The 57671-nt window shown below is 43.3% G+C and carries 57 protein-coding genes (1 of these 57 only partly in view); 17 read left to right on the top strand and 40 right to left on the bottom strand.

Features of this window, described 5'->3' with window-relative positions; translation table 11 throughout:
- A protein-coding gene (locus FTU45_RS08760) for a hypothetical protein (RefSeq protein ID WP_180076276.1) crosses the window boundary here: on the bottom strand, positions 1–571 show its 5' portion. 233 nt of this gene lie to the left of the window's left edge; only the first 571 of its 804 coding nucleotides appear in the window; the start codon lies at positions 569–571; its stop codon lies off the left edge, out of view.
- A 225-nt stretch (positions 572–796) separates the two neighbouring features.
- On the opposite strand from FTU45_RS08760, the gene metG reads away from it, so the two are divergent.
- Positions 797–2857, top strand: a complete 2061-nt coding sequence (metG, locus tag FTU45_RS08755) for a methionine--tRNA ligase (protein WP_180076275.1) — start codon at positions 797–799, stop codon at positions 2855–2857.
- A gap of 98 nt (positions 2858–2955) precedes the next feature.
- On the opposite strand, the gene FTU45_RS08750 is transcribed toward metG, so the two are convergent.
- A complete protein-coding gene (locus FTU45_RS08750) occupies positions 2956–4815 on the bottom strand; it encodes a P-loop NTPase fold protein (protein WP_180076274.1) in 1860 nt (619 codons plus the stop codon).
- Positions 4816–5155: 340 nt separating this feature from the next.
- A complete protein-coding gene (locus FTU45_RS15620) occupies positions 5156–5272 on the bottom strand; it encodes a hypothetical protein (protein WP_086044934.1) in 117 nt (38 codons plus the stop codon).
- 269 nt (positions 5273–5541) lie between these two features.
- Between FTU45_RS15620 and FTU45_RS08745 the strand changes: the two genes are divergently transcribed.
- Entirely contained in the window at positions 5542–6522 is a 981-nt protein-coding gene (locus FTU45_RS08745) for an MBL fold metallo-hydrolase (protein WP_180076273.1), read from the top strand.
- A 77-nt stretch (positions 6523–6599) separates the two neighbouring features.
- Here the strand turns inward: FTU45_RS08745 and FTU45_RS08740 are convergent, their stop codons facing one another.
- The gene (locus FTU45_RS08740) at positions 6600–7223 is read right to left on the bottom strand and encodes a LysE family translocator (RefSeq protein WP_180076272.1); all 624 of its coding nucleotides are present in this window, start codon (positions 7221–7223) and stop codon (positions 6600–6602) included.
- A 103-nt stretch (positions 7224–7326) separates the two neighbouring features.
- Positions 7327–7509: an NF038215 family lipoprotein gene (locus FTU45_RS08735; protein WP_159516138.1), complete on the bottom strand. Its 183-nt coding sequence runs from the start codon at positions 7507–7509 to the stop codon at positions 7327–7329.
- A gap of 179 nt (positions 7510–7688) precedes the next feature.
- Here FTU45_RS08735 and FTU45_RS08730 point away from each other — a divergent pair, with 179 nt between their 5' ends.
- Positions 7689–8570: a 1-aminocyclopropane-1-carboxylate deaminase/D-cysteine desulfhydrase gene (locus tag FTU45_RS08730; RefSeq protein WP_180076271.1), complete on the top strand. Its 882-nt coding sequence runs from the start codon at positions 7689–7691 to the stop codon at positions 8568–8570.
- Here FTU45_RS08730 and FTU45_RS08725 read toward each other — a convergent pair.
- On the bottom strand, positions 8567–8890 hold the full coding sequence (locus tag FTU45_RS08725; protein ID WP_180076270.1) for a hypothetical protein: 324 nt from the start codon (positions 8888–8890) through the stop codon (positions 8567–8569). The two genes, FTU45_RS08730 and FTU45_RS08725, sit on opposite strands and share 4 nt — an antisense overlap.
- A 191-nt stretch (positions 8891–9081) precedes the next feature.
- Here FTU45_RS08725 and FTU45_RS08720 point away from each other — a divergent pair, with 191 nt between their 5' ends.
- Complete coding sequence (locus tag FTU45_RS08720; RefSeq protein WP_179999764.1) at positions 9082–10281, top strand: NAD(P)/FAD-dependent oxidoreductase; 1200 nt, start codon at positions 9082–9084, stop codon at positions 10279–10281.
- A gap of 29 nt (positions 10282–10310) precedes the next feature.
- On the opposite strand, the gene FTU45_RS08715 is transcribed toward FTU45_RS08720, so the two are convergent.
- The 4 genes from FTU45_RS08715 to FTU45_RS08700 all read right to left on the bottom strand — a co-directional run bounded on the left by FTU45_RS08715 (position 10311) and on the right by FTU45_RS08700 (position 13262).
- A complete protein-coding gene (locus tag FTU45_RS08715) occupies positions 10311–10463 on the bottom strand; it encodes a hypothetical protein (RefSeq protein WP_167381268.1) in 153 nt (50 codons plus the stop codon).
- 125 nt (positions 10464–10588) lie between these two features.
- A complete protein-coding gene (locus FTU45_RS08710; RefSeq protein WP_005097883.1) occupies positions 10589–10756 on the bottom strand; it encodes a hypothetical protein in 168 nt (55 codons plus the stop codon).
- Positions 10757–10824: 68 nt separating this feature from the next.
- Positions 10825–12753, bottom strand: coding sequence for a mechanosensitive ion channel (locus FTU45_RS08705; RefSeq protein WP_180076269.1), 1929 nt, complete (start codon positions 12751–12753; stop codon positions 10825–10827).
- Positions 12754–12956: 203 nt separating this feature from the next.
- Positions 12957–13262: a hypothetical protein gene (locus tag FTU45_RS08700; protein ID WP_005097890.1), complete on the bottom strand. Its 306-nt coding sequence runs from the start codon at positions 13260–13262 to the stop codon at positions 12957–12959.
- A 567-nt stretch (positions 13263–13829) separates the two neighbouring features.
- On the opposite strand from FTU45_RS08700, the gene FTU45_RS08695 reads away from it, so the two are divergent.
- The 5 genes from FTU45_RS08695 (at position 13830) to FTU45_RS08675 (ending at position 17704) form a co-directional block, all read left to right on the top strand.
- The gene (locus tag FTU45_RS08695) at positions 13830–14252 is read left to right on the top strand and encodes a hypothetical protein (protein ID WP_005097893.1); all 423 of its coding nucleotides are present in this window, start codon (positions 13830–13832) and stop codon (positions 14250–14252) included.
- Positions 14253–14545: 293 nt separating this feature from the next.
- Complete coding sequence (locus FTU45_RS08690) at positions 14546–15478, top strand: transporter substrate-binding domain-containing protein (protein WP_159138944.1); 933 nt, start codon at positions 14546–14548, stop codon at positions 15476–15478.
- Between the two features lie 59 nt (positions 15479–15537).
- A complete protein-coding gene (locus tag FTU45_RS08685; protein ID WP_074383457.1) occupies positions 15538–16281 on the top strand; it encodes an amino acid ABC transporter permease in 744 nt (247 codons plus the stop codon).
- Complete coding sequence (locus tag FTU45_RS08680; RefSeq protein ID WP_074383458.1) at positions 16281–16964, top strand: ABC transporter permease subunit; 684 nt, start codon at positions 16281–16283, stop codon at positions 16962–16964. The genes FTU45_RS08685 and FTU45_RS08680 overlap by 1 nt, the downstream gene beginning before the upstream one ends.
- A gap of 14 nt (positions 16965–16978) precedes the next feature.
- The gene (locus FTU45_RS08675) at positions 16979–17704 is read left to right on the top strand and encodes an amino acid ABC transporter ATP-binding protein (RefSeq protein WP_180076280.1); all 726 of its coding nucleotides are present in this window, start codon (positions 16979–16981) and stop codon (positions 17702–17704) included.
- A 69-nt stretch (positions 17705–17773) separates the two neighbouring features.
- Here FTU45_RS08675 and FTU45_RS08670 read toward each other — a convergent pair whose 3' ends face one another.
- Positions 17774–18535, bottom strand: coding sequence for a ferredoxin--NADP reductase (locus FTU45_RS08670; protein ID WP_180076268.1), 762 nt, complete (start codon positions 18533–18535; stop codon positions 17774–17776).
- 85 nt (positions 18536–18620) lie between these two features.
- Between FTU45_RS08670 and gigC the strand changes: the two genes are divergently transcribed.
- The gene (gene gigC, locus FTU45_RS08665) at positions 18621–19499 is read left to right on the top strand and encodes a LysR family transcriptional regulator GigC (protein WP_005169640.1); all 879 of its coding nucleotides are present in this window, start codon (positions 18621–18623) and stop codon (positions 19497–19499) included.
- Positions 19500–19545: 46 nt separating this feature from the next.
- Here gigC and FTU45_RS08660 read toward each other — a convergent pair whose 3' ends face one another.
- From FTU45_RS08660 to ndhC, 17 genes are all read right to left on the bottom strand, one after another.
- On the bottom strand, positions 19546–20268 hold the full coding sequence (locus tag FTU45_RS08660) for a cold shock domain-containing protein (protein ID WP_180001528.1): 723 nt from the start codon (positions 20266–20268) through the stop codon (positions 19546–19548).
- Between the two features lie 172 nt (positions 20269–20440).
- The gene (locus FTU45_RS08655; RefSeq protein WP_005097909.1) at positions 20441–20800 is read right to left on the bottom strand and encodes a hypothetical protein; all 360 of its coding nucleotides are present in this window, start codon (positions 20798–20800) and stop codon (positions 20441–20443) included.
- A gap of 203 nt (positions 20801–21003) precedes the next feature.
- Entirely contained in the window at positions 21004–21297 is a 294-nt protein-coding gene (locus tag FTU45_RS08650) for a cold shock domain-containing protein (protein ID WP_005097911.1), read from the bottom strand.
- Positions 21298–21381: 84 nt separating this feature from the next.
- Positions 21382–22017, bottom strand: coding sequence for a uracil phosphoribosyltransferase (gene upp, locus FTU45_RS08645; RefSeq protein ID WP_005097912.1), 636 nt, complete (start codon positions 22015–22017; stop codon positions 21382–21384).
- 123 nt (positions 22018–22140) lie between these two features.
- A complete protein-coding gene (nuoN, locus tag FTU45_RS08640) occupies positions 22141–23685 on the bottom strand; it encodes an NADH-quinone oxidoreductase subunit NuoN (protein WP_074383461.1) in 1545 nt (514 codons plus the stop codon).
- A gap of 3 nt (positions 23686–23688) precedes the next feature.
- On the bottom strand, positions 23689–25302 hold the full coding sequence (gene nuoM, locus FTU45_RS08635) for an NADH-quinone oxidoreductase subunit M (RefSeq protein WP_074383462.1): 1614 nt from the start codon (positions 25300–25302) through the stop codon (positions 23689–23691).
- A gap of 1 nt (position 25303) precedes the next feature.
- Positions 25304–27199, bottom strand: coding sequence for an NADH-quinone oxidoreductase subunit L (gene nuoL, locus FTU45_RS08630; RefSeq protein WP_005097915.1), 1896 nt, complete (start codon positions 27197–27199; stop codon positions 25304–25306).
- The gene (gene nuoK, locus FTU45_RS08625) at positions 27196–27504 is read right to left on the bottom strand and encodes an NADH-quinone oxidoreductase subunit NuoK (RefSeq protein WP_004280769.1); all 309 of its coding nucleotides are present in this window, start codon (positions 27502–27504) and stop codon (positions 27196–27198) included. The genes nuoL and nuoK overlap by 4 nt, the downstream gene beginning before the upstream one ends.
- Complete coding sequence (nuoJ, locus tag FTU45_RS08620) at positions 27504–28022, bottom strand: NADH-quinone oxidoreductase subunit J (protein ID WP_171063341.1); 519 nt, start codon at positions 28020–28022, stop codon at positions 27504–27506. The genes nuoK and nuoJ overlap by 1 nt, the downstream gene beginning before the upstream one ends.
- A complete protein-coding gene (nuoI, locus tag FTU45_RS08615) occupies positions 28022–28564 on the bottom strand; it encodes an NADH-quinone oxidoreductase subunit NuoI (protein ID WP_005097919.1) in 543 nt (180 codons plus the stop codon). The genes nuoJ and nuoI overlap by 1 nt, the downstream gene beginning before the upstream one ends.
- Before the next feature lie 16 nt (positions 28565–28580).
- A complete protein-coding gene (gene nuoH, locus FTU45_RS08610) occupies positions 28581–29588 on the bottom strand; it encodes an NADH-quinone oxidoreductase subunit NuoH (protein WP_005097920.1) in 1008 nt (335 codons plus the stop codon).
- 3 nt (positions 29589–29591) lie between these two features.
- Positions 29592–32270, bottom strand: a complete 2679-nt coding sequence (gene nuoG / locus FTU45_RS08605) for an NADH-quinone oxidoreductase subunit NuoG (protein ID WP_159516143.1) — start codon at positions 32268–32270, stop codon at positions 29592–29594.
- An 11-nt stretch (positions 32271–32281) separates the two neighbouring features.
- Positions 32282–33613, bottom strand: a complete 1332-nt coding sequence (gene nuoF / locus FTU45_RS08600) for an NADH-quinone oxidoreductase subunit NuoF (protein WP_074383464.1) — start codon at positions 33611–33613, stop codon at positions 32282–32284.
- Complete coding sequence (gene nuoE, locus FTU45_RS08595) at positions 33610–34119, bottom strand: NADH-quinone oxidoreductase subunit NuoE (RefSeq protein WP_180076267.1); 510 nt, start codon at positions 34117–34119, stop codon at positions 33610–33612. The genes nuoF and nuoE overlap by 4 nt, the downstream gene beginning before the upstream one ends.
- Before the next feature lie 14 nt (positions 34120–34133).
- Complete coding sequence (gene nuoC / locus FTU45_RS08590; protein WP_005097924.1) at positions 34134–35921, bottom strand: NADH-quinone oxidoreductase subunit C/D; 1788 nt, start codon at positions 35919–35921, stop codon at positions 34134–34136.
- A gap of 90 nt (positions 35922–36011) precedes the next feature.
- Positions 36012–36692, bottom strand: a complete 681-nt coding sequence (locus tag FTU45_RS08585; protein ID WP_180076266.1) for an NADH-quinone oxidoreductase subunit B family protein — start codon at positions 36690–36692, stop codon at positions 36012–36014.
- A 6-nt stretch (positions 36693–36698) separates the two neighbouring features.
- Positions 36699–37244: an NADH-quinone oxidoreductase subunit A gene (ndhC, locus tag FTU45_RS08580; RefSeq protein ID WP_005097926.1), complete on the bottom strand. Its 546-nt coding sequence runs from the start codon at positions 37242–37244 to the stop codon at positions 36699–36701.
- Between the two features lie 572 nt (positions 37245–37816).
- Between ndhC and FTU45_RS08575 the strand changes: the two genes are divergently transcribed.
- A complete protein-coding gene (locus FTU45_RS08575) occupies positions 37817–38173 on the top strand; it encodes a hypothetical protein (RefSeq protein WP_100329152.1) in 357 nt (118 codons plus the stop codon).
- Between the two features lie 69 nt (positions 38174–38242).
- Here the strand turns inward: FTU45_RS08575 and bfmS are convergent, their stop codons facing one another.
- Positions 38243–39910, bottom strand: coding sequence for a sensor histidine kinase BfmS (gene bfmS, locus FTU45_RS08570; protein WP_005097929.1), 1668 nt, complete (start codon positions 39908–39910; stop codon positions 38243–38245).
- A gap of 42 nt (positions 39911–39952) precedes the next feature.
- Positions 39953–40669, bottom strand: a complete 717-nt coding sequence (bfmR, locus tag FTU45_RS08565) for a response regulator transcription factor BfmR (protein WP_005097931.1) — start codon at positions 40667–40669, stop codon at positions 39953–39955.
- A 566-nt stretch (positions 40670–41235) separates the two neighbouring features.
- Between bfmR and FTU45_RS08560 the strand changes: the two genes are divergently transcribed.
- The 3 genes from FTU45_RS08560 (at position 41236) to FTU45_RS08555 (ending at position 46081) form a co-directional block, all read left to right on the top strand.
- Positions 41236–44073, top strand: coding sequence for a ribonucleoside-diphosphate reductase subunit alpha (locus FTU45_RS08560; protein ID WP_180076265.1), 2838 nt, complete (start codon positions 41236–41238; stop codon positions 44071–44073).
- Positions 44074–44528: 455 nt separating this feature from the next.
- The gene (locus FTU45_RS15460) at positions 44529–44657 is read left to right on the top strand and encodes a hypothetical protein (RefSeq protein ID WP_257223985.1); all 129 of its coding nucleotides are present in this window, start codon (positions 44529–44531) and stop codon (positions 44655–44657) included.
- Between the two features lie 140 nt (positions 44658–44797).
- Positions 44798–46081 carry a ribonucleotide-diphosphate reductase subunit beta gene (locus tag FTU45_RS08555; protein ID WP_180076264.1) on the top strand — a complete coding sequence of 428 codons (1284 nt, stop codon included), beginning with the start codon at positions 44798–44800 and terminating at the stop codon, positions 46079–46081.
- A gap of 114 nt (positions 46082–46195) precedes the next feature.
- Here the strand turns inward: FTU45_RS08555 and FTU45_RS08550 are convergent, their stop codons facing one another.
- Positions 46196–48307, bottom strand: a complete 2112-nt coding sequence (locus FTU45_RS08550; protein WP_180076279.1) for a TonB-dependent receptor — start codon at positions 48305–48307, stop codon at positions 46196–46198.
- 451 nt (positions 48308–48758) lie between these two features.
- Here FTU45_RS08550 and FTU45_RS08545 point away from each other — a divergent pair, with 451 nt between their 5' ends.
- Together FTU45_RS08545 and FTU45_RS08540 are read left to right on the top strand one after the other, a co-directional pair.
- A complete protein-coding gene (locus FTU45_RS08545; protein ID WP_180076263.1) occupies positions 48759–49367 on the top strand; it encodes a DUF805 domain-containing protein in 609 nt (202 codons plus the stop codon).
- Positions 49368–49391: 24 nt separating this feature from the next.
- Positions 49392–49907, top strand: coding sequence for a hypothetical protein (locus FTU45_RS08540; protein WP_180076262.1), 516 nt, complete (start codon positions 49392–49394; stop codon positions 49905–49907).
- Between the two features lie 124 nt (positions 49908–50031).
- Here the strand turns inward: FTU45_RS08540 and FTU45_RS08535 are convergent, their stop codons facing one another.
- Positions 50032–50679 carry an HAD-IA family hydrolase gene (locus FTU45_RS08535; protein WP_180076261.1) on the bottom strand — a complete coding sequence of 216 codons (648 nt, stop codon included), beginning with the start codon at positions 50677–50679 and terminating at the stop codon, positions 50032–50034.
- Positions 50680–50777: 98 nt separating this feature from the next.
- On the opposite strand from FTU45_RS08535, the gene FTU45_RS08530 reads away from it, so the two are divergent.
- On the top strand, positions 50778–51545 hold the full coding sequence (locus tag FTU45_RS08530; protein WP_180076260.1) for a hydroxymethylpyrimidine/phosphomethylpyrimidine kinase: 768 nt from the start codon (positions 50778–50780) through the stop codon (positions 51543–51545).
- Positions 51546–51619: 74 nt separating this feature from the next.
- On the opposite strand, the gene FTU45_RS08525 is transcribed toward FTU45_RS08530, so the two are convergent.
- The 8 genes from FTU45_RS08525 to FTU45_RS08490 all read right to left on the bottom strand — a co-directional run bounded on the left by FTU45_RS08525 (position 51620) and on the right by FTU45_RS08490 (position 57199).
- Entirely contained in the window at positions 51620–52675 is a 1056-nt protein-coding gene (locus tag FTU45_RS08525; RefSeq protein ID WP_100357978.1) for a DUF1176 domain-containing protein, read from the bottom strand.
- A 126-nt stretch (positions 52676–52801) separates the two neighbouring features.
- The gene (locus FTU45_RS08520) at positions 52802–53008 is read right to left on the bottom strand and encodes a hypothetical protein (protein WP_257223981.1); all 207 of its coding nucleotides are present in this window, start codon (positions 53006–53008) and stop codon (positions 52802–52804) included.
- 50 nt (positions 53009–53058) lie between these two features.
- Positions 53059–53499, bottom strand: a complete 441-nt coding sequence (locus FTU45_RS08515; RefSeq protein ID WP_180076259.1) for a nuclear transport factor 2 family protein — start codon at positions 53497–53499, stop codon at positions 53059–53061.
- A gap of 486 nt (positions 53500–53985) precedes the next feature.
- Positions 53986–54351, bottom strand: a complete 366-nt coding sequence (locus FTU45_RS08510; RefSeq protein ID WP_005169568.1) for a 5-carboxymethyl-2-hydroxymuconate Delta-isomerase — start codon at positions 54349–54351, stop codon at positions 53986–53988.
- 124 nt (positions 54352–54475) lie between these two features.
- Positions 54476–54814, bottom strand: coding sequence for a zinc ribbon domain-containing protein YjdM (locus FTU45_RS08505; protein WP_005097964.1), 339 nt, complete (start codon positions 54812–54814; stop codon positions 54476–54478).
- A gap of 122 nt (positions 54815–54936) precedes the next feature.
- Complete coding sequence (locus FTU45_RS08500; RefSeq protein ID WP_005169565.1) at positions 54937–55383, bottom strand: SRPBCC domain-containing protein; 447 nt, start codon at positions 55381–55383, stop codon at positions 54937–54939.
- 234 nt (positions 55384–55617) lie between these two features.
- Positions 55618–56007: a ribonuclease E inhibitor RraB gene (locus FTU45_RS08495; protein WP_005097967.1), complete on the bottom strand. Its 390-nt coding sequence runs from the start codon at positions 56005–56007 to the stop codon at positions 55618–55620.
- Between the two features lie 259 nt (positions 56008–56266).
- A complete protein-coding gene (locus tag FTU45_RS08490) occupies positions 56267–57199 on the bottom strand; it encodes a DUF4041 domain-containing protein (RefSeq protein ID WP_180072687.1) in 933 nt (310 codons plus the stop codon).
- Positions 57200–57671 lie beyond the last annotated feature (472 nt).

The following is a 57671-nucleotide window of genomic DNA, read 5'->3' as shown; positions in this document are numbered from 1 at the left end:
AACCCGGTACGATTTTATAGACATCGACAAACTTGGTACCATTTTGCTTTAAGAAGCCTGCTTTGATCAGGATATCTGTCAAAATACCTTCGAGCTGCGCATAGACATTTGGAATACAACCGCTGTAAAAGCCAAGTTTGTACATTTTCAAGCTTTCAAGCAGCACCAAACGGCGCTTGGCTTTGATGTCTTCATCAATCTCTAAGGCATCAAAGGCTTTCAGCATTTCAGTTTGGAAATATTCGCTATTGATCATATCGAGTAGCTTAAATTGCTCAATATCTTCAAACTGGTGAGTGGCCGGCCAAAAATGCATCAAATTTAAAGCATCATTGGCAAACTTCGCGCCAATCGGTTGATCGAGCTGATCTGCCAGCACTTGGAAATAAGCATCTTGCGCGACTAAACCCGATAAGTTTTTGATTAAAAGTGTATGTTCATCTGCCGAGATGTCTTCAAGATAAGCTTCTGCATCTTTTAAAATCTGACTGCCCAACTGTTTTTGACTCGCTGCATTTTGTTTAATACGCGTGACAGGTTGGTCAAAATCAAAATCATCTTCGTCAATCATGGTTTTCTAGCTCAAAGCTTTTAGATCAATGGCCTATTATCACTGTTATTGGCAACGCAATATAGGGAAATCTACATTTCCAAGACATTCTGTAAATACAAAGACCTTTCGACACGAATTCGCGGTGAAATGGAATTGATTCGCTTAAAGGATTGCTTTGTATTCGGACCTGCATCAGGTAAAATCATCCACCTTGCATAATATACGAATGAGAGAGTCATATCCGTGCGTAATATCTTAGTCACTAACGCCCTTCCATACGCCAATGGCCCGATTCATATGGGTCACCTACTCGGTTATATCCAAGCTGATATTTGGGTACGTGCGATGCGTGCAATGGGTCATGATGTGACTTATGTCTGCGCGGACGATGCTCACGGCACAGCCATCATGTTACGTGCTGAAGCCAACGGAATTTCACCGGAAGCACAAATTGCCAACGTGCAAAAAGAACATATCCGTGATTTTGACGGTTTTGCGGTGCACTTCGATCATTATGATTCTACCCATAGCGATACCAACCGTGCACGTGCATCTGAAATCTATCTCAAAAACCGTGATGCCGGCAATATTGCGGTTCGTCCTGTCACCCAGCTTTTCGATCCTGAAAAAGGCATGTTCCTCTCAGACCGTTTCATTAAAGGCACCTGCCCGAAATGTAAAGTAGAAGATCAATATGGCGATTCATGTGAAGTTTGCGGTGCAACTTATAATGCAACCGAATTATTGAACCCACATTCGACTTTAAGCGGTGCAACACCTGTCGAAAAATCATCTGACCATTACTTCTTTAAGTTGCCGAATTTTGGTGAATACCTGCAAAAATGGACACGTGATGAAGGCCGCTTACCGGTCTCGATTGCCAACAAATTAGATGAATGGTTTGAAAATGGCCTGAACGATTGGGATATCTCGCGTGATGCGCCATATTTCGGTTTTGAAATTCCAGACGCCCCCAACAAATACTTTTACGTGTGGGTCGATGCGCCAATTGGCTACATGTCGAGTTTTGAAAACTATATCAAAACCAAACGTCCTGATTTAAGCTTTGATGATTACTGGAAAAAAGATTCTAAAAATGAGGTCTATCACTTCATTGGTAAAGACATTGTGTATTTCCATGCGCTGTTCTGGCCGGCAATGCTTGAAGGTGCAAACTACCGTACGCCATCAGGGTTATTTGTAAACGGTTTCTTGACTGTCAATGGTCAGAAGATGTCGAAATCTCGCGGCACATTTATTAAAGCGGAAACCTATTTAGAGCATTTAAACCCTGAATATTTACGTTACTACTTCGCGTCGAAACTTTCGGATAAAGTTGAAGATTCGGATTTAAACCTGGATGATTTCGTTCAAAAAGTGAATTCAGACTTGGTTGGTAAAGTGGTCAACATTGCCAGCCGTTGTGCGAAGTTCATCAATACTAAATTTGATAACAAGTTAAGTGCAAACTGTGCAGAGCCTGAATTGGTTCAAAGCTTCATTGATGCGGGTGATTCAATCGCAGCACAATATGAGTCACGTGAATTCTCTGCTGCGATTCGTGAAATCATGGCACTTGCAGATAAAGCGAACCAATATATCGATGAGAAAAAGCCTTGGGCGCTGGCGAAGCAGGAAGGTCAGGAACAACAAGTACATGACGTATGTTCTGTCGGTATTAACTTGTTCCGTCAATTGGCTGTTTATTTGGCTCCGGTGTTGCCAACACTGGCGCAACAAGTTCAAGATTTCTTGCAATTAGAATCTTTCGACTTCGCTTCTCGTGAAACGATTCTGGTCGGTCACGAAATTGCATTGTTCCAACCATTGATGCAACGTGTAGATCCAAAAGCGGTTGCTGCCATGGTGGATGCATCTAAAGATTCTTTAGCTGCTCCTGCTGTTGAACCAGCTAAAGCTGAAAAGAAAAAAGAGAAGAAGGTCGAGAAGAAAGCTGAACCTAAAGTCGGCGAAGCTGAAATTATTAATATTGATGATTTTATGAAAGTTGACCTGCGTGTGGCTGAGGTTTTGGAAGCTGCAACGGTTGAAGGTTCTGACAAGCTGCTTCAATTGACTTTAAATGTAGGCGAAGCTGAACCACGTAATGTATTCAGTGGTATTCGTGAGTTCTACCAACCTGAAGACCTAAAAGGTAAATTGGTGGTGATGGTGGCTAACCTTGCTCCACGTAAGATGCGTTTTGGTATTTCGAACGGTATGGTGTTGGCAGCGGGTAATGGCAACGGCGTTTGGGTGATTTCACCTGAATCTGGTGCTAAACCGGGTGATAAGGTTTCTTAAGATTTTAAATCTAAAATAAGAAAAGCCTCTACGTTGTAGGGGCTTTTTTTATGCCTTTAGATTCCCTCTCCTTTTAGGAGAGGGTTAGGGAGAGGTAATTAACCTTTATAAGCTTCATTTCTTATCTGGGACAACTTAGGTATAAACTTTTCTTCTATTTTGTGTTTTTCAATTCCTTTTGATTGAACTAATTTTTCATTAGTTAACGTTATCAAACTTTCAAACCAGTCTTGTTCTTCTAAAAATATTTTAGAATCCGAAATAATTCGATATCTATAATTTAATGCATCTAATACGATCATTGCATTTTTAAAGTTAATTTTGCAGAGTTGATCTAAAAATTCTTCAACTTTGAAAGATTTCAATATTGGATAATCATAATATTGATTTTTTAGTTTTTCATAAACTGTATAAGCATCTGTCTGCATTAACTCTAGCAGCTCACCATATCTTTCAGAATTTTTTTCCAAGAATTTTTCTTGATATGCATCTGCAATTTTTTCTAAAAAACTTTTGAAAATATCCAAATCCCTAGCATATAATCCATAACCTCCACATTGTTCACTAAGATCAAAAGAACTCAAACTTTTATATCGATCATCAATATTGACTATTTTTTTAAATCTTTCCCTAGCTTGATCTATGAGGGTTTCTATGGAGAAATGTATTAATTTCTGGTCACTTAAATACACCAACATACTTATAGTATGAAGGATAGCGGTAACATCGTTTAATTCATAATTTTCAATACTACACTTTGCTTGTTTTACTAGTTCATAAAAATCTTTATCATTTAAATCTATATAATGCCAAAGCTTCCACCATATTGGTTTATCTTCTTTTAACCTAAAATATGCCTCAGATAAATTCATGTTAATCAAATCATCAGCAATAATATTTTTATTTAGAATTTGGTCCCAAAGCTTTTGAGTGAAAATATAATCTCCCAGCCTCATTTGATACTTACGTTTAAATTCCTGTGCATCATTACCCTCAAAACCTGATATTGATTCTGCAATTTTTTCCTCTGGCTTTTTAGAAATTTCTTCCTTTAAATCAGGTTTAAAATTTAAGATCTCTTTATAGAATCTTCCTTTCTTATTTTCTAATGAAAGAATTAAAAAAGCTTTTAATACTTTTTCAAAAATTTCATTGTCAAAATCGCCCTTTGGAGCAAAATAATTCTTTTTATAAAATCTTTCAAAAGCAAAAACTGTCTGCTTAAATGATCTTAAGTTTTTATATCCTACTTGGTTAAAAGTTTGCTTTATTAGTTCAAAATTTTCAGTGAGCAGATTTCTTAAGTCCCCATTTTCAATCTCATACAGAATACTTTGAATTGCTAAATGCTGATCTTCTGTATAACTAAATATTGCCCCTATCAACTTCTCTTTTTTTCTAGAATACTGCTCATTTTCTTTATTAATTTCCTCTTCATTCGAAACAATGAGTGTTTTAATCCCATCCTGCTCTACAAAGTAATTAATATACCCAAGTACTTCTTCTTTTTTTAACTCACAGCGTTCTAAATCGTCAAAAACTAATATGAAATTATCATTAATTTTTAAATAATCAGGTAATTCAATTTTTGGGACACTACCTGAAGCACTACCATCTGATTTACCATCGCCATCTAAATCAATTTTTACAGTTGCTTTTAATGTCCCTTTTAAAATTTGACCTGCTAATTTTGCTCCTTTACTACCAAGAATTGGATGAATACTTTTAAAAATGGCTTCATCAATCATAGATGTTTTTGAAATACCATTTAAACTTACATAGCAGATATTTTTACCCTGATCTTTTTTCTTTTCTAAGTATTTTTTGACAAACCATGTCTTACCACTTCCCCATGCACCATTTAATAAAACAGCATATTCAAAATTCTTTTTCCCATCGAAATAGTAGTCTAAGTATTCTTCAATATGTTTGTTTGGCTTTGAAATATAAGTAGACATTTGGTTTACACTTTTCTAATTAAAATTAATTACTTGAATTAAAACCCAATAAAAAAAATTACTCAACATAAGAAAAAACTATCCCTTTAAAACTTGCAAGAACCCATGAAAACTTAAAACTGTGTCTAATATTTGTTGACCACTACACAGTATCTATCCCTACTGTTCAAGCTACTGAACCAAACATCCCCCAACACAAACAGGTCGAAGGCTACTGCCATCACCAAATCAGCAATCCCCCAAATCACTACATTACTTGACGGTACAAACTGCTTAAATTCATCCATATTTCAAAACTAAAAAGCCTCTATCTCTAGAGGCTTTTTTATTGCTGGGTCACTTAGCCTTGCAACACAAATTCCCAAATCACATAGCCCAGTCCAAAACCAAGTAGTGAATATAAGGTAATAATGAAAAATACAAAGCTGGCATTGTTTTTTCTTTTCCAAAAACTCATCGCGACACCCAAAGCTTGTTCGTAATACCCTATGTTAACGAGCTTTTAATAAAAAGTGAAATACATCTAAGCATTTTATTTATAATAATATTTTTACAAAAAACACATTCTTTACTTTCAAAAAATCAATATACAGATTCAGATTGAATTTTTAGTACAGATGCTAAATCGCCATTTCGATTTAAAAAAAATGGTAAATATATTCATATTCTTTTTTGCTGGCATCCATGCTAATACATAGAGTTGACTTTAATTACATAAGAATAGCCATGAAATACCTCAGCTCTTCTCTTGTCGGATCACTCCTTGCTTTAGGTTCATTGGCAGGTATTTCCCCAACACACGCACAAACGCCTTCCACTTTAGAGCAACAAAAACAGGTTCCCTTATATTATCAATACAGCTTTGGAGATTACCAGATTACTGCCCTGCTGGATGGCACCAATTATTTAGCCAAAGCCTTGTTTAAGGATATTCCTGAAGCAGAAGTGAATCAGATTTTAAAAAAATATTATGTTGACCAAAGCAAAGGCATCCAGACCTCCGTCAATGCTTTCCTGGTAAATACAGGCAAAGAACTGGTCTTGGTGGATAGCGGTGCTTCTAGCTGTAATGGGCCAAACTTTGGGTCTATTTATTCAAATTTACAGGCATCTGGACAAAAGCCTGAGCAAGTCAATACGATCTTATTAACGCATTTACATCCTGATCATGTTTGCGGCATCAGTAATAACGGCGTTGCCAATTTTGCCAATGCAAATATTTATGTATCGCGAGCCGAACTGGATTTCTGGATGAATCCTAAAAGTGTAGAAAAATTACCAAAAGCAAAACAGGCCGGTTTTTTGGGTACAGTCGATAAAATCAAGAAAGCCATCGCACCTTATCAGGCCAAAGGTCAGTTAAAGACCTTTAAAGCTGGCGATAAAATCCATGGTTTTGATGTGATCAGTTCAGCGGGGCATACACCGGGGCATTTTGGATTTAGCTTAAAATCCAAGGGTCAGGAGATGATATTTATTGGGGATATTGTACACTCCCATACCATTCAGTTTGACCGTCCACAGACCGCTATAGATTTTGATATCGATCCGAAAAAAGCGGTTGAAACCCGCTTAAAGTATTTTGCGGAATATGCAAAGAATGGCCAGACGGTGGCAGCACCACATTTACCATTTCCGGGGATTGGGCATGTCTATTCTAAAGATGCTAAAAGCTACCAATGGATCCCCTTGCATTTTAAAGATTAATTTCAAATGATCAGCTGTCCCTTGGAAAGCTAGCAAGAATGATCACTTTCCAAGGATGAGGACTTCAAGTGTTGAAACTATTTCATTCCGAAAATAAGTTTTAGTCCGAGCACGGTCATCACCGCACCTGCTGCCCGGTCAAACAATGCCTTAAACTTTAAATACACACGGCGCGGCTTTTCAGCAGAAAGTGCGACAGCCACGAGTGAGCACCAGCCAGCATCAATAAAGAAACATAGAATTGGCAAAACAAAATAAAAATACGTTGGGATTTCTTTAGGTAAAAGTGCGGTAAAAATACTGGCCAGCACAATTGCAATTTTGGGATTGGACAACTGCGTGATTAAACCGGTGGTAAAGGCACGGCGTAAAGACATCTGCTTGGTAATGGCGACATCTGCCTCAATCGGATCTTTGGCATGTTTAATAATTTTAAAAGCCAGCCAAAGTAAATATAGCCCGCCACAAATTTTTAAAGCCAGGTAGGCTGAAGGTACTGCCAGCAAAAATGCCTGCAAACCCAGTACTGCCAGCAAACCGAAAATTGCAGCACCTAGACCAGTCCCCAATGCAGTAAATAAACCATGTTTACGTGAAATCGCAATTGAATTTTTTGCCACATAAATAGAAGTCGGCCCGGGACTCATTGCACCTAACATCAGGGCAACAGCAATTGAGCCTAAAATCCAGAATGATTCCACGAGATAACCTGACTTAAAAATTTAAGGATTATTTTAAGCAAAAACCGGATGATTTGCTTTAAAAATTTCAGTATTGGTCAGGAATTTTAGTTACTGTAATGGCTTACTGTTTTAATTGATCCTGAGCAATGAATTGCGTGCCTAACAGTTGGTAATCCTGATCATGTACCGGTACACCACCAATAATCATGGTACGGGTCTCTGTTTTAGGTTTATTCATCGCATCATCACAGCCCGACAAACTGAGCATTACACCAACCAAAACAGCATAGGACAATATTTTCATTATTCTACCCTCCTCAAGGGTTTCCTGTATTTAGATTAGCATCCCTGCTTAAATAATCAGCAGAATATTTGTGACATTCTGCGTCAATTTTTATCTCATGCCTGAAAATGACTTATTCTCAATCCCTGATCTTTACTGCTTTCGCTATAATGGCCGAATAACTGACTGTGTTAATTTTTATGTTTGCAGAGATTGCCCAAAATATTCCCGATCAACAGATTAATTTTCACGATATTATTTTAACAATACGTCGTCTGGATCTGGTACATCCGCAAATTTCAGGCAACAAGTTTTTTAAACTGAAATACAATTTTCTGGAAGCACAAAGACAGGGTTATCGGCAGATTCTCAGCTTTGGTGGTGCGTATTCCAATCATATTGCGGCCACTGCATTTGCCGCACAGCAGTTTGGTCTTCAGAGTGTGGGGATTATTCGGGGTGAGGAGCTGGCCCATCGACCACTCAATCCGACTTTAGCCACCGCACGGCAGTTGGGGATGCAGCTACATTTTGTCAGTCGTGAACACTATCGTCGCAAGCAACAGCCTGAGTATCTGGCCGAACTCGCACAACAATTTCCTGAGCATTATCTCATTCCTGAAGGTGGAACCAACGCTTTGGCCATTCAGGGCTGTCAGGAAATTTTAAGCCCGCAAGATACTCAATTTGATGTGGTTTGCTGCGCAGTAGGCACTGGTGGAACCATCACCGGTCTGATCGAAGCCAGTCAGGCGCATCAGCAGGTTTTAGGATTTTCAGCGCTGCAAGGCTCATTTTTAAAAGATGAAGTCGCGCAACTAACCAGCAAAACCAACTGGAATATTCTGGATGATTATTGCTGTGGCGGCTATGCCAAAACCAGCACAGCCCTCATACAGTTTATTCGGGATTTTGAAACCGAATTTGCAATTCCACTAGAGCAGGTCTATACCGCTAAAATGTTGATGGGCATCTTTGATTTGATTGAAAAAGATTATTTCCCAGCAGGATCTAGACTGCTGGTGATTCATAGCGGCGGGTTGCAAGGCCGTAATATTGATACTATTTCTACAATTGCTTAAGCCTGAATCGGTTGATTATTATTCAGCGCAATCATCCCTTTGACCAAGCGGTAGATATGCCAGATGAAGACCAGAAAGATGATTAGAAATCCGATCAATATGACGGTCAATAAACCACCAACAATATAACCCAGCAAACTGACCCAGAAGGTTTTAATCTGCCAGTCCACATGACTTTCCAGCCAGGTGCCGCGCATTTCATCACGTTTAATGTAGTTCATGATAATGGCTATAAATGGGGTCACACCCAGAAAAAACCCCAGAATATAAAGAATATAACTGATCAGGTTGTATTGTTTTAGATCCTCTGACGTTTCCATAAGCCCTGCCTTATTATTGTGACTTTTGTAAAACTGTACAAAAACTATGCATTATTTTAAGCCGACTTACAAATATTTTATGTTTAAACTCTAATACGGATTGGCAATCAGTCTGTTGATTGTTCAGGAATAGAGAAAGCGGAAATAAAATTGTCTATAATGCTTTCCTTTTGTTCTCCCTCGAGTGTTTTATGTCTTCCAAGCAATACGATGTTCTCGTCATAGGTGCCGGTGCTTCAGGTTTAATGACGGCGTATATGGCTGCACAACGTGGGCGTAAAGTCGTAGTGGTGGAAAAAGCCAATAAAGTTGGCAAAAAAATCCTGATGTCTGGCGGCGGTAAATGTAATTTTACCAATCTGGAGGTCGAACCAAGCCATTATATTTCGCATAATCCACATTTCGTGATTTCAGCATTAACGCGTTATAGCAATTGGGACTTTATTGGCCTGGTCTGTGAATATGGTATTGCTTATGAAGAGCGCAAACATGGACAACTGTTTACCCTCAATGGTGCAAAAGATATTCTGTCAATGCTATTGGCAGAATGTGATAAAACCGGTCTGGTCGATCTTAAAACCAGCTGCGAAGTAAAGGCAGTCAATCCAGTCGATGATCAAGGATTTCAAGTCGCCACGTCAATTGGATATTTTGAGGTTGAATCTGTAGTGGTGGCATCAGGTGGCTTGTCCATCCCGACGCTGGGTGGTTCAGGCATTGGCTATGACATCGCAAAACAGTTTGGACATCATGTTTATCCAACCCGTGCCGGTTTGGTGCCCTTCACTTTCTCTGATGGATTTAAGGAGGTGACGACTCGTTTGAGTGGCAATGCCGTAGAAGCGACACTCTCCAATGAGCTCAACAGTTTCACCGAAGCACTGCTGTTTACCCATCGTGGTTTAAGTGGCCCAAGCTCCCTGCAATTGTCCAATTACTGGAATGTCGGTCAAAGCTTTCAAGTCGATTTCTTACCAAGTGTAGATTTACTGGATTTCTTTAAAACCAAAAAACAAAGCCAGCCCAAAGTGTTATTGCGCACTTTACTCAATGAATTTTTACCGAAAAGTGTCGTGGCTGAATTACAGAGTCTAATCTGGACTGACGTCACTGAAACCGCAATTGGCAATATCAGTGATAATCAACTGGAGCAGATTGCGACACGGCTGCATGGTTTTGAAGTGAAACCATCCGGAACAGAAGGCTACCGTACTGCGGAAGTGACTTTGGGCGGTGTGGATACCAGCGAGGTTTCTTCAAAAACCATGGAAAGTCAAAAGCAGAAAGGCCTGTATTTTATTGGTGAGGTGCTGGATGTTACCGGACATTTGGGCGGCTATAATTTCCAATGGGCATGGTCATCTGCGCATGCCGCATCGGAATATATTTAATCAATAGATCATCAAGACTGATATTTAGTTCATTCCAGATAATCTGTCTTAAACAGCTTGAGATTGGCCGTATTTCCTAAACGGTCAATCGTCAGCTGCATTTTTCGAGTGGCTTCTCGCAAATATAGCGGTGCTTCATCTGCTGAAGTGTTCTTGAATGTATATGATAGTGTTTGCCACATGATGTTGATCTCCCTTTTTTATATTTTTAATGCAAGAAGAATACCAAAATCATTTTAGTATTCACCTGAATATTATATATTTCTTAAAGGCCAAATTCTATTGTTTGTTATTCAGCAGAATTCTTTCAGTTAAATTCGTCTGTATCAGGTATTTTCCTATCCAGCGCTCGCTCTGACTGCTCGTCCTGTTTGCTCTTCACAAAAATAAATCGATAGGCAGCGGTAAAAAAGCCAATGGTAATTCCCGCGATAACCAAAGGAGCCAGAACTTTGTTGGGTTTCTTGCTATTCATTTATTTTTCCTCGTGACTGAAAAAAATCGACCACGCTAATGTGGTCGATTTTGGTTAAAAATAACAGGTTATTTCAGGTCATCTTTTTTCTGAGTGGAACGATCAATATCGACATCAGGCTCTTTTTCTCCGGTTGAACCAAATGGATTATTGGCTGGTGGATGTTTAGGATCAACCTCCACTGAATCAGGTACGATCTGATCCGGATCTAGACTATTCTCATCCTGCGGTGCAGTGGTGAGGATTGCCGGTGTGGTATACGATAAGTCCGTACTCATTGGCGTAGTACCCTCTGCGTCTGAATCTTGATTTGGCACAATACCTGCTCCTAGCGTAGTGGTTGAAGAATCAGTAGTACCGGTCATGTTTTGTGAACGGTCGGAGTATTGTCCCATTGATGTATCTGTAGAACCCATCCCCATCGCTGCACCTGTCGTGCCTGCCATGTCCGTTGTACTTGAAGTACTCTGAGTACCTAATCCCGAAAATATGCTGTTTTCAGCTTGATCTTTGACTGGATTCGGTTCTTTGGCTTCGCGTTTTGCTTTATCAATCAGATCTGTTAAAACTCGCTCCGCAGGCTGACGACCACCCAGACCAAAAGCCAGAGCAAATGCTACTGCGACAGCACCCAGCGTTAAACCAAATGCCAGGTTCACAATCGAGTCGGCAATACCCATGGCACGTAGACCCATGGCAACGACCAAGCCCATAATCAGGACACGCACCAGATTCGCTAACCAGCGTGAGCTGTTATATTCACCGCGTTGTACGATGTTCGCGACAATATTTGCCAGCCAGAAACCGATCACCAGAATCACGGCACCGAGCAAGATGTTGGCGCCGAAGTAAATAAACATCGCAATCAGGCCGCTCACCTGTTCAAAGCCGAGACGGTCTGCTGCTTCGGACACTGCAAATAACATGGTGAACAATACGATCAGATAACCGACCACACTCGAAAGTTTAGTGGTGCCTAAAAAACGCTGTACATCCAGTTTGGCAGGAATTTCATCAACACCTGTACCCGATACCACTTCAACCACCAGACGTGCGACCAGTTTAGAGACCACATAAGCCAGAATCAGAATTAAGGCAGCAGCAATAATATTCGGAATGGCATTCATGATTTCATACAGCATCGCCGTGGCAGGCTGAGAAATCGCTTCGACACCCAATGCTTCAAAAGCAATAATCAATGCAGTAATGATCACGACAGCGAAGATGAATGAACCAATCACCTGTGCCACATTGGAATTTTTGAAAATACCTACTTTTTCAGCTTGTTGTTGTACATTCAGACTGTTTAATAGGCCTTCAACAATACCGCGAACAATTTTTGCCAGAATATAACCGACAAAAATGATCACTGCAGCAATAAAGATATTTGGTAAGTAGCTTACGACATCAGTCAGCATATTCTGAACTGGTAACAACAGACCGTTGAGTCCCAGAATAGACAGTACGATTGGCAAGAACAGTAATAAAATTAACCAGTAAGCAATTTCACTGATGTTCTGACTAATGGGACTGACACCCACTTCAGCACTGAGTTTTTCGTCTAGTTGGGTTCGGTCAAGTAGCTTTTGTAGCCCTATTTTCACCAGGTTGGCGACAATCCACCCTATGAATCCGACTGCAATTGCACCTAGTAACTGCGGGATAAATAACAGGAATTGCTGAATCATATTACTGAAAGGACCACTGATACTGGTCAGGTTGAGTACATTCAGTGAACCAATTACGGCAATAATCAGAATAATCCAGAACACCACCCGGGCAATAATACTTTCGATATTAGAGCGATGGCCTGTCGCCGTATTTAAGTGTGTATTGGTTCCAAGTTTTTGCAAGACTTTCTTGACTGCTGCCGAAACCAGTAATGCAATGATCCAACCAATGACTAATATGGCAATTGCACTCAGAATGGGATGAAACTGATCCCAATAATACATGGCGTCGAAGCCGCCACGCGGACTTCTCATATAATCATTCATGTTGTTTTACCCTCTTTGTTATTAAGCTATTTATCTGAAATCGGGAGCCTATCCTTGAAACATTCAGCCCCTTCTTCTTTCGGATTCACCTTCAGATTTGATGTTTTTAGACTTGAGCCAGCTAGCTATCATTAGCTTAAACATCACAATATATTGCAAAAAAGCCCCAGTGGTTTCACTAGAGCTTTTGATATATGTCTGAGTTATCGAGCCGCCTGTGCATCATCTGTCGCAGTTGCTGTTGCTTCTGTTCCATCACCTAGCGTTGCAGTAGCTTCTGTAGGTTCACCGACTGGAGTCGTATTGTTTGGTGTCGCAGGTTGCACATTAGGGTTCGGATGTCCAGCAGGTGCATCATTTGCGTCTGGATTCATGTCAGCAAACATATAGAACAGTAATGCCAGTAAAAAGATACCTACCAAAATCAAGATATAAACAGGAATACGCTTTTTTTGCGTCACTGCTGTCTGATGATCTAAAGGTGGTTTTTTATTGAAATCATCGACCATAACCATCCTCACTCTTTGTTATTCATAAGTAGATTTTTAGCATAACAAGCAGTTAAAACAGCTTCTGTGACAAAACATGGTGAGATGGTGACGGGATGTAAGTTATATGTATGAATAATATTTAGAATAATCTTTAAGCAATCGTGCTCATTTTTAATTCACTGATCGCTACTGGTTGATGGTGAATGGGTTTAACTCAGTATTATCCTGCTATTCATTTTCCCCTCATGTGAATGACATAGAAAATTACTGGCAGATCAACACATCTAATCGCTTGAATAATTGCAACACTATTCGCTTAAACCTTCTTATAGAGCTATATAAAGCGTATCAGAAAAGAAAAAGGCTCTATAATCACGCTGATAATGAGGTTTAGCTTCTCCATTCTTTTCCAATCCCAGTTTGCTTGAGTTGCCTGAGTGGTATGCAGTCCTTTGAAATTCAAGAGCTTCAGTACGCGACCTCAGGGCAGAACCAACACTAAAATTTGCGCTAAACAATAGCACTGCTCAGTTTCTATAAAATGGGCTATAATGTGTCCCTCATTTTTTTATTTCATCGAGCTCTATGGCGTATCGTCAACAAAGTGTATCGTTGGATCTTGACACTGATGTCACCCACCAATGCACTTTGCATCATACTCGCGATCAGCATCTGATCGGGATTATCGAATTCAGTAAACCGAGTTTTGCACTGCGCTGGCAAGACCTGGAGTATTTCCGTCGTCGTACTGAAGAGTTTTCCGTGATGCCTTTCCCGGACTGTGTCAACGCAATGATTATCGATATCCGAGATGTAACAGCATGGCTTGACAATGAAGTGCCAATTATTCCATGGCGTTTATTGGAAGAGGATTGTCCGGTACGCTTAGTCGTCCCTGCGGATCGTCTTGAGCACTACGCTGGATTCTTTGAACCGACCTGGCTCAGTTCCGATGTCGAAACGGCCATTCAAGAAATTCGTGAATCGATGGATATGTTTGTGCATTAAGCTTGAACCGATAAAAAAACCTCCAGTTTGGAGGTTTTTTTATGACTTTTTCTTTCTTATGCTTGTAGTTCAATCTCTTTATTTATTTGCATTCCTTTGAGCATCTCGCAGATTTCCTTTTCTGATTCAGTAACATTTCAGCAATAAATTCAGCTTGAGTCATGCTTGAATCATCAACTAAGATGAATATAAACGAATACTTAGACTTTATAGCAATAATCAGAATATTGTCTTAGCAGCGCCTGAAAACGGGCGTACTCATAATAATTGAAAATGAAAAATGGAGTTTCACGATGAAAACAAAGACTCAATTCGCTACGCTGCTGTGTGCCAGTGCCCTGACCTTGGGACTGAGTGCCTGTAGTGATAATCAGGCACCAAGCAATCAGCAAGGCAACGAGAATACTTCTGGCACGCTCAATAAGATCAAACAGTCCGGCACGATTGTATTAGGTTATCGTGACTCCTCGATTCCATTTTCTTATATCGCTGACAATCCGAATCAGCCGGTCGGCTATGCCCATGACCTGCAACTAAAAGTGGTCGAAGCCGTCAAACAAAAGCTGAATCTTCCTGATTTAAAAATCCGCTACAACTTGGTGACCAGCCAGAACCGGATTCCACTGGTCTCCAACGGTACGGTTGATCTGGAATGTGGTTCAACGACGAATAATAAGGAACGCCAGCAACAGGTCGATTTCTCTGTCGGCTTTTTTCAAGTAGGTTCCCGTCTATTAACCGCAACCAATTCTGGTATTCAAGATTTTAGCGATCTGAAAGGCAAAAAACTGGTGACCACTGCCGGCACCACATCGGAACGCTATATTCGTCAGCATGAAAAAGAATTGGGCATTGGTGAAATTATTTCGACCAAAGACCATGCAGAATCCTTTTTAATGCTGCAAAGTGGCCGTGCTGCTGCCTTTATGATGGATGACATTTTACTGGCGGGAGAAAAATCCAAGGCTAAAAATCCGCAACAATGGCACATTGTAGGTACAGCGCCCATCAATGAAATCTATGGCTGTATGTTACGTAAGGGAGACCCCGAATTTAAGCAGGTGGTAGATGACGCGATTAAAGCCACATATAGCTCCGGTGAAATCAATAGCATGTACCAGAAATGGTTCCAGTCGCCAATTCCACCGAAAAATATCAACCTGAACTTTGCCATGTCTGATGACTTGAAGGCCCTGATCAGCACCCCGCATGATCGCGATCAATAGATTCTGAATCTTATTCATCTGCTTAAGCATCACCTGTTTAAGCCCATTTTGGAGTGATCATGAATTACAGCTGGAATTGGGGTGTCTTATTACAACCGACCGGGATTGGTGATAGCACCTATCTCAACTGGATCATGACTGGCCTCGGCTGGTTAGCGGTCATTGCGATTGTAGCCTGGTCGATTGCCATGCTCTTGGGTAGCCTGCTGGGCATCATGCGCACCTTGCCCAGCCCAACGGCCCGGGCGATTGGTAGCGCTTATGTCACCATTTTTCGGAATGTGCCTTTACTGATCCAGTTATTTATCTGGTTCTATGTGGTTCCGAATTTTCTGCCGAACAGCATTCAAAGCTGGTGGATCAATGATCTGGGAGCCAATACCACGGCGCTGATTTCAGCCAGTATTGGTTTGGGACTGTTTACCGCAGCGCGGGTTTGTGAGCAGGTGCGTACCGGGATTGAAGCCATTCCACCCGGGCAGATCAATGCCGGCTATGCTATGGGGTTTAGCACCACACAATTATATCGCTATGTGATTTTACCGCAGTCTTTTCGCATGATCTTACCTCCCTTAAGTTCTGAGCTGACCAACTGTGTCAAGAACACCTCGGTGGCCTCACTGGTCGGGGTTGCGGAACTCATTTCCCAGATGAAAACCATCAGCGAATATACGCAAAATACCATTGAGATTTACACCTATGTCACCCTGATTTTTATCCTGATCAATGTCTGCCTGATTGGCTTGATGAACTTTCTGGAAAAGCGCCTTCAGGTGCCCGGTCTGATTGCGGGGACTAAATAATGGAATGGTTCACTGCATTTTTTCAGGATTTACAATTATCCGCACCTGCCCTATGGCATGGTCTGAGTATTACTTTAAAAGTCTTATTTTTTGCCACTATTGGCGGGGTCTTTATTGGCACCTTACTGGCATTGATGCGGCTGTCTTCAATCAAGGTGTTGAACTGGATTGCCAAGGGTTATGTCAATCTGTTCCGTTCGATTCCCCTGCTGCTGGTACTGATGTGGTTCTACTTCGCTGTGCCTTTTATCTATACTGGGGTGACTGGAAAATATCTGACCATGGATACGGCACTGGTGTCCAGTATTGTGGCTTTTATGCTGTTTGAAGCCGCCTATTTTTCCGAAATTGTCCGTGCCGGAATCCAGTCTATTCCTAAGGGACAAACAGATGCGGCCTCTGCCCTCGGCATGAGCTATGGCCAGTCCATGCGCCTGATTGTACTGCCTCAGGCCTTTCGCAAAATGACACCGCTATTATTACAACAGACCATTATTTTGTTTCAGGATTCCACCATGGTGTATGCAATTGGCCTGTTGGACTTTTTCCGCAGCAATTATGTACGTGGTGACCTGATGGGCTTACTCACCCAATATATTCTTTTTGCCGGTTTGGTCTATTTCACCATCAGTATGATCGCCACCTATATTGTTAAAAAATTACAGCAGAGGTTAACTGTATGAACGAAGCCAAAGTCATGATTGACCTCCAGCATGTCAGTAAATGGTATAAAGATTTTCAGGTACTGACCGACTGCACCACCCAGATTCGGCAAGGTGAAGTGGTGGTGGTTTGTGGTCCTTCTGGTTCAGGAAAATCCACCCTGATTAAAACTGTCAATGGTCTGGAACCTGTTCAGCAAGGCAGTATTCTGGTCGATGGAATTAAAATTAATGATCCGAAAACCAATTTAAATAAACTAAGAAGTCGCGTGGGCATGGTATTTCAGCATTTTGAATTGTTCCCGCATCTCAGTATTACCGAGAACCTGAGCATTGCCCAGATCAAGGTATTGGGTCGTTCTGAAGCCGAAGCCAAACAGAAAGGACTTGCCTATCTGGATCGTGTCGGCTTAAGTGCACAGGCCAATAAATTCCCGGCACAACTTTCTGGCGGACAACAGCAACGTGTCGCGATTGCCCGTGCGCTGAGCATGGATCCGATTGCCATGTTATTTGATGAACCGACTTCTGCACTTGATCCTGAGATGATTAATGAAGTGCTCGATGTCATGGTCGGACTGGCCCAAGAAGGTATGACCATGATGTGTGTCACGCATGAAATGGGCTTTGCACGACAAGTCGCCAACCGGGTCATCTTTATGGATCAAGGAAAAATTGTGGAAGATTGCAGTAAAGATGATTTCTTTAATACAGCGCGTGGTGAGCGTGCCCAGCAATTCCTGAACAAGATTCTGCACTAAGCTGTCATTATTCACCTTGCAGATAAAAAAGCTCATCCAAGGATGAGCTTTTTTATCTGCAATTCAGACTTACCAATAATTCTCGACTGCAATATTGCCTTCGCCACGCCGGTTCATGATCAGGCCACGGGCTTTTAAGGCTTCTTTGGTATCATCGACCATTTCTGGGTTACCGCAAAGCATGACATGGGTGGTTTGCGGATTGAGCTGCATACCTACGGCTTTTTCCAGTTCACCATTGGCAATCAGCACCGGCAAACGATCGTGCAAAGGTGCATCAGGCTCACGGGTAATAATCGGAATAAATTTAAATCCGCTATGTCCTTCGCCAAAGGTTTCGGCAATTTCCTGAATCCGTTCCACATAAGCGAGTTCAGCCCGGCTACGCACGCTATATACCAGATTGATTTTTTCGTATTTGCTCCAGGTTTCAAAGTCTTGCAACATGCACAGAAACGGTGCCAGACCAGTTCCAGTGCCCAGTAACCACAAGTCTTTAGGTAAAGGTAACTGATAACGTGCCAAGGTCAGATAACCATAGGGAATTTTTTCCAAATACAGCTCATCACCTACTTTCAAGTGCTGTAAGTTGGAAGTAAATTTACCTTCTGGCACCACAATCGAAAAAAACTCCAGAGTTTCATCAAAAGGAGATGACACCACCGAATAGGCACGAACCACCAGTTCATCTCCCACCTGCAGGCCAATACGCGCAAATTGCCCCGCAGTGAATTTGAAGTGTGCCGGGCGTGTCATGGTGAAACTAAATAATGTATTGGTCCAACGGTGTACAGATAAAACTTTTTCTAGGCTAAATTTTTCAATTGACATGATTTCAACGTGGCATGAAAGACTGTGCTCATGGTAGCATGGCAATATAATTTATTAATATTTTTTAAATGTTAAGGCTCTACTCATGCGCATGACTTTACGCCAATTGGCTGTTTTTGTAGCAGTGGCACAAGAGGGTACCGTAACGAAGGCTAGCGATGCCGTCAAACTTACTCAAAGTGCGGCTAGTATGGCTTTAGCAGATCTGGAAGATGGTCTGGGTGCTCCATTATTTGACCGTCTAGGCAAACGTTTACAGCTCAATGACCTGGGGCGCTTTCTTCTCCCTCAAGCGCTGGAAATTTTAGGTCGATGCGAATCTTTTGAACAGGTTGCGAAAGGTGAGCTTCAAAGTATCGATTTACGTTTAGGTGCAACCCTGACCATTTCAGATTACCTGATTCCTGACCTGATGGCCGATTTTCTAAAAATTCAGCCTCAAGCGCATTTACAGCTGCAAGTTGGTAATACCCGTCAAATGATTGAAGCGGTGAATCAGTTCCAGCTGGATCTGGCCTTGATCGAAGGCTCCTGTCATCTGCCACAACTGCAATGTATCCATTGGCGCGATGATGAGCTGGCGGTGTGCTGTGCACCGGATCATCCCCTAGCGCAATTGAACCGTGAGCTGACCGCGGAAGATTTCAAATCTGTAGAGTGGATTCTGCGCGAAGAAGGTTCAGGTACTCGCGAAGTCTTTGATAATGCCATTTTGAAAGATGTGCCGGATGCCAATATCCGTCTGACACTTGGCCATAATGAAGCAATTTTGAAAATCGTAGCCGGCGGAATCGGCATGTCCTGTATTTCCAAACTTGCGATTGAGCCTTTACGCGAGAAAGGTCAACTGGTGATTCTCAATACTCCGTTCTGGTCTTTAACGCGTCCATTGTTTATGCTGGTACATCGCCAGAAATATCAGGGGCCAGGCCTGAGAGCCTTTATGAATTTCTGTGAAGCCTAAATTTGTTTTCAATCAAAAAGCACCTTAAGGTGCTTTTTATTCTATCTTAAAATTGGCTTTCACACGGGATGCCATCGCTGTCACCATCCATTTTAGTATTTGGACAGTTCCGGATAAAAAATAAAGCCTCTTCGTAAGAACCCATCTGGCTACAATGTTCTCTTCCATCACATTTGAATTGAGATATAGATTGCGAAGCCGTCTCTGAAGTTTTCGGATTAATAGAGTAACTTTGGCTTGGTAACTCAGCACCACGATTTTCTAGATTCTGCCTACCCTGCTCAGATAATCCCTCCATAGCTAAATCACCTTGTGCCGCTCGCTGCTCAACTACGATTCGTTGCTGCTCTACCATCAGTTGTTCAAGCTTCTGCTGTTTTTGAACTTGGTAGCTTTGGTATTTGTTATAAACAAGCCCAACAAGAATCGCAATAATAATTAGTCCCGATATTGTGATTAGTTTGGATCGAGTTGATGATTTTGTCTTTTCATAACGTGGAGAAACATGTACTTCAGGATCTTCATATAAATCATTATTCTGCTTAATAACCAATTTTGATTTAATATCCAGCCGGACAATATGGTCTGCCTTAAACTTTCCATTATCTTCAACCATTAAAAACTTTAATTTTTCCCCAATTTTTAGTGGAATATTTTGATTGGGAAAGTCTTTAATGTGAAAAAATAAGTCTTTAGATTCCCCTTCGATTTGAATAAAACCAAAACCACGTGCTTCGTGATAGGTTTTGATTTTCCCCTCTTGAAACATAATTCACTCTTGTCTTTGATATTTTTAATAATTGTAATAAAAAATACATCAAAAAGCTTTTATGAAATTCTTTAATAGAAAAACCAAAAAAGCACTTATAGGCGCTTTTTTAAATTGAAGAATAGAGAAATACCGAGTTAAAAATAGAAAATTAAAAATTTCTGGTTTAAATTTATACTTCACCCAAAATTATAAAACCAACTGCGGATACCAGTGCCAACCATAGCGTTGGGCTAAAAAGAATTGAACGCTTTAACGGAACAGATATTGTGGGTGCCAAAGATGGTAATGCCACAACTTCCGCTACAAACTCGTCCTGTACTTTGACATCTAGGCGTACCATATTGTCCAATATTATGGTTTCCTGATGAGGAATCATTCTAAATTTAAGCAGTTCTCCAATTTGAGGATCAATTTCAGGTGAAGGTAAATCCTGTAGCCTAAAACTTAGTTCTTGAGCGTCATCTGCTAACTCAATGCTGCCTGTACCACGTTCGGAATCATAAGTTTTAATTTTTCCATTCCTAAACATGACATTTATCCCTATAAATCAACAGATAGTATTTTAAGTGAGAAGAAATAGAGATGATTGTAGCGCTTTGGTAGACGTTTTATTGTTTGCGTAACGAAGTATAAGCTTTAAGTTACAAAACCTGAGGTAAGACTATAGTTCATGAATTTTTAGATAAAAAAAGAGGCGAAAACGCCTCTTCATTTAGTCAAATTCACGGTTAATTAACGCTTGAGATTTGATAGTAATGCGGAAGTAATTGACTGGTTATGTGCAGCGACCTTAGATTTTTTAGCTTTCTTTGAAGTATCCTCAACACGTTCAATCTTAATGGCTTTATACTTATCGCCATTTTCTACCACATTAAATTTCACGCGTTCATTGCGTTTTGGCTCGCCTTCTGCCGCAGGAAAGTCTGAAATATGGAAGAACACATCTCCCTCAGCTGAACCAATAAAACCAAAACCTTTTGCAGGGTCGTACTGTTTGATTTTGCCCTGATATAATTCATCTTTCATGCTGTTATCCTATGCTGAAAATGCCCGATCTACATTATATAAAAAAGAGGCTGTAGTAGCCCCTTTTTTCGTCCTGTTCAAAAATTAGTCTTTCTGAACTGAACCAAAGATTTTATCGCCAGCATCACCAAGACCCGGAACGATATAACCATTTTCATTTAAACCGCTGTCGATTGATGCAGTGAACATGATCACATCAGGATGTGCAGCCTCTACACGCTTAATACCTTCCGGTGCGGCAACCAGAACCATAACACGAATGTCTTTACAGCCACTGGCTTTAAGTACATCAATTGCAGCTACAAGAGAAGAACCTGTCGCCAACATCGGATCAATGATCATCGCGATACGGTTTTGTACGTCTGGAACCAGTTTTTTATAATAAGTACGGGCTTCCAGGGTTTCTTCATCACGCTCTAAACCGAGTACAGATACTTTTGCACTTGGAATCAGATTTAAGAAACCATCCAGCATGCCAATACCGGCACGTAGAATCGGCACAACCGTGATTTTTTTACCGGCAATACGGTCAACTGTGACAGCACCATTCCAGCCATCAATATCATGTTCAACCATTGGCAGGTCTTTAGTCGCTTCATAAGTCAGAAGCATGGTCACTTCTTGAGCTAACTCGCGGAAGTTTTTGGTACTGATATCTGCACGACGGAGTAAACCGAGCTTATGTCGGATGAGCGGATGACGGATTTCATGGATTGCCACAGGAGAACACCTAAAAGGTTAAAGATAAATTTCCGCTATTATAAAGGCTTTTATTGATTTGTATAAATAAAAAAGCCCCCAATCATGGAGGCTTTTTTGTAATAACGTCAATCTTCGCAGATATTAGTTAAAACCACTTTGAACCAAAGTGAAAATGAATTGCTGTAATTCAGGTGATATTGCGAAGAACGCATATTTAGAAATCGCAATCACTGGATCTGGATAAACACCAATCACAAGTACCGCAAGTGCAGCAAGTAATACCATGATACCGCCGACTTTTTGACCCCAATGATTCACCGCATCTAGACGTGGTGTTTCAGGTGGTGTCATGTACAGCACGACCATCACGCGCAGGTAGTAATACAAACCAATACCTGAACCCAGAATAACCATTGCAGTCAGGAACCAGGCTTCGCCTGCAACCGCAGTTTTAATCACCAGGAACTTACCGATAAAGCCGGCAGTTAAAGGAATACCTGCAAGAGACAGCATCATTACGGTTAATACAGCAGTCAGGACTGGACGGCGCCAGAACAGACCACGGTATTCAGCCAGACTACCCGCTTCATCCGTATTGTTATACGGACTCGACATCAGCGTCACAACACCGAAAGCACCAATCGTGGTTAATACATAAGTAATCACATACACGTTTACACTTTCAAAAGTCGCAAAACCTTGAACCTGTAAGAAATCGGTATTACGTGAACTGACGATGGCAACCAGCAAATAACCAAAGTGCGCAATTGAAGAGTATGCCAGAATACGTTTCAGGTTCACTTGGCGAACAGCCAGCAAGTTACCTGCAAGAATCGACAATACTGCAATAATCGAAATGATCGTTACGAAGCTGTCTGCCAGGATTAAACCTGAAGACAAAACATAACGAACAAACAGACCAATCATCGCCACTTTTGCCACAGTCGCAAGGAAAGTCGCGATTGGTGCTGGTGCACCTGCGTAGACGTCTGGTGTCCATTTGTGGAATGGTGCCAGCGATAATTTAAATGCCACAGCAAATACAATTAAGGCCAGACCAATTATCACAGCTGGCTGACTGAATACAGTAAACAGTTTGCCCGGTTCAGCAACGAAACTTAAAGTACCTGTGTAGGCATAAATATAGGCCATACCCATCAGCAGCATTGCAGACGCAGTTGCTGAAAGCACCAGATATTTCACACCTGCTTCAAGCGATTGAGAACGTTGATGTGTATATGCCAACAGGCCGTATACAGGAATCGACATCAACTCAAGGCTAATAAAGAATGATGCATAGTGCGAGCTTGCCACCATTAACATTGCACCCGCGACGGATATCAACATCAAGATATACAGCTCTTCACGGTTATCTTTATAAGTTTCGATATACGCGTGTGACAAGGTACTACAGGCAAGTGCAGCAATCAGAATCACAAACTGGTACAACATCGTAAATGGATCTACGATGAACAGATTCATCACATTGGCAGGTGCAAATGTGCCTGCCAACAGAACGAAAATGATATAGAACGCCGCTAAGTTCAGACCAACAACAGTCGTCGTCGCAACAAGATTATGGTTACGCTTGATTGCCGTCAGCAACATCACGACGATCGCAGTTAACGACACGATCATCACAGGTGCGAGCGGCATAAGCTCAGAAAAAGACATTGTGAAGTTCATGGCTTATTGGATCTCCACATTTTCAAGTTGAGTCGTTACCTGATCAGCAACTTCAACCACTTCTTGAACTGGAATGTAGCTATTCGCTAACCACGCCATGCTTGAGTTAGACACATCAAGGAAGCTTTGTGGGTATAGACCAAGCCAAAGTAGACCAAACGCACAGATCAACAATAACGCGATTTCACGTACATTCAGATCTTTTAACGGATGTGTATAGTGCTGTTTTTGCGCTTCGTTTGGCACACCAAACAGGGCTTTGTGAATCAGGATCAGACCATACAGACCTGCAAAGACCAGACTGATTGCCGCAAGAATAGTGAACGCCGGGAATTGTGCATAAGCACCCATCAAGATCAGGAACTCACCAATGAAGTTACCCAGACCTGGAATACCGACAAGCGCCGCAACAAAGAACATCAGGAAGAATGCAAGATACGGGAACTGACCACGCATCCCCCCCATCAAACGCATGTCACGCGTATGCACACGCTCATATACCTGACCACACATAATGAACAGTGCAGCAGAGGAAATACCATGTGCCAACATCATGATCATCAGACCCTGGAAGGTCAGGATGTTACCTGCGTAAATCGCAAGTAAAACAAAGCCCATGTGGGAAATAGATGTATACGCCAGTAAGCGTTTCATGTCGGTTTGCTGGAAAGCACACCAAGCACCGTAGAAGATACCGATTAAACCCAGAATGATCGCGATATCTGCAAACTGAGCCGAAGCTGCCGGGAAGAACGGAATCACGAAACGCAATAAACCGTACGCCGCAGTTTTAATCAAGATACCTGCAAGGTCAACAGAACCCGCTGTTGGTGCTTGCGCATGCGCATCTGGTAACCAGCCGTGTAATGGGAAAACTGGAAGTTTTACCGCAAAACCGATGAATAAACAGATCATGAATGCATAAGCAAGCGCTGGAACCTGAGCGTCAAGCGTATTCGCCACACCTAATAAATAGTTGTAGTCGAAACGGATTTCGCCAGTCATGGTATAGCCTACAGTCACCAGACCCAGGATACCAATCAGCATCACCAAACCGGCAACCTGCGTGTAAATGAAGAACTTGTTTGCTGCATAAACACGTGACTTGCCCTCTGCCCCTTTATGACCCCAAAGGGCAATCAGGAAGTAGATCGGCACCAGCATCATCTCCCAGAAGAAGAAGAACAGGAACAGGTCAATCGCCAGGAATACACCGATCACACCACCCAAAGACCATAAAAGGTTCAAGTGGAAGAAACCAACGTTCTTTTGAATCTCACCCCATGAACAGCCGACTGCCAGCACACCCAGGAGTGCAGTCAAACCAACCATAAGAAGTGATAAACCATCCACGGCTAAGTGAATGTTAATGCCAAGGGTCTGAATCCAAGGCAGTTTGAATTCGGCAGCCCACGAAGGTGTCGCAGCGCCTAATTCATAGTTATAGGTACCAGTTTGCCAAAGGACGATGGTCAGAACCAAAGTCACCAGCATACCGATTAGCGCGATATAACGCGGCAAGTGTTGGTCGAGTTTATCGACCAACCAGCATATGAAACCTGCAATGAACGGAATGAGGATCAGAGCCGGCAAAATAATATTGTTTGGAGCTTCCATTTTATTTCCCCACGACCTGAATCACGATCAAGATCATCAGTAGGACAACGACACCGAGCCCCATACTAGATGCATATTCACGCAGTGAACCGGTTTGACGTGAACTTGTAAAGCTGTGACCACTTTTGACCAGTGCAGGAAGTACCAGCCATAAGCCATCAATTGGATCACGACCGAACAGTTTAGCGAACAGCAAATATGGCTTGACGAAAATCAGGTCATAAAGCTTGTCGAAACCTAATGCATTACGGCAGATATTAACCAGACCCGCACCTACAGAAGTGGCAGCAAAACGTTTGACTGCATTGTAAGCAAAAGCGAACAGCACCACACCGACCACAAGACCCGTCAATGCAACAGCAATGGCGATGTATTCAGCACCATGTGCACCTGCTTCAAGCGCTTCAGGAATAATGAAGGCTGGAATTTGGGCTGCATCTAGAATGCTCATCACGGGTGCTTTCAGTACGATTGCCAGACCTGTCGAAAGGACAGCAAGAATCGCCAGTGGCGCCCAGTAAGTTGCACCTTTGATTTCATGATAAGGCGTGTTTTCTTTGCCGAAGAATACCACCCAGATTAGACGGAATGTATAAATCGAGGTTAAGAAAGCACCTGCAACACCGACCCAGTACAGCGTGTTATACACTGGTAAACCAGCAATATGACTTTGCGTCCAGACTGCAGCAAGAATTGCGTCTTTTGAGAAGAAACCAATGGTCAGGAATGGAATCGCTGCCAAGGCACCGCCACCAATCGCGAAACATGCAAACAGGAATTTGTTCTTGTAGAACAAACCGCCCATCTTGAAGATGTTTTGTTCGTGATGGTAAGCCAAAATTACCGCACCAGACGACAAGAACAAGAGTGCCTTGAAGAATGCGTGAGTCAGCATGTGGAATAGACCCGCCTGGTATGCTTCAGCACCTACTGCCATAAACATATAACCGAGCTGACTCATGGTTGAGTAAGCCAGAATACGTTTGATGTCGGTCTGAACCAATGCAGCAAAACCAGCCACAAGCAAGGTCACCGCACCTGTGATCGAAATAAACACCATCACTTCTGGCGCAAGTTCAAAGACTGCAAACAGACGGCAGCACAGGTAAACACCCGCCGTTACCATGGTTGCAGCATGGATCAATGCAGAAACAGGTGTTGGACCTGCCATTGCATCGGCCAACCATGTTTGTAATGGGATCTGTGCAGATTTACCTGCCGCACCCAAGAACAATAACAATGCTGTCCAGATGGTCAGCGAAGAACTTTGCGTCATTACAGTCGCTGCATTTTCAACGATGTACTGAATGTTCAAAGTACCGAATTGCTGGAAGATCAGGAACATGGCAATCAGCAGGAATACGTCACCGATACGGGTAACAGTAAACGCCTTGATTGCCGCCAGACCATTTGCAGGGTTCTGGTAGTAATAACCAATCAGCAGGTATGAACACAGACCTACACCTTCCCAACCTAAGAACAATAACGCCAAGTTATCGCCAAGAACGAGAAGCAACATGCTTGCAACGAACAGGTTGAAGTAAGAGAAGAAACGTGCAAAGTCTTCTTCACCACGCATGTACCATGAAGCAAAGATGTGAATTAAGAAACCCACACCTGTCACCATGCCCAGCATTAGTAAAGACAAACCGTCGAGTTGCAAGCTGATGCCCGGTGCAAAACCACCGACATTGAACCAGGTCCACAGGTGCTGAACATAGAGTTCTTTACCATTGTTAACAAAGTCCAGACCTGCAATCAGTGCAAACAGTGCCGATAAACCAACTGCACCGACACCAATTATCGCTGCAACATTTTCAGGAAGCTTGTTGCGCCCCGCCGCTAACAGGACAAAACCAATGAGCGGAAATAAAATTGTTAGATATAAATAACTCATCCGCGCATCTCACTAGCAGCATCCACATCCAGGTGATGGAAGCGATGATAGAACTGAAGGACGATCGCGAGACCAATACAAGCCTCTGCCGCAGCAAGCGTCAGGATCAGGATGAACATGATCTGACCATCTGGCTGTGCCCATGCACTGCCCGCCAGGACGAACGCCAAAGCAGCAGCGTTCATCATGATTTCAAGGCTCATTAAAATAAATAGTAGGTTGCGTCGCACCATTACACCGTAAAAACCCAGTGCAAAGAGAATAGATGCAACGATCAAACCATGCTCTAAAGGGATGTTGCCCATTATTCTTTTTCCTCTTCTGCATCTGGCTCACGTTTACCCAAATGGAATGCAGCTACTAATGCAGCAAGCAATAACATCGCGGCAACTTCAACCAACAACAAGTACTGCGTAAAGAGTGCTTGACCCACGGCTTTCGGGCCCACCATTTCCACACCCATTACCAGTGAAGGCTGTGCGTAATCAGAGTTTAATACCCATACCAGTACCAGACCGATCAGGAAGCTCATCAGCGCCGGATAAGCCCACGCCGATGAAGTTAACCATTTACGTTCTTGTTCAACGGTTTGTTCACCCAGATTCAGCATCATCACCACGAACACGAACAACACCATGATCGCGCCAGCATAGACAATAATTTCGAGGGCAGCCGCGAACGGCGCACCAACGATCATGAACATGCCTGCAACAGCAAGCAAGGATACAATCAGGCTTAATAAAGCATGTACCGGATTCGCGTTAGTCACCACGCGAACCGTAGAGACAATGGCCACAAGGGCCATTAAATAAAATGGCCACATCATGGTAATAGACTCCGTACATCAACAGGTGCACTTTCACGCTGTGCTTGACCTTTGTCCTTGCCTGCAACTGCCATACCGGTGACACGGTAGAAGTTATAGTCAGGATATTTACCAGGACCAGAAATCAGCAAGTGTTCTTTTTCATAGACCAGGTCTTGACGAACATATTCACCGAGTTCGAAATCCGGGGTCATTTGAATGGCTGTGGTTGGACAGGCTTCTTCACACATACCGCAGAAAATACAACGTGAGAAGTTGATACGGAAAAACTCCGGATACCAGCGACCATCTTCACGTTCTGCTTTTTGTAATGAGATACAGCCTACCGGACAGGCAACCGCACACAGGTTACATGCGACACAACGCTCTTCGCCATCAGGGTCACGCGTTAATACAATACGACCACGGAAACGTGGTGGCACGATTTCTTCGGCCGGCACTTCTGGATATAAAATCGTGTCACGTTTACGCGTTACATGGCTAAACACCATCCAAAGCGAACGAACAATCGATCCAAATCCAGCTAGAAATTTAAACATTTTGTTCTCCCTGCCCTTACCACAAGATCACGGCACCAGTCACCAACAGGTTGACTAGAGCTAATGGCAAGCAAATTTTCCAACCAAAATTCATTACCTGGTCATAACGTGGACGCATTAATGAACCACGTGCCAACACGAACATCATTACAAAGAATGCTGTTTTGATAATGAACCAGAATGCTGCTGGAAGGAACGGAATTTCAAGGTTGAATGGCGCGAGCCAGCCACCGAAGAATAACGTCACGATTAAAGCAGAGATTAGTACTACGTTGACGTATTCCGCAACGAAGAACATCCCCCACTTCATACCGCCGTATTCGACATGATAACCTTCAGCCAGTTCTTGTTCTGCTTCTGGTTGGTCAAATGGATGACGATGCGTCACCGCAACACCCGCAACCACGAAGATCAGGAAGCCAAGGAACTGAGGCACCACGAACCAGACATCACGTTGTGCTTCAACGATTTCACGCATGTTGAATGAGCCGGCAATTGCCACCACACCCATCAGCGAGATCCCCAGGAACACTTCATAAGAAATGGTCTGAGCCGCAGAACGTAAACCACCGAGTAAGGCGTATTTGTTGTTGGATGACCAGCCACCGAACAGTACTGCATAGACTGCAATACCTGCCATTGCCATAAAGAACAACAGGCCGATGCTCATGTCTGCCACACCTAGATAAGGTGAAACAGGAATAACCATGAACGACAGCACAGCAGTTGCCATCGCAACTGCTGGCGCCATACGGAAAGTCAGTTTGTCAGCAAATTTTGGTGTCCAGTCTTCCTTGAACATGATTTTCAGCATGTCGGCAACAATCTGGAACATACCGCCCGGACCGACACGGTTCGGACCGTAACGGTCTTGCCACAAGCCGAGTAAACGACGTTCAATAAAAGACATCAACGCAGCGATCAGTACTACAACCAGCAAGATCACAATCGCTTGAATGACTGAATAGGCAATTGGCCAGTTTTCAGCCCACAGCGGCGTTTGACGGATTAATTCTTGTTCCATGAATTACACTCCTACCGCGACTGAAACAGGCTCTGCAAGAGATACCGTCGGTGCCAGACCGATTGGGTAGCCAATATAACCTGTCGGTAAATATTCAATCACTTGAACTGGAAGAACGATTGACGTCTCACCTGCTTTCACCGTGATTGTCTGACCATCTTGAACATTTAAGCGTGCTGCATCCTGCTCACCCACTGCAAATACCGCTTCAGGAATACGTGTTTCCATTGCTGGTGTTTTTACGGTGAATTCACCTGAACCAAAAATATGGTGCATTGGAACTAGGCGGAAGCTTTCAGCATTAACCAAAACAGGTGCCGGTGCAACAAAGGTACGTGCCGGAAGTTTTGCCAAACGGTCGAATAAACGAACGCCTGAATCACCACCTTTCAAATGACCACCGACATTGTCCTGGAATTTGTTCCAGGCTTGCGGCGAGTTCCAGCCGGCAGACCATGCAAATGGTACCAGTGCTGAAGGTGTTTGAGTTCCGACATAACCTTCCATCGAGAAGGTTAATGCAGAGTCTTTGTCCACTGGCTGTTTTGGCTCATGGACAGACAATGGCGCGCGCATCGAAGTACGACCTGAGTAACGACGTGGTTCACGTGCTACTTTAAGACCATGGACACGGAAGCCCGCATCTGGTGCTACATCCAAAATACCGTCTAAAGCAGGTACATTTTTCGCAACTGACTCGATCACATCATCCAGCAACGTCCAAGAAATCGCTTTGCCTTTCACGCCTGTTTCCAGAGCGTGTAACCAGCGCCAAGATTCTTTGATTGCCAATTCAGGATTGTAGTAGCTCGGGTCATACACTTGGTAGAAACGTTGTGCACGGCCTTCTTGCGATACCACCGTACCATCACCTTCAGCAAAGCTTGCAGCAGAAAGCACGATGTCGGCTTTTTTCACTGTTTCAGTTTCAGAGTGATCTAAAACAATCACGTCTTTGCCTGAAAGTGCAGCATCCACTTGTGCAGCAGGTAGACGACGATACAGATCGTTTTCAACCACGATCACTGCATCATAATCTTGTGCAAAGGCTTGCTCTAAGCTTTGACCACCGAAGATTGCCATACCCATCGAGTTCACTTCAGGAACTGTCAAGGTCAAGCCTGCATTACCCAGATTTTGTGCAACTTGTGCAGCAGCTTCCATGATTGATGCATCTTGTAAGCTGGTACCCGAGATGATCAATGGTTTTTTCGCAGCTTTTAAGGTGTCGGCAATCGTTTGTGCAAATGCTTTCGCATCGTCATCTAAACCGAGAATTGCTTCACCCTTCACGCCCGCAGCAACAGCAAAACCTAAACGCGCGATGTCGTTTGGAGAAGCAACCACTTCGCCTTCCGCTACGTCAGACAAACGGGTTTGTGTCGCAGCCAGGATGTAAATCGGAGATTTCGCATCTTGAGCAATACGTTGCACCGGCTCAGCCAACCATTCCTGGGTACGACGTTCCGCTGCCATCTCTTTGCCTTTATTTTTCGCAGCTTGGCGAACAGATAAAGCCATACGAGGCGCAGTTTGGGTTAAGTCTTCACCTAAGATCAAAACTGCATCATAGCTTTCAATTTCACGCATATTCGGGTTGTAAACACCCTCGGTTTGCATGATTGAAGCTGCAAGTTCAACCAGATTTTGCTCTTTTTGAGATAAACCTGTTGAGAAGTTCTCTTGACCCACCAACTCACGCAGCGCGAAGTTTGATTCAAGTGATGCACGCGGTGAACCAATCCCCAAAACTTTTTTGTCCTGGATATTTGCAATGACCGTATCAAGTGCTGCATCTACTGAAACAGTTTCTACAGTCGCACCTTTACGGAATTGTGGCTGACGCGGACGGTCTTCGCGGTTCACATAACCTGTACCGAAACGGCCTTTATCGCATAGGAAGTATTGGTTAACTTCACCATTGAAACGGTTTTCGACACGGCGAAGTTCACCATAACGCTCACCCGGAGAGATGTTACAACCTGAAGAACAGCCTTGGCATACGCTTGGCGCATATTGCATGTCCCATTTACGGTTATAACGTGCCGAATGAGTTTTATCGGTAAATACACCTGTTGGACAAACTTCAGTCAGGTTACCCGAGAATTCAGATTCTAAAGTGCCTGATTCCGGACGACCGAAATACACACGTGATGCGTTGGCATACACGCCGAAGTCCGTACCACCTGCATAGTCTTTGTAATAACGCACACAACGGTAACAGGCGATACAACGGTTCATTTCGTGAGAAATGAATGAGCCAAGCTCTTGGTTGTAATGGGTACGTTTGGTGAAACGGTAGCGACGACGGTCATGCTGCGTCATTACGGTCATATCTTGTAAATGACAGTGACCACCCTCTTCACAGACCGGACAGTCGTGCGGGTGGTTGGTCATCAAGAATTCAACAATCGAAGCACGGAAATCTTTTGCTTCTTTGTCTTCAATCGAAATGTAGGTATTGTCAGATGCAGGCGTCATACATGACATGACCAAACGACCACGGGTATCTTCCGGATTCGCGTATTGAGTCACGGCACATTGACGGCAAGAACCGACAGAACCTAAGGACGGATGCCAACAAAAGTATGGGATATCAATGCCAAGACTCAAACATGCTTGTAGCAAGTTTTCCGAGCCGTTGACTTCATACGATTTGCCATCGACATGAATTGTAGCCATAGTCGAATTCCTTAAGCTTGTTCTACGGAGCTAACTTGAGCAGCGGCATTCACCACCTTCGCTTCAAATTCGCCACGGAAATGTTTGAGTGCGCCCATGAGCGGTTCCATTGCACCCGGTGCGTGGGCACAGAAAGTTTTACCGATCCAAAGCTTACGCGTTAACTCTTGTAAGTGATCGATATCTTCCTGTTTACCTGTGCCATTTTCCAGCGCTTTTAACGCTTTCACTGCCCAAGGCAAGCCATCACGGCAAGGGGTACAGAAACCACATGATTCGCGTGCAAAGAATTCTTCTAGGTTACGTGTTGCTGAAACCATACATTGGGTTTCATCAACCACCATGAGCAGACATGTTCCCAAACGAGAACCTGCTTTCATGATGCTTTCCGCATCCATCGGAAGATCGATATGCTCGGCCGCCAAGAAGTCCGTTGATGCACCACCCGGTAACCATGCTTTCAGCTTCAGGCCGTCGCGCATACCACCCGCGTGATCTTCAATCACTTCACGCGCAGTCGTACCAAAAGGCAATTCCCATAGACCCGGGAATTTCACTTTACCTGATGCACCATAGATTTTCGTACCTGGATCTTTCGATTTGCCCGCAGACAAGCCGATATACCATTCAGGGCCACGCAGCATGATGGCGGGTAAGTTGTTGTAGGTCTCTACGTTGTTGACAATCGTAGGACGACCCCAAGCACCTGCAACTTGCGGGAATGGCGGTTTGGTACGCGGGTTGGCACGACGGCCTTCAAGCGAGTTAATCAATGCAGTTTCTTCACCACAGATATAACGACCTGCACCGGTATGCACGTGTAACTCGAAGTTCCAGCCAGTACCCAGAATGTTATCCCCTAAGTAACCTTTGGCACGAACTTGCTCAAGCGCTTCATTTAAGTACTGAGCCGCTTCGATGTACTCGCCACGGATAAAGATATAACCATGGGTTGCTTCAAGCGTATAACCCGCGATCAGCATCCCTTCGATCAGTTGATGTGGAAGATCTTCCATCAACAAACGGTCTTTGAAGGTACCTGGTTCCATCTCATCGGCATTACAAATCAGGTAACGTGGACCTGAATTGTCATTTGGCGCCATCAGTGACCATTTGATGCCTGCCGGGAAGCCTGCACCACCACGACCTTTAACAGTCGCTGCCTTCACCACGTCCAATACATCTTTAGGCGACATCGACAGGGCTTTTTTAAAGCCTGCATAACCTTCGAGCGCTTCGTAATCATCTGCATTACGTACGTTCGCTTGTTTGCTTAAACGCCATGTGAGTGGATGCGTTTCCGGGTTACCGTCGCCATAAATTGGTTTTGGTTCAGTATTCATACATACTTCTCCAACAGCTGTTTCACCGAAGTCACTTCAACCAGACCGTGCGTGTCTTCATCAATCATTAAGGTTGGACCTTTGTCACAGTTGCCCAGGCAGCAAATTGGCAGCAAGGTAAAACGACCATCTGCAGTCGTTTGACCAAACTGAATGCCTAATTCGCGCTGGAATGCTTCTGCCAAAGTTTCCGCACCCATCAAGAAGCACGCAATCGAATCACATAACAAAATTACGTGACGACCGACCGGCTGACGGTAAATACGGTTATAGAAGGTTGCCACACCTTCCAGATCTGCAACGCTCATGCTCAGCATTTGCGCGATGGCATTCATTTGCGCATCATCTACCCAGCCATTACGGCGTTGTACACACTTTAGCGCGTCCAGACACGCCGCACGTGGGTATGGATAGTGCCCCATGTGATGTTCGATATCGTGAATTTCGTCCACAGTCAAAATTCCTTCAACGTTCACACGTGGCTTTTTATCAGTCAAAATCATCATAATGCGTTTACCCCTTAGCGATCCACGTCAGCCATTACGACGTCAATGGTCGCTAAATAAATGATTAAGTCAGACATGAGGCTGCCGTTAATCACAGAAGGCATTTGCTGTAAATGCGTGAAGGTTGGTGTACGAATACGGGTACGGTAACTCATGGTTGACTTGTCTGAAGTCAAGTAGTAGTTCGACGCACCTTTCACCACTTCCGCCATCACAGATGCTTCACCTGCCGGCATTACAGGACCCCAAGATACGCTTAAGAAGTGCGTAATCAAGGTTTCAATATCTTGTAATGTCTTGTCTTTTGGTGGTGGAACAGCCAGTGGATGGTCTGCTTTGTACGCACCAGACGGCATGTTGTCTAGACATTGCTTGACGATTTTCAGTGATTCTTCGATTTCACGGAAGTGAACCATGACACGTGCATAAGCATCGCCTTCGTACTCTAAAGGAACCTCGAAATCGTAATTTTCGTAGCCGCTATACGGACGATATTTACGAACGTCAAAGTCAATACCTGTTGCACGAAGACCAGTACCGGTTACACCCCAAGCCAATGCAGATTTAGCGTCATATTGCGCTACACCTTGTGTACGACCCATGAATACAGAGTTGCGTAATGCAGCTGTGTAGTATTCATTCATACGCTTCGGCATCCAGTCGAGGATTTCGCGAATGAGGTGCTGCCAGTTGTTTGGAAGGTCGTGCGCAGTACCGCCAATACGGAACCAAGCTGGGTGCATACGGTAACCCGTGATCGCTTCAATCGCGTCATAAATCTTTTGACGGTCAGCGAACATATAGAATACTGGGGTCATACCGCCGGCATCCTGAATTGCAGTACCAATAAACAACAAGTGGTTATTGATACGGAACAATTCCGACATCATCACGCGGATACATTGCGCACGGTCCGGTACAGTAATGCCCGCCATTTGCTCCACGCCCATCACATAAGGCATGTTTTGTGCACAACCACCCAAGTAGTCGACACGGTCTGTATACGGAATGAATGAATGCCAGGTTTGACGTTCAGCCATCTTTTCCACACCACGGTGGTGATAACCGATATCAGGCACACAGTCTTTCACTTCTTCGCCGTCCAGCTGCAAAATCACACGGAATGCACCGTGCGCAGATGGATGGTTAGGCCCCAAGTTCAGGAACATGAAGTCTTCATCGGCATTACCGCGCTTCATACCCCAATCTTCAGGCACGAAACGCAGATGTTCCTGTTCGTAGTCCTGCTTGGCCTTGTCTTGCAAATACGGGGTATATTCAGTCGCACGTGCAGAATATTCTTTACGTAGCGGATGACCTTCCCAATAGGTTGGCAACAAGATACGACGGAGCATTGGATGCCCTTCGAAATTGATCCCAAACATATCGTAAGCTTCACGTTCGTACCAGTTGGCATTTGGCCAGATGTTGGTTGCCGTCGGAAGATTCAGATCACTTTCAGCTAAGGCAACCTTAATACGAATGTCAGTATTACGCTCGAGCGACAACAAGTGGTAGAACACTGTGAAGTCAGACGCAGGTAAACCGTCGCGGTGCGTACGCAGACGCTCATCTACCGCAGACAAGTCGAACAACATCACGTAAGGACGTGATACTGTACGCAAGAACATTAAAACTTCTTGTACACGTGCGCGCTCAACCCAGACTGTCGGGAAATCCTCGAAAGTCGTTTGCACATAGAAGTTCTCACCAAATTTGGTTTTGAGTTCTTCAATGATGGCAAATGCTGGGCGTGAATCAACTGGTGTTGATTCTGGCATAGCAATGTCAGTTTCAGCCATTGGCTTGGCTTCCTATTTAATACAAATTCAGTCAACCTAAACGACAATTACACCCATAGCGGGTGCAGCAAAAAAGACCAGTCGTTTAAATTATTTAATTTCATCCATAGAGCGCAAGTTCTTCACAGCAACACGCTGCTCTTTCTTACGGTCACGTTCCGGCATCATCTTTGGCTTATACACTGGCTTAAGATCATCACCGATCACCGCAGAAAGCGGACGACGCTCGAGTTGAATCTGGTCTTGCAACAGCATTAATGCCTGAATCAAAGCTTCAGGACGTGGTGGGCAGCCGGGAACATAAACATCGACCGGGATGATTTTATCCACACCTTGTACCACTGAATAAATGTCGTACATCCCACCTGAGTTGGCACATGCCCCCATTGAAATGACCCATTTCGGTTCAAGCATCTGTTCATACAAACGTTGAATGACAGGCGCCATTTTCACAAAGCAGGTACCCGCCACAATCATTAAATCCGCCTGACGCGGTGAAGCACGAATCACCTCGGCACCAAAACGTGACAAGTCATGCACACCGGTTAAGGTCGTCGCATACTCTACATAGCAGCATGATGTACCAAAGTTAAACGGCCAAACTGAGTTTTTACGACCCCAGTTGACTGCTGTATGTACCACATCCTCTAAACGAGTCATGAATACATTCTTATTCACTTCTTCTTCAAGTAACGGATCTTCTACAAGGATACGCTCTTGAAGTGGATATTGATCAGCATCCGGATTCGCACGGGTTAATGTATATTTCATCCCGTCTTACTCCTTATCAGATGATTTAGCCGGTGAGCTTTTCACACGACCAGAGGATTGAGCTGGGATTTGACCTGTAGGGTCGATTACCAATTCTTCAATTGAGTTAAAGCGCGTAATTTCTGCTAGATCCATATTTGGCGAACCAATCTTAGCTTTAATTCCTGCGGCTTTACGTTTGTCTGAAGGTGCCCAGTTGAGTGCGCCTGTGGATAATTCGTAAACCAAACCAACAAGTAAAACTAAAATAAAGATAGCTGCAGTTGCAAAACCAATCCAACCTACTTCACGAACAGAAACCGCCCATGCATATAGATAAAGTGCTTCTAAATCAAACACCACGAAGAAAATTGCAACTAAATAGAACTTTGCAGACAAGCGGATACGAGCCCCACCTGCACCAACAACACCTGACTCAAACTGCTCCTGCTTGGCACGGCCCCATGATTTACCCCCGAGGAGTAATGGGACGGTCAGCATAAAGACGCATAAAAATGTAACGCCGATCACGAAGGCAATAATTGCCCATTCGTATGGAGTAATAGCACTCATGCGGGGATAACTCCTGGCAGGCCTATTTGTTAACAAAGAATGTATGTATTGGCCTTCAAATACACCAAACACAAAATTAATCCCGCCAATTGTACCTGATTTTGGATTTCACTTGCTAGTTTATAAGCCTTAGTCTTTGGGATGATTTTTTAGGCATTTCAGCATTTAATTTGCGTTTGATCTCTCAACATCCGATTTAATCGTTTTATTGGATTAAGTTTTAATTTTCTATTAATTTTTCTATAAACAGTATTCCTGAAAAATAAATCCATTTCAGATCATTCTTGCTTGGCCTCTGGCTTAGATATAGCCCCTTTCACGACCAAAGCAAAGAAAAATCAGACAAAAACTTATTCTATCCATAACTTTCAGCGGATAAAGCTTTTGATTTAATTTAATATTTAACATAATTTTCACATTTTAACTTGGATTAAAGCACTTTAAGCCCAGCCTCACTCAAGGCAAGCAATTGTATCTTTTTGCAACACACCCAACAGACTGATTCAGAATATGTTATTTGTATTTCTAAGCCACATAATGACATTAATAAAGTAACAATAAGGAGTCCTTGCATGTCTCTACGCTTCTCGCATAAGCCAAATTATTTTTTATTTGCCCAGTTACTGGTGCGACATATCCAAGATTATGTTCAGAAACACCCCAATATAAGTCAGGTCGCTTTTGACTTGCGCGATATCCATGCACTGTTTCAAGAGGATCATGCCTCTTCCAGCATTAATCTGGATGGCATCATGAATATTGCCGATGAATACAAAGTCGAAACTTTATCTGGTGATCAGAGGCTGATCCAGCGCTATAGCATTGATGGAAAAAATACCAAGCTAATGATCGACTTCAATCCTGAAGCCCTGCATGGCCTAAAAGAAGGCAAACCATTGATTGAGCCGGATGCCACCATTCAGGAATAAAATTCTTCCCCAATAAAAAAACGATGCTCAGGCATCGTTTTTTTATAACTCAAAAGCATTTATATAACATCAAGCTGAATGATCACTGATTTCCTCAGTCTTTTCTGCCAACTTGCGCTTGCTCTTCTTTACATAACGCTGTGCAGGCCAGCTCATGATAAAGCGCGCACCCCCCAAGCTCGGACTTTGATCCACATGAATCTTGCCACCAAACCAGTACGCAATCCGGCTAACAATGGATAAACCCAAACCATAACCACCCGAAGCACGGGTACGGCTGTCATCCAGTCGGGCAAAGGCTTCAAAGACCCGGGCACGATCCACTTCCGGAATTCCCGGGCCATCATCTTCAACAGAGACATAAGCCTGACCATCCTGATCCAGACCACCACTGATCAGCACCTTATTGTCGCAATAACGCACCGCATTGCCGACCAGATTCTGAATTACGCGATGCAGATAACGGCGCTCTGCCTCAACCACCACATCAGGCATTGAATGTAGCTCAATGATTTTCTGGGTTTTTAATGCTTCAGTTTCCAGAGCTACCTGATTCAGCACTTCAAACAAATTGACCTTTTCAAACTCGATCGAAGGCATGCCCTGTTCTAGCTTGGCATAGGTCATGATCTCGTCAATCAGGGTATTCAGCGCCTCAATATCTTTATCAATCTGTTCGACCTGTTGCAGACGATAATCGTAATCATCTTCATCTGCCATCATTTCCACACCAAAACGAATCCGCGCCACTGGTGTACGAAGTTCATGTGAAACCGCACGCATCAATTCACGCTGGGCTTCAATCAGGCGCTGAATATGATCAGACATATTGTTAAAGCTAGAGGCCAGCGTTGCCATTTCGTCACTTCCTTCTACAGGAAGACGCAATGACATATTACCGGTTTTCATTTTGTTTAAGGCATAGCTGACTTCACGCAACTTGCGCTGCATTGGCACCAGCAAACCATACACCCCCAGACTCAGCACAAACAGGCTCAATAAGGTAATACCAGTCGCTAACTGGAATGGCATCCAGTTAAACAATGGCACCGGCCCCATCACCAAGACTTGTGAGGTCGAACCTGGAATTGGCGAAATAATTGAAATGGTGGTGCCACGGATTGAGGCACTATCCCGATACAGGATAATACTGTGATCAAGACGCAAGCGCCCGATCTGCTCGGAATCTAAAGGTAAGCTCTGTACGTTTTCAATCGATACCGGATAAGAAAAATGATCCTGAATAGCGGATAGATATTCTTTTTCCTGACCTGGATAATAGACCAGATAATCCAGAATAAAGACCGGCAGCGCCTTCATCTGGCGCTCGGTAATACTGTCGGCCTTTATATACAGGTAATGATTCGGGTCATCGCGCAGCCCCACCACAATATAGGCAATGCCGGTTTTGGCATCCCAGCGCACCACGGCTTTACGATCTGCAATACGGCGACCTTCAGCACGAGTGATATCCACCTTACTGGCTTCTACATAGTGAATTGGCAATTCCAGCAAATCAGAAGCATCGGAAACCCAATCCATCTTTTGCTGAAGATTTGGCTGGCGCGCGACACCCTCACTGATGATATAGGCCATACCATCAGTCAGAGACTCACGATATTCTTGCGCACGCTGATAGTTGATAATCTGTACCAACAGATAGCCGAACACAGCCACCAACACGACAAGGATGACGAGTCCTGCGTATATACGCAAAAATATACTGTGTTTAAACACCTATAGTTTATCCTGCTCGTTCAAGCAACAACGTACATTTGCTTAAATACCATTAGTTTCTTTAACGAATAGATAACCTTTACTACGCACGGTTTTAATACGCTTCGGATTCTCTGGATCGTCACCAATTTTTGGACGGATACGCGAAATACGCACATCGATTGAACGATCCTGACCATCATATTCGATGCCACGTAAACGCTCGAAAATATCTTCGCGGGAAAGAATACGGCCAGCATTTGATGCAAGCAACCACAACAGGTCATATTCCGCACTGGTAAAATCAACCAGATCACCATTTAAAGTAACTGAACGACCACCATTGTCGATGACCAGATCATCAAATTCGATACGCTGTGCCACTTCATCTTCAGGCACCTTGTCCGTACGACGCAGTAATGCACGAATACGTGCCAGCAATACACGTGGTTGTACCGGTTTAGCGACATAGTCATCGGCACCCATTTCCAGACCCAAGACCTGATCCATGTCCTCAGTACGCGCAGTCAACATCAAGATCGGTTGATGATAATGCGGGCGCACTTCACGACAAATGGTCAAACCATCCGCTCCTGGTAACATCACATCCAGCACCACCATATCTGGCTGCTCAGCGATAATCCGGCGAATGGCACGGTTACCATCCGGCTCCACCCCAACCTCAAGTCCATTACGAATGAGGTATTCTTGCGTTAAACGAGCAAGACGCTCATCATCTTCAACAATTAAAATCTTGGGTAACTTTTCTTCTTGGCTCATGTATTGCCCCTTATTTGGTGGATCTACGCTATAGGCGTATCCTTTTGAAATCCAATAGATACGTTTTTAATATGCTTGCAATATACACACGTTTACATTGTAAACAAGATAGCGTTCACCAAACTGATACATCAAGATAGCATTTTGTAATATTTTATCGTGCATTTTTTGGGCAACTATGCTTGAAACAGTGTTTTAGATCTGATTTGTGATTTACACAACTATTATATGGACAAAATATGACTGCTTGATTCAGCACTTTTTAGTTATCCACAATGTTATCTATAAGCACTTTCCCGGGACTTTGTTATGCTATGCCTTGCCTGATAAGGCTTATACAAAAATCAATAAAAATAGCGATATTTTTACAAGGATTAAAGCAAAACTTAAGAAAAATATTTAGCTAAATGTCAATATTGATCTACCCTAAATTTTCCCGTATCTTGTGTTCAATTAATTTTAAAACCACTAGGTCTTGTGTTTATTCCTCAAACACTGTGCATGAAACTTGCCCAGTTCAAACGGTCCATAAACATAAAAATAGATGACAATGGAGCTATGCTAACATGAGCGTAATCACTTCAACTCCTGGTCAACTTCAGGTGATTAAACGCACCGGTGATGTTGCCGCTTTTGATGCAGAAAAAATTTCTGTCGCAATTGGTAAAGCGTTTTTGGCGGTTGAAGGCCAGCAAAGCGCTGACTCGAGCCGGATCCATGATCGTATCGAGCAACTGACGGAAATGGTACTGAATACCTTTAAACGTCGTTTACCTTCTGGCGGAACGATTCATATCGAAGAAATTCAAGACCAAGTTGAACTTGCGCTAATGCGTACGGGCGAACAGAAAGTTGCACGCTCTTATGTCATTTACCGTGAACAACGTTCTGAAGCACGTAAACAGTTAGGTGCACACCATCACCCGACCCTGCAAATTACCGATGCTGAAGGCCAACTTAAGCCACTTGATTTAAGTGCTTTAACTGCGCATGTTACTAAAGCAGCAGAAGGCCTTGAAGGAATTGATGTACAAGCCATTGTCGATGAGACCGTGAAAAACCTGTACAACGGTGTAAAAGAGTCTGACATCTCCACCACCATGATGATGGCCACCCGTACCCGGATCGAGCAAGAGCCGAACTACACCTATGTGACCGCACGTTTGTTGCGTGATGATCTGGTGGCGACTGGTTTGAAATTCCTGGGTCTGCCTACGGATACGCATGAAGGTGAAGCACTTGAAACTTTCCTGAAAAAAGGGATTGAGCTTGAGCTTATTTCACCAGAACTGCTTAACTTTGATCTGGCGAAACTGGCAGCGGCGATTCAACCAGAACGCTCAAACCAGTTTACCTACCTAGGTCTACAGACTTTATTTGACCGCTACTTCATCCATTCCGATGGCGTACGTTTCGAATTGCCGCAATTGTTCTTTATGCGTGTATCTATGGGCTTGTCGCTCAATGAAGAAAACCGTGAAGAACGTGCCATCGAGTTCTATAACTTGTTGTCTAGCTTCGACTATATGGCATCGACGCCTACCCTGTTTAACTCAGGTACGCTTCGTCCACAATTGTCGAGCTGCTACTTAACCACCATTGATGATGACCTGTATGATATTTATGGCGCAATGCGTGATAACGCCATGCTGTCTAAATGGGCAGGCGGTTTGGGTAACGACTGGACACCAGTGCGTGCTTTAAACTCTTACATCAAAGGCACCAATGGTAAGTCGCAAGGTGTAGTTCCATTCCTTAAAGTCGCGAACGATACGGCTGTTGCGGTCAACCAAGGTGGCAAGCGTAAAGGTGCAGTTTGTGCATATCTTGAAACCTGGCACCTGGACATTGAAGAATTCCTGGAACTTCGTAAAAACACCGGTGATGACCGTCGTCGTACCCACGACATGAACACAGCGAACTGGGTTCCTGACCTGTTCATGCAACGTGTATTCGAAGATGCGGAATGGACATTGTTCACACCTTCTGAAACCCCAGATCTACATGATTTGACCGGTGCAGAATTCGCTGAGCGTTATGCTTACTACGAAGGTATTGCCAAAGAAACAAACATGCTGCACAAGAAAATCCGTGCAAAAGATTTGTGGCGCAAAATGCTGTCGATGTTGTTTGAAACTGGTCACCCGTGGATCACCTTCAAAGACGTATGTAACTTACGCTCACCACAGCAACACGTTGGTGTAGTGCATTCTTCTAACTTGTGTACCGAAATTACGTTGAACACCAGCAAAGAAGAAATCGCGGTATGTAACTTAGGTTCGATTAACCTGGTTCAACACGTGCAAGGCGGTGTACTGGATCGCGAAAAACTGGCACGTACAGTAAAAACTGCTGTGCGTATGCTCGACAACGTGATTGACATCAACTACTACGCTGTTCCACAAGCACGTAATTCAAACCTGAAACATCGTCCAGTCGGTATGGGTATCATGGGCTTCCAGGATGCTTTATACGAAATGAATCTGGCCTATGGTTCTGATGCTGCGGTTGAGTTTGCTGATGAATCAATGGAAGTGATTTCTTACTACGCGATTTCAACGTCAAGTGACCTTGCTGTTGAACGTGGTACCTATGAGACATTTAAAGGTTCATTGTGGGATCAGGGTATTTTACCAATCGACTCACTGGATCTGGTTGCGAAAACACGTCCTGAACGTATGTTCGAAGTAGACCGCACTCAACGTTTGGATTGGGACACTTTACGTGCCAAAGTTCAAAAAGACGGTATGCGTAACTCAAACGTGATGGCGATTGCGCCAACTGCAACGATTTCTAACATTTGTGGCGTGTCTCAATCGATTGAGCCTACTTTCCAGAACTTGTATGTGAAATCGAATCTGTCTGGCGAGTTCACCGTGATTAACCCGTACCTGGTACGTGCGTTGAAAGAACGTGACCTTTGGGATGCAGTAATGGTCAACGACCTGAAACATTTCGAAGGCTCTGTACAGAAGATTTCCCGTATTCCTGAAGAGCTTAAAGCCATCTTCGCGACTGCATTTGAAGTAGATACACGTTGGATCGTAGATGCTGCATCACGCCGTCAAAAATGGATCGATCAGGCTCAGTCTCTGAACCTTTACATCGCTGGTGCAAATGGTAAAAAACTGGACATCACTTACAAGATGGCCTGGTTACGTGGTCTTAAGACGACTTATTACCTACGTGCATTGGGTGCGACTTCTGCTGAGAAATCGACTATTAATACTGGCGCCTTGAATGCGGTTAAAGCAACCACGGTTGCTGCTCCTGCTGCGGCAGTTGCTCCGGTGGTTGAAGCGAAAAAACCTGAAGTTCCTGCAGAGGAAGATGGTTTTGCCAATGCAGCTCCTGTGCCAATGGCATGTAGTATTGACAACCCTGATTGTGAAGCTTGTCAGTAATTAACTAAGGATATCTACATCAGAATAAAGGCTACCTCTGTGGCCCTACCTGATAAATCTTCATAACGTGGCCACACGTAGCATAAGTTTTCAGTAGTGAGGATTTATGTCCAAGAAGAAAGATGTTGTTAGTAAAATTAAGTTGACTAAGCAAGAGAAAAAGCAATACAAGGCTTGGATGAGTAAAGCAGAAGCAATATCACTGCAAATTATTCAACTTCAAAGAATTGCTCTTTTCTTCTATTCATTTTTATGTAGCTTGGGGTCTTTCATATTCCCCAAGACCAAATGGAACAAATCAAAGGTTTTTTTAATCCTATGTATCATTTACTTAGGATTAAAAATCTTAAATCCTATAGCTACTGTAGTTTATAACCTAGAAATTAGTTCTAATATTTATTTGAGTAGCTTCTCTATTTAAGGAAGCCTCTCAATTAAAAACAAAGGAAACCTCAATGCCCCATATGACTCACAACTACATGTTAGGACTTGTGGTATTGCTGCTTTCCTTTGCAGTTACGTTTTATGCACCGATTGCGTATTTCTGGTTCAAGCTTCGCCAGCAGCGTAAGCAAAATAAGTAGTGGGGATGGTGCTGCTGTATAAATTCACAGCATTCATCGACAAAACTTAATTTTGCTTACACAAATTAAGCGTATAGTAAGACATCTCAGCCAAGCTGAATGTCTCATAAAAGATATAAAGCAACGTAGAGAGAATTGATATGTCTATCCTAAGTTGGGACGATTTCGAAGATGATTCGCAAAAACCGGCTGCTCCTGAACAGCAGCTTGCGCCCGTCGAGCCGCAAAAAGCGACTAATTCACAGATGGTATCTGATGCAGGCAACGCATCGCCGGATGTGGCAACTGCACAACCCCTTAGAGCCACTCAAAACCGAGGATCAAATCCAACCGATTCGCTGGCAAGAGCATCTGCTTCCCTAGAACAACTTGATGTTGCTCCAGGTCTGGAAGAGCTTGAAATGGGTGCACAGCGTGTACAGGTTGACGACAAGGCGATGATCAACTGTCGTGCCGACTTGAACCAGCTTGTTCCGTTCAAATACGAATGGGCTTGGCAAAAATATCTAGACGGTTGTGCCAACCACTGGATGCCACAAGAAGTCAACATGAACCATGACATCGCACTTTGGAAGTCTGAAAACGGCCTGACTGAAGATGAACGTACCATTGTCATGCGTTCACTCGGTTTTTTCTCGACTGCCGATTCACTGGTTGCAAACAACTTGGTATTGGCGATTTACCGTCACATTACCAACCCTGAATGCCGTCAATACATCTTGCGTCAGGCATTTGAAGAAGCGATTCATACACACGCTTACCAGTATTGTATCGAATCGCTCGGTATGGATGAAGGCGAAGTCTTCAACATGTACCGCGAAGTTCCGTCAGTGGCACGTAAAGCAGCGTGGGGTCTGAAATATACCCAGTCTTTAAGTGATCCTACTTTCAAAACTGGTACGCCTGAAAATGACCAGATTTTGCTTCGCAACCTGATCGCATTCTACTGTGTACTTGAAGGGATCTTTTTCTACTGCGGTTTCAGCCAGATCCTGTCAATGGGTCGTCGCAACAAGATGAACGGTGTTGCCGAGCAATTCCAGTACATCCTGCGTGATGAGTCAATGCACCTGAACTTCGGTATCGACATGATCAACCAGATCAAGATCGAAAATCCGGGTCTATGGACGACTGAATTCCAGGAAGAAATCATCCAGATGATTCTTGAAGGTACGATGCTGGAAATCGAATATGCTCGTGACACCATGCCACGCGGTGTACTTGGCATGAATGCTGGCATGATGGAAGAATACCTGAAGTTCATTGCTAACCGTCGTCTGGCGCAGTTAGGCTTGCCTGAACAGTTCGCTGGTGTGAACAACCCGTTCCAGTGGATGTCAGAAATGATGGACTTGCGTAAAGAGAAGAATTTCTTCGAAACACGTGTTACGGACTATCAGACTGGCGGTGCGTTAAGCTGGTAATTGGAAATATCACATAATATATAAAGTATTATGAATAAAAAAACCGCCATTCGTGGCGGTTTTTTTATCGACTGAATTTAATGATCATTCATCCTCTTCTTTTCATTGTTTGCATTAAAACTCCTTCGTCACACTCAACCCCGCACTCCAATTTCGCCCTTCTGCCGGTTCAAAAAAACGGCCATTGCTTTCATTCACGATTACTGAACCTGAATAATCTGTATCAAACACATTATCGACACGTGCAAAAGTATTCACCGCCCAATCCTGCATTTTCCAGTGATAACCAACATTCGCTGCAGTCACGACATAACTTGGAGCAGCATCAGAATTTAAATCATTCACATACATTTTGTCGCTATAACGAAGGTCGAGTCCTGCCTGTAGCCCCTGATCAGGCTTCCAACCCAGACATAAAAATGCCTGATTTTTAGCAATCCCTGGAATATAGTTCCCTTCTGCAATCGCAGCAATTGCCCCAATCGCAGGAATATCTGCATCAAAAGTCGCATCAATATAGCTATAACTGACTTGTGTGGTTAGGTCACGCCACAGCTGTTTGTTCCAGGAAAGTTCCACCCCTTTTCTGAAGGTTTTATCGGCATTACGGAAGGTTGAACGTCCACCATCACTACCGGCAGAGACAATGTCATTTTCAGTTTGGGTCTGGAAAGCGGCTACAGTAAAGTCACCGAAGCGATTAGCGGACTTTAAGCCAATTTCATAAGTTTCACTTTCTGCTGCCTTTAAACTAAAGCTACGGTTTTCGGCAGTATTTGCAGGATAGGACATTTCGGTAAAGGTTGGCGTTTCAAAACCTTGCGCATAACTGGCATAGGCCATTAATTCAGGTCGAATTTGCCAGCTCAAGGCCGAAGTAGGCAGTAATTTCTGATAATCTGTTTTGCCTGAGTGATCGCCATTGGAAAGGAATTTATCTTCTGATTTAAAATGTACATTGCTAAAGCGTAGGCCAGCATCAAGCGTCCAGTTTGGCAAGAATACATAAGAGGCTTGCAGATAGGGATCAAGGTTCCACAAGCGATTGTCTTCATCTCGGCGCAGTTCGCCTTTAACCCCCAAGCGATCACCTAAAAAGTTTTGATAGCCTTTGCGTTCTTCACTCATGGCATCCACAGCGAGACCTGCAATCAGTTGAAGATCAGGAACAATCTCCCTACCCGTCCAGCGCAGATCTGCACCATAAAAATTCCGGTCGAAGTCAATTACACCACCTGCATGATTGATTCCAGCTTGTGCTGTACGGGGAATCGACTGATATTGCGTGACTTCACGCTGTCCCCAATAGGCCATCCCATAGAGTTCATGCTGATCATTGATCGGCTTAGTCCAAGTTAAACCCGTTTGCAACTGTTCGATATCTTTACGTGCATGATATAAACGGACATTCGCAGCGACCTGTTTCGGGTTGGCCTGCCACTGTTCGCGAGTTAAACCACCCGGGTCATCGGCAGCAATTTTCACATAGTTATTGATCCAGTTGATTTTAGAACCATCATCCAGCTCCCAGGTCAGCTTGGCATTGCTTAGAACTTTATGCGCGCCGCTATGCTCCCGGAAACCTCCAGTATCAAAATAGGATGAGCTGATGATATAACCCGGCTCATTGGCATGTTCTGAACCCCCTTGCACAACCAGCTTGGTCTGGCCTTTATGTTGACTGCCGGCAGAATACCCCAGCTCAATCGAGTCAGCACCTTGCCCCTCTCGCGTGGTGGTTAAAATCGTTCCGCCTGAAGAGTTACCATACAGTGAGGAAAAGGCACCACTCAATATTTCGATATGATCCAGACTATTTAAATCAATATTCGAGCTTTGCCCCTGTCCATCCGGCATGCTGGCTGGAATTCCATCCACATATAAACGCACCCCACGCACGCCAAAACTGGAACGCGCACCAAAGCCACGTATCGAAATTTGTAGGTCTTGTGCATAGTTTTCCCGATTATTGAGTTGTAAACCGGGAATGCCTTTTAAAGTTTCCGACAGGTTCACATTCATGCCCTGATTTTGTTCTTGATTGAGATAATACACTGATGCAGGCGTGGTCAACTGCTCCCGGTCGGTACGGGTCGCCTGCACAATAATGGGCGCAAGTTTTTGTACTTCTGTCACCGCATTCTGTGCGTATAGCGTCTGGCTGATACAGGCGATTAAAGCGGATAAGGTGGTTTTTATCGGCAGATGTTGAAGTCGATGCTGCATCATATTCGCTTCCTGATCACATGATGACTCAGAAAAATAGGTCTGGCTGGAACATATCTATTTATTCTATTCAGTCAGCTGGATCGTCTATGTTCAGTGGATTCGAGTTATCTTTATAAAATCAATACAGAAATTTTAATTTTAAAATGCTGAATAATGTGGTTTAAATATTGAAGTCATGGATCAAAATGCTCTTTGAATTTATGCAATATTGTCCAACATAAATGGTTTCTTTGACATTCTATTGCTTTATAAAGCTAATGATGACTTTATGAAACAAATCAACAGCATTTCTAGCAGACTTTGCCAGAATCTGTTATCTGAATAAAAATGAATCATCAAAAACCGATGCTTCGGGCTTTATGTTGGCGACTGCATCAATCTAAAATGGTTCGGCGAATAAATTGCATCACTTTAAAACAATAATCCAGCTTAATAGACGAGAACAAGCATGAAAGGTTCAATCCTTGATTTTTCTATTCAACACAATACCGGTTTTATCTCGGGGGATGATAATCAGCGCTATAGCTTTAATGGCGCGGACTGGCGTAGTGAGCGTCCGCCTTCGCGTGGTGATCGGGTCGATTTTATCGGCAATAGCTCAGGTGAAGCATCTGAGGTGTATCTGGCCTTAGGCAATTCTATTTATATGGGAGAAAAGATTTCCAGTCAGCTGGGCAAATACTCCAATCTGGATCAGGCCGAGGAAAATTACAGCAGCATTGACTGGTTTGTAAAATGTCTGACCAACTATACAAACTTTTCTGGCCGCGCACGCCGTAAAGAATTTTGGTTCTTTATGCTGTTTTGTGTAATTTTAGGCATTATTGCGGACGTCATTGATAAAGTCTTAGGCACTCAACCACTGCTCAATAGCCTGCTTAATCTGGCGCTTCTTGTCCCAAGTCTGGCCGTTGGCGCCCGTCGTTTGCATGATGTCGGACGCTCTGGCTGGTGGCAATTACTGATGCTGACCGTGATTGGTATTCTGGTGCTGATCTGGTGGTGGGCAACTGAAACCAAGCAGCAAAATAATGAATATGGTGCTCCAGCAAAATAACTGAATCTTACAAATCCCGTCTTGATGCGGGATTTGTTTATCGCTTATTTAATGAGTAAATATCAACAAAATCAGACCTTCTCAATGCTGCAAGATCAATTAGTGAAATTTCCAGACGCTGTATGGGTGCAAATCTACAAAGATAAAATGCAGCTGATGAATATGGATGGCACGATTATACATACCCTGCTACCCGATGTGCCTTATGCCCATCCGCGAAGTATTATTGCGGACTTTGATGCCGCCTCAGGAACACTGAAACAACTTTTACCCTCATCGGCCATGAAGATGCTATTTGGTTCTATTGCGCTGCTGCAAATCATGGATGTTCCCGAAGATGGTTTAACCGAACTTGAAAAGCGCGCATTGCTGGAACTGGGTTATGAAAGTAAGGCTCAAAATGTCATTCTGTTTGACCATGCTGGACATCCATTGACCAAAGACCAAGTTCCGCCCCAACATCAGATGACAATCATCAAAATTTTGCTGGTGATTATCATTATGGTGGTGCTGGCATCGACTTGGTTTTTGACGCTTTAATTCTTTTAGCCCAAATTAAAAAATCCCGTACAGTGCGGGATTTTTTAATCTCAGCAGATCAGTATGACCAAGCTGCTTTCTGTATCAGAAACCATCACGACCGTTCATAAAGACTGTTTCATCTTCACTTAAAATAATTGAGCAACTGGTCAAAGCTGTCTATTTTATATTTGGGTTGTGCCAATGCCAACTCTTGCTGACTGCCATAGCCATAGCTCACTGCAATCGAGTTAATGCCATTATGACGTGCGCCAAAAATATCATGTTCACGGTCCCCGACCATCATGCACTCATCCGCCTGTAACTGTTGCTGCGCCAGAATATACTCAATCAGCTCCGCTTTATTAGTTCGGTCACCATTCAGTTCACTGCCATAAATTTCAGTAAAGTACTGAGCCAGATCAAAATGCTCCAGAATCTGTCGGGCATAAATAGTAGGCTTCGCTGTTGCAACAAATAGTTGATAACCACGGCGTTTCAGTTCTGCCAGTGTTTCTGCTACACCCTCAAACACATGATTTTCATACAGGCCCTTAACTGCAAAACGCTCGCGATATGCCATTAATGCCTGCTCAGCCAGAATATGATCGGTCTCGATATTTAAAAGTTTGGCCAGCGAGGCTTTTAAGGGAGGACCGATAATCCAGTCGATATTGATCTCATCGCTAATCGGATGACCCACCTTTTCCAGACCGTAACGCGCAGACGTGGTGATCCCCACTTTAGGATCAGTTAATGTCCCATCCAGATCAATTAAAATATTCTTAATCACAGCCCATCCCCTCTCATCAGCACCGATATAAATTAATATCGAGAGTTCATTCAAATTTGCCTATACTAATGTAATTTTAGTGAATGAAGGACATCATTTTGCGCCCTACCGTACTTTGCTTTTCCGGTTTAGACCCTTCAGGTGGAGCCGGTCTTCAGGCAGATATTGAAGCCATTGGTCAAAGTGGTGCACATGCAGCAATTGCCTGCACAGCCCTCACCATTCAAAATTCACAGCAGGTTTTTGGTTTTGAAGCGACATCTAAAGAGCTGCTGCTGGCTCAGGCCAATGCCGTGGTGAATGACCTGCCAATTCGCTGTATTAAATCTGGCATGTTAGGCACCACAGAGAATATCGCAGCTCTGGCCGAGTTTCTGACTGCACATCCAGATTATCTCTATGTACTGGATCCGGTTTTGGTCGCCAATAGTGGTGGTTCACTGGGCAATCAGGCAACGTTAGTCAAAGCATTTACCCAGCTTATTCCATTGGCCACCATCCTAACGCCAAATACGGTTGAACTGCGTGCTTTAACAGGTGAAGAAGACCTACAGCTGGCCACTCAAAAACTATTTGATATGGGTGCACAAGCAGTTCTGGTTAAAGGCGGTCATGAAGATACGCCGGATTATATTCAGAACAGTCTGTATATCGCGGGCAAGTTGATTAATGAGACCCGCTGTCCACGTCTGGAGGGTGAATATCATGGTTCGGGTTGTTCACTGGCCAGCTTCATCGCCGGGCGTCTGGCCATGGGTGATCAACTCAAAACGGCGGTACAGCATGCAGAGACCTGGTTGTTTGGGGTATTAAAAATTGCCGACATCCCTGTTCCGAATGGTCAGAGAATTCCAAAGCGCTTCTAAGATAATATTTTTTTAAATTCAAAAGCCTGAATGATTCAGGCTTTTTTTATCACTTCTATTTTTCGAGGGTATTTCTATTTACCCTGAATGACTGTGCTTACATAGGTCGGCAAATCCCAGGCACCGCCAGCAAAGCCCTTGCATTGTACGGTCAGGCTACTGAAACTTTTGACAAATGTTTTACCATCCCATGCCCATTCGTCCTGACTCAGACAATCACCCAAACCACGTACTTTATGCCCGGAAAATATCTGGCCTTGGCTAAAGGTTTCTCCGGAGGTGGTCACCAGTTGTCTCGGTTGCTTGTTTTGATCTATCAGCCAAAAACCGCTGCCCATATTATAGGCTCCACGCCAGCAAGGGATCTGAATCAGCTGATTTTGAGCATTGATGGGATAAATCATCATGACATCATCCGGCATAAAATGTTGGCTAAACAGCAAATCGCATTGATCTTCGTTAGTGCTCGCTTGCAGTTTCCGAATCATCTGCTGACTCGCCGCCGTATTCAGTTTCACTTGAGTGATCTTGCCTGACTGATATTTGGGTATCACAATTTGCGGGATCGCTGCGGCTTTGAGTACCGCTTGACTGGATTTTTTCCCAGGCTTGATCAAGGCTGAGGGCGTAGAGAGGCGGCGCTGAAATTCATCCATCTTCAGCAAAACGGCACTGGCTCCGGCTGTCGACAAAGTCCAGCGTGATTGTGCATTCTTAAATATCAGTGGATCCGTGCCTTGAACTGCTTTTAATAAGGCTTGTGTTTGTGTACGACTCAGTTGACCTATCCCTTGCTGATCTAAACGAATAACACCATAGGGCTTGCCCGCGATTTGTAACTGAAGCTGAGCTGTCGATGCTGCAGCTTGCAGGGGTAAAATTTGGACTTTTGCTTGTACCGCACTGGTCGTTCCTGCTGCGCGTGTTAATAAAACCGAAACTGGTCGATCAATCTCCTGATCCGACTGATAACCAGAAGCGCGGCAGGTACCGGTATTGTCGCAGGCCATTTCCCAATCTTTATGTGAAAAATGCAGCCCCTGAATAGCAGCAAGACTTAATGAGCTGATACTGGCCAGACCAAATGCGACACTCATTATTTTGATGCTGTATCTCCATTGTTGTTTCATCATTTAGTCCTTATTTAAAATGCTTGCCGAGGTGGCGGGCTGCATCTCTTTACCATTCAGCAAAATCAGCACCATGAACAAAAACACAATCCCGATCATGGCCAGTGGATTCAGAATTGTATTCAGCTAATCCAGTGCGGCTTCTTCACTCGAAGGTTCCAGGCCGACCACTTTGACATTCTGCACATTCGGATTCCTCGCTTCATGCTCTAAGGTATCGATCGAATTTTCTAGCCTATCAAAGGTCTGAATTGCACCGCCCCACATCCTGGCTCCCTGACAATAGGCTTTGAGTATATTCAGTTTTTGCTGAATGGTGTCCTGATAAAGCATGCCTGTAATCATTTACCAAGATATTGCACTTAATTTTTTAAGCTTATGACTTAACTGACGCTTTTGATCCTGCGCATCTTACGGGTTTCTAGCTGTACCGGTACTGAGGTATGTTGATGCAACAATTGCCATCGTCCCTGCTGCTTGCTGAGACACATACTGACCCGGCACCAACCCAACTGAAAAATTGGCTCAATTACCGCATAATTCACCCGAACATAGCCATCGACCAAGGCTAAATCAGTGCTCACATGAATATTGACCTCTTGACGCTCTATCCGGATTCCTTCAGGTATAAAAGGCCGATATTGCAGCCAGAGCGCCTGATAGGCATCTATGCCTTTTATTTCATTACTGACATCGACCAGACGGATATCTGGCCGGCATAATTGAATAATATCCTGGATCTCCAGACTGCATATGGCATGGTCCCATTGCTGAAGAAATGCCACGACTTCCTGACTCAGTTGTTCATCCCCAAAAACCTGCATAAAGTCCCCCTCAATCAGGTATTCAGACCTGAAATCGGAATTAAAATTGTCCCAAATTTCTGGTCTTTTGCTTTTCTTATTTTGATTATGCTCAAGCACTATAATTGCCTGGCTATCCCCTTTGTGTTATTCACTGCAATTCATCTGAATATTATTTAAAATATTATTTTGATTTCAATCTTTAAGTTAAGTCCAAAACTTCATGCAATCTGCATAGACATGCCACATTACAGCCCTATCAATCTTTATTTTTATTTAAATCAGGAATAGAGAGTTATCTGAACCCACTTTAAGACTTCTGCGGTATTATTGTAAATGACCAAAAATGTCATTTATAAAAAAATATGTTTATATTTTAATAAGATGAAATGAATTTAGGAATAGTATTCATGTTCGGTCGTCTGATTTATTTTAGACTGAGCACTGGTAGATGCTTTTAATACAATGCTTAAGCTATCGCGATGCCACACAGCTAAAAGCCAGGATTTAAATCGTGGCTTTGCTATAGGTCTGCTTTGGCATTTCAATAATTTCGACACAGAGCTGAATTTTTAATTCGGGCTGTGGAGCAATAGATTGCTGCATCACCTCAAGCACCAATGCAGAAATCGCCTGACGCACTTCGACACTACGTCCACTCAATAGTGAGACTTTGGCATGTGCATAGGCCTGATCTGTCCGTGGACTCAGTCCAATGACATAATCCTGCTGCATAATCGCACGACTTTTTAAATCATCGGGATCGGTGACATAGCCTGCATTGAACAATGCCTGATGCATGGCCAGCAAGAGCGGCTGAGTCTGGAGCAGATGTTGAAGATTGTCAGAATATTCCAGATGCAGATGTGGCATACGAGTGATCTCGGATCAAAAACGTGAGGATTGGGACTACATAAAAAATAAACGCTGAATTTTAGCAATGAGACGATTTATCCACCGTCTCATGTCCAGTTAAAATTCTAGTCTGATGCCAGATTTAAGCTTTCTTTACATATTCAGATTTTAGCTTCATCGGGCCCATTCCCTCGATTTTACAATCGATATCATGACCATCGGCAGCATCCGGCAATAGGCGGATACTTTTGACTTTGGTACCCACTTTCACCACTGAAGATGAACCTTTGATTTTCAGGTCTTTAATCACCGTCACGCTATCGCCGTCCGCCAGCACATTGCCATGAGCATCCTTAATGATCACTTGTTCTTCAGTAATTTCGCCTTCTTTCCACTCATGTGCACATTCAGGGCAGATCAGTAGATCGCCATCTGCATAGGTATATTCAGATTGGCATTTTGGACAGTTTGGCAGACCCATAAGAACCTCGAAAAAGAGAAAAATTAAATAAATGAAACAAATAAGATCACAGTATAGCATCTTTGCAGAGATGCGCTTTTGAACAGGAGTTTCGTTGAAGGCCAGCTCATAATCATCAAGCATTAATTATCCGGGATATGCGGATTCACCAGCAAGGAAAGTAGCTGGAATGATTCCTGCCAACTTAAGTGACATACCGCAGGCGGCACTAAATCGGGATAGCCGACCTGAATAATATGCAGGCCTGTACCGACTGAAACCTTTTCAAAGATCACAGTGACTTCTATTTCACCTTGCAGATCTGGCGTCGAAAACTGATCGGTATAACGCAGTAACTGATTGGGAATCACCTCATGATAAATCCCATGAAAATGGTGCTGGGTACCGGTGGAAAAATTGGTAAAGGTGGTTTTATAGCTGCCGCCGGGTTTGACTTCCGCATGTTCTACCTTGGCAATAAAACCATGTGGTGCCAACCATTTTGCCAGTGCATCCGGATGAACAAAAGCACGATACACCCGCTCCGGAGGTGCACTAAACACTCGATGCATTTTTAGAGTGTAACTCATTTTGTCTTGTCCCTTATTGTTATTATATATTTTTATTGAGGGATATTGCCCTTCTCTTGTATAGACTGACCAGACCAAGCTGAGCGTCCATAGAACTGATTTTACGCAATCCTCAATTTGGTATATATAATGACTATGTATCTGTATTAAAGCCCTGACATTCCGATATAACTAAATATAAAGGATAAAAAAACCCGGCAGCACCGGGGTTTTTTTATTTAAATACAGGCACAATCAGCTATTACGCAGACTGCTTTCTTCTTCATCCAGCTCATCATCATAGACATAGGCCATGCAGCCCCAACCATCATATTCACCCTGAAATTCTGCAGCGATTTTGCTGAACCACTGTTCCAGATCCACAATATCCTCGTAGGTTGGTTCCATATAGACATAAATCGTGATAATCCATTCCAGGGTCGCGCTTTCTTCATCCTGAAACAGACTGATTTTTTGTTCTTCCTTTAAGAGATACAAGGCACAACGATCTGCCTGCTCTTCATCACTAAACACCAGCGAAAATTCGATTTCATGTGCTTCTTGCAGGTCGTCGCCATCCTGATGCATTTGCCACAGTACATTGCCATTTTCATCGTCAGGGAATTGATTGTAATCACGTGACATAGAAGTATCCTTATTATGATGCTGTTTTATTCTGCATCTAAGATTAGCTGATTTTTAGACAATTATCGAGATCCGGACAAAAAATATTATCTTTTAACCATAAATAAACATATGATTTTTATAAATATAAAAATTATCTGTCAAATGGGTATTTCTTAAATATTTATAGCCTATCACGTCCGGGAATATCGGTCTTTCGCTAAAACCCTATTCGTTATCAGCTACCATCAAGACTGAGTACTTTTGATGCATATCAAAACTATACGGTCTCTGGATGCCGGCCTTCTTGTTTCATGTGCACAACCAGCGCAGCAAACTTTAATTCCTCTAAACGTAAATCCAGATAGGATGACTGAATCGTGGCCTGACTCAGTTGCTGTCCGGTATAATTCAGCAGGACATAATCATCCCTTAAGGCTTGCAACATCTGTCCCAAATTTTCTCTGTTTAATTGAGCAAGATATAAATCTGCCTTGCTATTAAAGGCCAAACTAAAGATTTCAATGATACTTCTACGGCGGCCGTCATCGATATAATTACAACTGGCGATCTGCTGTGTTGCTATGGCCTGCTGAATTTTTTCACGTACATCGAGCAGATGCCGAGCCGCATCCGTTTCACTATATCCTGCGATCAGCTGTTGTAAAAGTTGCGGTACTGGCAGACATAAACCGTAATGCTTGGCCTGGATTTTATGTTCCAGGGCATTCACTACGTCCTCTAAGTGCTGCTGTTGCTTGGCCTGTTGATAATAACCCGCTAAACTTTTTCTGGCCTGCTGTTCAACTTCGACTAAGGCTTTCGCTTGAAACTGGGCGAGATAGTCTTTCACGCTTTCAATATAAGCCTTGAGATCATCAATCATGATCGAAGCATCCAGTTTGGTCACTTCAACAAAATTTTCGGCCTGCAAAGTCCGGTTGATAATATATTGTTCGATATCACAGATATCCTGATATTTTTTATATTTATTCAGCTCAGTCGTTAAACTGCCATGCTGTACCCGCAGTTGGGTCACGTCATAATTCAGTTCATCGACTTGAGCGTCATAATCTGCCAGTCTGCTGCGTGAATGATCTAGATTTTCCTGTAAAAACTGGATATTGCTGCGTAATGAAGTCTGGATCTTCAAGCTCCAGAGCAAGGCACATAATAAAATACTCGCGAGAACGAAAAAAGCCATACTGAGCATTGTTCTGTCCTTTAACCCCGGGCATTGCCCTAAAACATCAAATTAAAAATTTATTATAAAGTACTGGTTAATTTTGCATCACTTTGACCAGATAATCAAAGCCATTAATCGCCACTAAGTCGTTCATTCATTTTATTTTTCTATAATTTTTTATGTGCAAGTCATACATCATGAATTGATTTGCAGCTTAAATCAAAACGATCCTGAAACAGCTAACGGTATTTTTTATATCAAAGGATATAATTTAAAAGTTTAAAATTAATGACAGTAAAATTAAAAAAACCAATAGAAATAAAGATATCAAACTTATAAAAGCAGATAAAGACAATAAAAATTCCTAAACTCATCATCAAGATATGCAGCCAGGATTCACCGGTATGTTCTACATCGACAGAAGATTGGGCAATGCATAAGTATTAGATTTCAAATAAAAAACATGAAAAACCATTAATTTTCAGAGCATTGACTGAAA

The sequence above is a fragment of the Acinetobacter sp. YH12106 genome (genome assembly GCF_013418995.1).
Taxonomy (GTDB): Bacteria; Pseudomonadota; Gammaproteobacteria; order Pseudomonadales; family Moraxellaceae; genus Acinetobacter; species Acinetobacter pseudolwoffii.
This window is presented reverse-complemented; position numbering and strand designations above follow the sequence as displayed.

Excerpts from the sequence above, each read along its gene's own strand:
- nuoJ (WP_171063341.1), bottom strand. The coding sequence starts at position 28,022 with ATGTGGCCATTTTATTTAATGGCCCTTGTGGCCATTGTCTCTACGGTT.
- FTU45_RS15620 (WP_086044934.1), bottom strand. The coding sequence starts at position 5,272 with ATGAGTTTTTGGAAAAGAAAAAACAATGCCAGCTTTGTATTTTTCATT.
- FTU45_RS08550 (WP_180076279.1), bottom strand. The coding sequence starts at position 48,307 with ATGCAGCATCGACTTCAACATCTGCCGATAAAAACCACCTTATCCGCT.
- FTU45_RS08735 (WP_159516138.1), bottom strand. The coding sequence starts at position 7,509 with ATGAAAATATTGTCCTATGCTGTTTTGGTTGGTGTAATGCTCAGTTTG.
- nuoN (WP_074383461.1), bottom strand. The coding sequence starts at position 23,685 with ATGAACTTCACAATGTCTTTTTCTGAGCTTATGCCGCTCGCACCTGTG.
- nuoI (WP_005097919.1), bottom strand. The coding sequence starts at position 28,564 with ATGTTTAAATTTCTAGCTGGATTTGGATCGATTGTTCGTTCGCTTTGG.
- FTU45_RS08670 (WP_180076268.1), bottom strand. The coding sequence starts at position 18,535 with ATGTCAATTGAAAAATTTAGCCTAGAAAAAGTTTTATCTGTACACCGT.
- nuoF (WP_074383464.1), bottom strand. The coding sequence starts at position 33,613 with ATGAATACTGAACCAAAACCAATTTATGGCGACGGTAACCCGGAAACG.
- FTU45_RS08575 (WP_100329152.1), top strand. The coding sequence starts at position 37,817 with ATGTCTCTACGCTTCTCGCATAAGCCAAATTATTTTTTATTTGCCCAG.
- FTU45_RS08515 (WP_180076259.1), bottom strand. The coding sequence starts at position 53,499 with ATGCAGGTTTTTGGGGATGAACAACTGAGTCAGGAAGTCGTGGCATTT.
- FTU45_RS08715 (WP_167381268.1), bottom strand. The coding sequence starts at position 10,463 with ATGTGGCAAACACTATCATATACATTCAAGAACACTTCAGCAGATGAA.
- nuoM (WP_074383462.1), bottom strand. The coding sequence starts at position 25,302 with ATGGAAGCTCCAAACAATATTATTTTGCCGGCTCTGATCCTCATTCCG.
- FTU45_RS08585 (WP_180076266.1), bottom strand. The coding sequence starts at position 36,692 with ATGAAATATACATTAACCCGTGCGAATCCGGATGCTGATCAATATCCA.
- FTU45_RS08730 (WP_180076271.1), top strand. The coding sequence starts at position 7,689 with ATGTTTGCAGAGATTGCCCAAAATATTCCCGATCAACAGATTAATTTT.
- FTU45_RS15460 (WP_257223985.1), top strand. The coding sequence starts at position 44,529 with ATGCCCCATATGACTCACAACTACATGTTAGGACTTGTGGTATTGCTG.
- FTU45_RS08500 (WP_005169565.1), bottom strand. The coding sequence starts at position 55,383 with ATGAGTTACACTCTAAAAATGCATCGAGTGTTTAGTGCACCTCCGGAG.
- FTU45_RS08660 (WP_180001528.1), bottom strand. The coding sequence starts at position 20,268 with ATGTTTCAAGAGGGGAAAATCAAAACCTATCACGAAGCACGTGGTTTT.
- FTU45_RS08495 (WP_005097967.1), bottom strand. The coding sequence starts at position 56,007 with ATGTCACGTGATTACAATCAATTCCCTGACGATGAAAATGGCAATGTA.
- FTU45_RS08540 (WP_180076262.1), top strand. The coding sequence starts at position 49,392 with ATGCGGGATTTGTTTATCGCTTATTTAATGAGTAAATATCAACAAAAT.
- FTU45_RS08650 (WP_005097911.1), bottom strand. The coding sequence starts at position 21,297 with ATGAAAGATGAATTATATCAGGGCAAAATCAAACAGTACGACCCTGCA.
- nuoL (WP_005097915.1), bottom strand. The coding sequence starts at position 27,199 with ATGAGTTATTTATATCTAACAATTTTATTTCCGCTCATTGGTTTTGTC.
- FTU45_RS08725 (WP_180076270.1), bottom strand. The coding sequence starts at position 8,890 with ATGGAAACGTCAGAGGATCTAAAACAATACAACCTGATCAGTTATATT.
- FTU45_RS08545 (WP_180076263.1), top strand. The coding sequence starts at position 48,759 with ATGAAAGGTTCAATCCTTGATTTTTCTATTCAACACAATACCGGTTTT.
- FTU45_RS08555 (WP_180076264.1), top strand. The coding sequence starts at position 44,798 with ATGTCTATCCTAAGTTGGGACGATTTCGAAGATGATTCGCAAAAACCG.
- nuoE (WP_180076267.1), bottom strand. The coding sequence starts at position 34,119 with ATGATGATTTTGACTGATAAAAAGCCACGTGTGAACGTTGAAGGAATT.
- gigC (WP_005169640.1), top strand. The coding sequence starts at position 18,621 with ATGCGCATGACTTTACGCCAATTGGCTGTTTTTGTAGCAGTGGCACAA.
- bfmR (WP_005097931.1), bottom strand. The coding sequence starts at position 40,669 with ATGAGCCAAGAAGAAAAGTTACCCAAGATTTTAATTGTTGAAGATGAT.
- FTU45_RS08675 (WP_180076280.1), top strand. The coding sequence starts at position 16,979 with ATGATTGACCTCCAGCATGTCAGTAAATGGTATAAAGATTTTCAGGTA.
- FTU45_RS08750 (WP_180076274.1), bottom strand. The coding sequence starts at position 4,815 with ATGTCTACTTATATTTCAAAGCCAAACAAACATATTGAAGAATACTTA.
- FTU45_RS08655 (WP_005097909.1), bottom strand. The coding sequence starts at position 20,800 with ATGTTTAGGAATGGAAAAATTAAAACTTATGATTCCGAACGTGGTACA.
- ndhC (WP_005097926.1), bottom strand. The coding sequence starts at position 37,244 with ATGAGTGCTATTACTCCATACGAATGGGCAATTATTGCCTTCGTGATC.
- nuoG (WP_159516143.1), bottom strand. The coding sequence starts at position 32,270 with ATGGCTACAATTCATGTCGATGGCAAATCGTATGAAGTCAACGGCTCG.
- FTU45_RS08685 (WP_074383457.1), top strand. The coding sequence starts at position 15,538 with ATGAATTACAGCTGGAATTGGGGTGTCTTATTACAACCGACCGGGATT.
- FTU45_RS08490 (WP_180072687.1), bottom strand. The coding sequence starts at position 57,199 with ATGCTCAGTATGGCTTTTTTCGTTCTCGCGAGTATTTTATTATGTGCC.
- nuoK (WP_004280769.1), bottom strand. The coding sequence starts at position 27,504 with ATGGGCAACATCCCTTTAGAGCATGGTTTGATCGTTGCATCTATTCTC.
- FTU45_RS08505 (WP_005097964.1), bottom strand. The coding sequence starts at position 54,814 with ATGGGTCTGCCAAACTGTCCAAAATGCCAATCTGAATATACCTATGCA.
- nuoH (WP_005097920.1), bottom strand. The coding sequence starts at position 29,588 with ATGGAACAAGAATTAATCCGTCAAACGCCGCTGTGGGCTGAAAACTGG.
- FTU45_RS08690 (WP_159138944.1), top strand. The coding sequence starts at position 14,546 with ATGAAAACAAAGACTCAATTCGCTACGCTGCTGTGTGCCAGTGCCCTG.
- FTU45_RS08510 (WP_005169568.1), bottom strand. The coding sequence starts at position 54,351 with ATGCCACATCTGCATCTGGAATATTCTGACAATCTTCAACATCTGCTC.
- FTU45_RS08520 (WP_257223981.1), bottom strand. The coding sequence starts at position 53,008 with ATGCTTTATCAGGACACCATTCAGCAAAAACTGAATATACTCAAAGCC.
- FTU45_RS08700 (WP_005097890.1), bottom strand. The coding sequence starts at position 13,262 with ATGGTCGATGATTTCAATAAAAAACCACCTTTAGATCATCAGACAGCA.
- FTU45_RS08705 (WP_180076269.1), bottom strand. The coding sequence starts at position 12,753 with ATGAATGATTATATGAGAAGTCCGCGTGGCGGCTTCGACGCCATGTAT.
- nuoC (WP_005097924.1), bottom strand. The coding sequence starts at position 35,921 with ATGGCTGAAACTGACATTGCTATGCCAGAATCAACACCAGTTGATTCA.
- FTU45_RS08525 (WP_100357978.1), bottom strand. The coding sequence starts at position 52,675 with ATGAAACAACAATGGAGATACAGCATCAAAATAATGAGTGTCGCATTT.
- FTU45_RS08560 (WP_180076265.1), top strand. The coding sequence starts at position 41,236 with ATGAGCGTAATCACTTCAACTCCTGGTCAACTTCAGGTGATTAAACGC.
- FTU45_RS08745 (WP_180076273.1), top strand. The coding sequence starts at position 5,542 with ATGAAATACCTCAGCTCTTCTCTTGTCGGATCACTCCTTGCTTTAGGT.
- FTU45_RS08680 (WP_074383458.1), top strand. The coding sequence starts at position 16,281 with ATGGAATGGTTCACTGCATTTTTTCAGGATTTACAATTATCCGCACCT.
- FTU45_RS08695 (WP_005097893.1), top strand. The coding sequence starts at position 13,830 with ATGGCGTATCGTCAACAAAGTGTATCGTTGGATCTTGACACTGATGTC.
- FTU45_RS08710 (WP_005097883.1), bottom strand. The coding sequence starts at position 10,756 with ATGAATAGCAAGAAACCCAACAAAGTTCTGGCTCCTTTGGTTATCGCG.
- FTU45_RS08720 (WP_179999764.1), top strand. The coding sequence starts at position 9,082 with ATGTCTTCCAAGCAATACGATGTTCTCGTCATAGGTGCCGGTGCTTCA.